Raw genomic sequence first — 42,962 nt, forward strand, 5'->3', positions numbered from 1 at the left:
GTGTGGCACCACCCCCCCCGCGCCCCCCTGGGGGGGGGGGCCGCCGGGCGGGGGGGGGGGCGGGCCCCGGGGCCCGCCCGCCGCGCCCCCCCCCGCCGCGACCGTGCCGGTGAACCAGCCTTCCCAGGTGCGCCAGCCATCGGCCTGCGCCTGGGGGCGCTGCAGCGCGGCGGGCATCTGCATGCCGGTCGGGCTGTTCGCGCCCGCGAGATTGATGAACGAGCTGCTGCCGGTCGCGGTCTTGGACTCCACCCCGACCCACGCCGAGCGCGTCGCGCCGGTGGAGTTCCGGTCGACGCGTACCCGCGCGGCCACCCGGTACAGCCGGCTCGGGTCGTAGGCGACGTCGGCTGCGGATCCCCAGCGGGCCAGGCCGCCCCCGTCCTTGTAGGTGCCGTCGGCGGACTGCCCGGTCGGCGGGGTCGAGCCGCTGCGGGTCTGCCATTCGGCGACCGCGTCGGCGCGCAGCAGCACGTGCTGGTCGGTGTTCTCCACGAACGACCAGCCGCCGCCCGCGGTCCAGGTGACGCCGTCGGCGGACTCCTGCAGGTCGGTGCCGGTCACCAGGGCGGTGCGGGTCTCCGGCCGCTCGAACGACCCGTCCGGCACGAGGTTGCCGAAGTCGGTGAACTCCGACGCCACGCTGGAGAACACGTCGACCGGCACGCCGCTGGCCTGGGCGCTGGGCGGGCCCGCGTTGCCCCAGGCGTCGACCGCCACCAGCCGCACGTAGTAGGTGGTGCCCGCGTCCAGGTCGGTGAGCACGGTGCGCGCGACCAGCCCGTCGTCCGGACGCGACAACGTGGTGACGTGCGTGCTCGCGCTCGGCGTGAACCCGCTGGTGGTGGAGACGTGCACCTGCGCTGTCCACACGTCGACCGGGAACGCAGCCCCGTCGGCTGCCTGCCCGTCCCAGCCCACCTGCAGTGCCCCGAACAGCACGACGTCCACGATCGGCGTGGACGGTGCGAGCGCGGGCGGCACCGCGTCCGCCTCGGTCTCCAGCGTGTCGGTCGCCCACGTCGACTTGTTGCCCCACGCGTCCTGCGCGCGGATGCGCCACTCGTAGGCCGTGTTCGGCTCCAGCACCAGCACTGCGGTCGTCGCATCGGCCGGCACGGTGCCACCCGGCTGCCACGACCCCCACCCCGCGCGCCGCCACTGCAGCTCGTACGCGCCGAGGTCCAGCAGCAGCGTGTCGTCCGTGTTCTGGACGGGCGGTGTCCACGACACGGTGGCGAGCGCCCGCAGGAACCCGCCCGCGATCTCGTACACCACCCCGTCCAGCTCGAGGTCCGTGGGCGGCTTCGGCGGGATGGTGTCGCGGGTCGGTGTGCCCGAGCCGGGCGCGTAGGGTGCCCCGCCGGGAAGGACCGGCGGCTGGTAGAGCCCGCCGTCCATGGAGCCGCCGGTGAGCTGCTCGATGCGGTCCTGCAGGATCTCCTCGGGGTCGCGGTAGCGGGCGCCGAACGCGACGCTGCCGGTGGCCGTCCCGTCGGCGTCCCACGCCACGGTGAGCTGCCGCACCCGCATCTGCCGTGTCTCGCCGCGCGGCCGGATCGCCACCACGTCGCCGCGGTCGTAGTCGACGAACGGCAGGTGCTGGCCGCTGCACGTCAGCCCGTAGGTGAACGAGTCGCGGGAGCGGGCGGTGACGGCGATGGTGCCCTCGGCGATCTCCTGCAGCGCCGCCGCGGTGTCGACCTGGGACTGCGACAGGAACCCCTCGCGGCGGCCGTACCGCGAGGTCGCGCTGGCGTCGGTGACGGTGATGGCGGGGATGCCGTCGGTGTCGGTGACCGCGAGCATCGCCGACACCGTGTCCCGCCACGACAAGCTCTTGGGGCCCTCGGCGAGGTCGGAGCCGCGCAGCAGCTGCACTCCGTCCGGGCCGGTGAGGTCGGCACCGTGGTTGCCGTAGGCGTACAGCTGCAGCACCGTGCCGCCGGTGACGCGCGCGACGGCGAGACGGCGGTCGGCCCAGCGCGTCAGGATGTCCAGGTAGGACTGCCCCATGTCGAGGAACTCGTCGGGCATCACCGCCCACGGCTGCCCGGAGGAGTCGTGGCCGTCGGTGAACCCGAGGGTCAGTTCGGGCCACCAGCCGCGGGTTTGCGCGGCCTCCACGAGGCGGCGTAGCGCGTAGCCGGGCGTGACACCTTCGAACCGCACCCCAGGTACCTCGACGCTGGGGTAGCCCTCGGGGTAGACCCGCGCGTACGCCAGCCCGTACAGCGAACTGGAGCCTTTCCAGGTGCCGGTCTCGCCGTCGGTGACCTCGTCGTCGGTCATCTCGTCGAGCACGAACCGGCCGTCGGGGATCTCCTGGCCGTCGAGGAGCAGCACCACCTCCGCCTGGTCGGCCAGCAGCGCGTAGCTGGGATGGCTGGTGTCGTACTCCAGCAGCAGCGTCAACGGCTGGCCCTCGTCGCCGCCGATCTCCAGCCGAGTCCAGGCGGGCAGCACGGTGGAGCGGCGCCCGAGCGGGTCGACCATGCGCAGCACGGGGCGGGGCATGAGGCTCACGCGGACTGCCACCTCCTGCGGCCGGACACCTGGATGCGACTGGCGGCTGTAGTGGCTTCAGCGGTGACCGTAACCACCGGATCGGAGGACGAGGTAACCGGCACGGCCAGCGGGTAGGCGGACGTCCCCGACCAGTCGACGGTGTGCAGCAGGTCCACCGACGAGCCCTCCTGGCGGGCGGTGGGCTCGTCGGTGAGGGTGAGCAGCAGGTCGTCTCCGGCGGGCAGATCACCGGAGACCTGCAGCCACGACCCGTCGGAGCAGGTGATGCGCACGTTCCGCGCGGGTGGGCGCAGCCGCACCGTGAGGCCGGTGAGCGGCAGGTTCCCTCCGCCGAGCCCGGTGAGCGTGACCGGGCCGCTCGCGGGCAGCACGACCAGCGGCGTGGTGAGCACGGCGACGTCCTCCCAGCAGCCTGCGGGCACGACGAGCGGGAACGTCACCTCGGCGCGCGACCCTGCGGCCATCGTGGTCGGCCCGATCGCGCCCTGGATCTCGGCGAAGCAGCGGCGTCCGCTGTCGGTATCGACGATCTCGGTGAGGCCGTACTGCTGGCCCATGATGCGCAGCAGCTCGTCGTAGCGGGCCCGCATCTGCCCGCGCAGCGTGCCGGACTCGGGGAACAGGCCGTCGGTGTCGCTGCCGAGGATCCACATGGCCAGGTCGAACGTCAGCTCCGCCAGCGGCTTCGGCTGCCAGCGCGCGCCGTCCAGCCCGGCGGTGGCGAGGTTCCCGCCGCGGCGTCCGGCGGTCGCGAGCCGGCTGCCGAGGGTGCGGACGTTCCACACGAGCGTGTCGAGCGACGTGCCGCCGACGGTGACGCTCACGATGGCCTCCCGAGTGCCTGCCCGAGCCCGTGCCGTGCCGCGCTGCCCATGCGCTTCGACGCCGTCACCGACGGCTTCTCCGGCAACGGGTTGTTGACGACCTGCGTGACGTGCATTTCCCCGATCACCGGCTGCCCGTCAGCGGCGATGGTGTGCCGTACCGCAGCCGGCGAGGCGAGCGCGCTGGCGGCGGCTACACGCGCGGGCACGATGCGCGCTCCGCCCGCGTTGGCCACCAGGTCGTCGGTGGACAGCGCCATCGCGGTGTGCATGACCCGCTCGCCCTGCCCGGAGCTGATCGCGCGCAGCAGCGGCTCGAAGCGCTCGGTGTTGCGGCGGTCGACAACCCACTCGCCGCCCGTCACCGCGATCAGCTTGTCGTCGCGGTTCGGTCCGCCCCCCGGCACCTTGCCGCCCTTGTTGAACCAGCCCGCGATCAGCCTGGCCATGTCGACGACCCGCGACGGGGACGGCCCGGACACCGACCCCAGCGCCCGGGTCAGCTCGCCCAGCTTGCGGACCGCGGTGTCGACGCCGTCGCTGATCGCATCACCGATGTCGGATGCCCAGTCACGGACCGTCTCGTAGGCGGCTCCCCACTTCGAGGACCACTCGGGGCCGAGCGCGTCGAGGATGGTGTTGACGTGGCTGGTGGTGCCGGTGGCTCCGTCGGACGCGAAGGTCTGGATGTCCTGCCACGCACCGCTGACGGTGTCCTTGGCGCCGCGCCACTTCTCGTCCCAGACGATGCCGATGCCGGTCAGCCAGCCGTCGATGTTCGCGCCGATCTCGCCGGAGTAGGTGGCCGTGTCCTCGGACGCGCCCGTCCAGAAGTCGACAAAGTTGGAGCCCAGCAACGCCAGCTTGTCGCCGACGAGCGTCTCGCTGACCGCCCACGCGTTCGCCATGTCGGCGCCGCGCTGCAGCATCCACGTCTCCGCGTCGGAGAATGCCTGCTTCCACAGACCTACCTCCTCGTCGAGGGTGGTGCGGACGTCGCGCAGGATCTGCTCGATCTCGGACTCCGGGTCGCCGCCGGCGGCCTCGTCGACCAGCAGGGCGATGCCGATGAACCCGAACACCCGTCCTGCCGCGCCGAGGGCACGGGACCAGCCGGACTTTGCGCCCTTCCCCACACCTTCGGCGGCCGCGGTACCGGCCTTCTCCCCGGACTTGCGGGCTGCGTCGGCGTCCACGACGACCGGCACGTCGACCCCACCGCCCGGCTTGCCGCCGGCCTTCCCGTCGGCGCCCTTCTTCTTGCCGACCGCGTCGAGATCCGCGTCCCCGGCGGTGTCCTTGACCTCCTTGCGCCACTTCTTCAACCAGTCGATCGAGTCCTTGATGCCGGACCCCATGTCGGTGAAGAACTTCAGCAGCTTGCCTCCGATGACGAGGAACGCGAGCGCGGCGATGCCGAGGCCACCGACCGCGCCGATGACGTCCTGCGCGGGCTCCGGCAGGGCGTTGAACCCGTCGGCGAGGAGCTGCAGCAGGTCGGCCAGGGCACGCACGGCGGGCGTGAGCACGTCGGCCACGCCGCCGGCCAGCTCGCCGACCAGCGGCCCGGCATCGCCCAGGGCCTCAAGGAACTCGCCGACCGCGTCGGCCAAGTCCAGCAGCGACGGTTCGGCCTGGTCGAACGCCTTCCCCAACCCTTCGATCACCGCGACCGCGCCCGGACCGATGCGCTCGCCGATCCGGACCAGCACCTGGGCGATGTCGGCGCCCGTGGAGACGAGCGCCTTGAGGACGGGCAGCAGCACGTCGACCGCGTCGCCGACCGCGGCGAACAGCTTGGTGAGCGCTTCCTGTCCCTCCGCGCTCTCGAGGAAGTCGGCTAGCCGGTCGGTCAGCTCGTCCAAGGTGTGGAACAGGCCGGCGCCCTCGGCGTTGCTGGCGCGGGCGACGGCGGCGAAGATCCGGGCGACGTTCTTCAGCGCGCGACCGAGTGCCTTGACCTGGTCGACGCCGTCGCGCATCCACTCTTCGAGCTTTCCGGACTCGCGGGCCGTGCGGATGAAGTCGGCGAACCGCTGGGTGAGGTCGGTGACGTCCTCGCCCACCTCGGGCAGCAGCTCGGAGCCGACGGTGACGAAGTCGAGCAGCACTTGGGCGGCGGGCTGGATCGCTCCGCGTGTCGCGTGCCAGAGGCCGTTGAAGTTGTCCAGGGACGTGCCGAAGTCGTCGACCGTGGAGTCCTGCGCCAGGAAGTCCGCGATGTCGTGCGCCATGCCGTTGAACGTGGTCGCCGTCTCGCCCATCTCGGAGCGCAGCATCGGCAGGTACCGGTCGGCCAGCTCGGTGATCCGGCTGCCCAGTCCGGAGAACATCCGCTCCTGCACGTCCAGGCGCAGCGCGTCGAACTCGGGCTGCAGACCCTTCACCGCGTCCACGACCTGCTGAGCCGACCGTGCGAGCGCAGGCGCCGCCTTCCCAGCGGCGGAAGCGATGCTGGCTGCTGCGTCCTCCTGCGCCCACGCCGCGTCCCGGATCGCCGCCGCCAGATCCCGCTCGGCGTCGGCCACGTCCCGCGCCGCATCGGTGCGGGCCTGCGCGAGGCCGTCCTGGGCGTCGGCCACCTCCTGCGCGGCGTCGGCGACCCGCCGCTGTGCCGCGACCACGTTGTCCGCGCCGTCCACTCCCGCCGCGTTCGCCGCAGCCGCTTCACGCTGTAGGTCGGCGTACCGCTCACGGGTCTCGTCCAGCGCGAGCTGCGCTTCCTCCACGCCGAGCCGGGCTTCCTCGAGGTCGAGCCCGCCGCGGCCGGAGCGCTGTACCTCGGCGAACCGCTGCTGCGCGCGGGTCAACGCGAGGATCGCGGACCGCTCGTCCAGCGCCCCGCCCCGCAACGCCAGCTGCAGGTCTTCAAGCCGTTCGGCGGCCTCCGCCCGCTCCCGGTTGAGGTCGTCCTGCGCGTCCCGGGCGTCCTGCTGGGCGCGGGTAAGAGCCCGCTCGGCGTCGATGACCCGGCGGGTGGCGGACACCTGGGCGTCCGCGAGCCGCTGCCGTGCGGCGCGGACCTGCTCGGCACCGGTGATGGACGCACGGTCGGCGGCTCGCTGCGCGTTGGCCAGCGACGACGCGCCAGCCGCCGCAGGCTCGAACGCCTCCTTCAGCCCGATCAGGCCCAGCGCCAGCGTGCCGACCGCTGTGGCACCGGCGGCCAGCGCGGCGGGCAGCACTCCGGCCGCTCCGGACAGCGCCGCGATCGCGCTGACGAGCGACATGATGGGGGAGACCGCCGCGGTGCTGGCGGTCGCGAGCAGCGACAGCCCGCCGAGCTTCGCGCCGATGGACCCGACGGTGCGCAGCATCCGGCCGGCGGCGTCGGTGATCCGGTCCAGGGTGCGGCCGGCGCGGGAGCGTTGGAACTTCTCCAGCTCGCCGTGGACCCGCTGGACGCGTCCGACGAGCCGCCCGAACGCGGTGCCTGCGCGGTCGCTGGACTTCTCGGTGTCCGCTACCTTCCTGCCGGACCGGCCGGCCTCATCTCCCAGTCCCTTGACGTCGTCGCGTGCACGACGTGACTCGCGACGCAGCCGGGAGAAGTCGGCGACAGCACGGAAGATCGCGGCGCCGGTCTCAGTCGCCAACCAGGATCACCTCCCCGTTGCGGATCACGGCCATCGGCTGCCCGTAGCGGCCAGTGATGTCGCCGAGTCGAGGCACGACGGTGCGCCGCTCGGCGAGGAACGACACCGCCGCTGCTGCTGCGGCCGCCCGCTTGTTGCCGGCCGCGCCGTGCACCGCTCCGACGAGCCAGCGGGTCTGCTGCTCGACCAGCCGGGTGTGCCGGTGGTGGTCGGCGCGGCGGCGGGCGAGGATCGCGTCGCGGGCCTGCCACAGCCGCTGCAGCGGAAGGTCCAGGATGGTGTCGTCGTGCCAGCCGTACTCGGCGCTGATCAGGTCGAAGGTCCGGGACCAGGGGTGGCGCTGCCAGTCGCGGGCGTCGGCGTCTAGCTGTTCTTCTTCCCGGTCCGGAACAGCGCTGAGCTGGCCTTCAGGAGCGTGCGTGCTTTTCCCAGCAGCACCGGGATGACGTCGCGCTCCTGGGCGACCAAGACGGCGATGACGTCCACCGTGGTCTCGACCTCGGGGTTGGCCATCTCCTGGTTCCAGGCGCGCTGGGTGTCGCTGTCCTGGATCGGCTCGGCGGGCTCGACCAGCGCGCGGACGAGATCCACGAACTCGTCGTAGGCGTCCGGGATCGCGGACAAGAGCAGGCCGGCGAGGTTGACCTGCAGGTTGTCGCGGTCGTCCCAGTCGATGTGGGCGAGGCCGGCGCCGACGCCGGAGGTGAGGACGCGCACGGCGAGCATGAGTTCGCGGGTGCGGATGCGCTTCACTCTGGCGGGGATCCCGGCGACGGTGAGGTGTCCGGGTTCGGCGAGGATGACCTCGAAGTCGGCGGTCGCGGTCGCGGCGGGCTTGGTGGCCGGGCGCTTGGTGGTGGCCACGGTCTACGCCTCGATGATCGCGAGGGTGCGGGCGACGCGCTTGATGCCGTCGGGGAACGGCGCGCCGGTTTCGTCGAACGCGGACATGAGCGCCTTGCCGCCGTAGTTGATTTTGAGGCCGTCCTTGTAGGCGGGCCCGTCGAAGGTGATCGGCGCGAAGCTGACGCTGTAGAGCCCGAGGACGAGCTTCGCCACCGCGCCCTGCGCGGTCTTGGCGGGCATCTGCAGGATCATCGGCCGGCGCGCGACGTTCATGGTGCGCTCGGTCCACATGTCGATGGCGTAGGCGGTCGCGCCGCCCGCGATCGTGCCGGAGGAGACCGGCTCGCCGGTGATGTTGCTGATCAGCGGGAACGACATGTAGCCCGCCTGCACGGCGACCTCGGCGTAGTTCAGCCACTCCCACGTGGAGAGCACCGCGTCGTCGCCCTCGTTGTCGTAAGAGTCGGTGTTGGGCTCCAGCGAGCCGTTGTTCACGCCGTAGATGTCCCACTCGTCGGCGTTCGCGACGGTCTGCAGAGCCTCCACGAACGTCTCGTCACCGTCGAGTACCTGGGCGTGGGAGAGGGAGAATCCCTCGATGATCGGAGCCGTCACCGTGCACCGCCTTCGCGTCAACCCCGCAGGGGTCTGGCTGGACGCGGTGATCGTGAGAGACCGCGGCATGCCGTGCGTAGTCGAGCCGCTGTGCCGGTCGTGAGCGTCACACGGTCACAGGTGCTTGGAGGCCACCCGGAGCAGATGCTCGACGGCGTGCTGCCACGACAGCGCGGACCGCACGAACGCCGCTGCGGCGTTGCCCTTGGCCAGCCGGGTCATGCCGTCCGTTGCCGCGGTGTGCAGCGCCGTGACCAGCGAGTCGTGCACCACCGGCCCGTCGAGCGTGCCGCGCTCCAGCGGGCTGTCGGCCAGCCGGTGCGCCACCGGGTAGCCGTGCTGCGCGCTCTGCCAGTTCGCGTGCCCGCCCCAGCGGGTGGCGACCACGGGCAGGCCGGTGGCCATGGCCTCGACGGCGGGCTTGTTCATGCCCTCGCCGCGCGCGGCCGACACGAACACGTCGAGCAAGCTGTACCAGTCGCGGACCTGGTCGACCGACCACACCGCTTGGTGCAGCACCACGTCGGGATACACGTCGGTCACGCGCGGATGCAGGCCGGGTGGGATGGTTTTCAGCTCCAGCCGCGCGTCCAGCTCGGGCCAGCGTTCCCGGAAGTCCCGCCACGCCGCAAGCAGCGCGTACGGATCCTTGCGGGACGACACCACCATGTTCGCGCCGAACACCACCGGCCCGCGCAGCCCGCGGCGCACCTGCGGGAACGCCTCGACATCCAAGCCGGGCGGGATGACCTCGATCGGCACCACGTCGTCGACAGCCCGGAACGCCTCCACGTTCATCGGGCACGTCACCACGAGCGTGTCGAGCGCGGCAAACGGCCGCCCCTCCGGCTCGCTCGCCAGACCGAGCGCAGCGGGAGTAACCGGCGTGCGCTCCCACATCGTCCAGCCCAGCACCGCGCGGGCCACGTCGCAGTACTGCTCCACGCCGAGAAGGTTGCGGGGCTGCTCGTACAGCAGCACCGCGTCGTACGGCGGCGCGATCGGCTGGTCGAGCAGCGCCAGCACGCGGCGCGGCACCGGTGGCTGCAGGCTGGTCGGCCACAGGTGCACCTGTACCCCAAAGTCGAGCAGCGCTTGGATGAGGCCGACCACGTCGTTGCCGTAGCCGGTGACCGTGTCGACCGGGCCGCGCACGAGGAGCTTCACCGGCGTCCCCGTCCACGTCGGCGGGGCAGCCCCCGGTAGGAGCGTGTGCGGTGCGCCCACCTGCGCGCCCAGCTCTTCTTGTTCGCGAAGGCCCATCGCCACTGCGCCTTCGACCGGAACCCGCCCCGCCGTCTCGCCACCCGATCCTCCTAACTCGACCCGGTTTTCCTCCTAGTGGAGGACGTGCAGCGCGTACGCCGCCGTGACCACCGCGCAGTCGCCGAGCTTCACGCCCAGGAACGTACCCCCGTGGCTGCGCATCTCGGTCTGCACGATCGGCTCGCTCCACCGCGCCGACGACACCACCATCAGCCCCCGGTGCGTGCCGAACGACCCCCACCGCTCGCCGCGGCGCGCGTGCAGCAGCGGGTCCGTCACCCGGTACACGGCGCGCGCGTTGTCCATCGCGTCATCGGCCACCGCCCGGCCGGTGCTGTCCCGCGACCGGTCGGCCCAGAAGTCGATGTACAGCAGTGGGAACTCGCTGGTCTGCACCGTGTCGGGCTGGGACCACCCGCCGTCGACACGCAGCACGATCGCCCGCTTCCCCGCGCCCTGCACGTGCTCGTCGAGGTGCTGCTTGTACACCCGGTCGCCCACGTAGCCGCGCACCGCCTGGTCGTTCAGCAGGTGTCGTCGCACCGCGGGCTCTACCTCCACGACCGCACCTCGTCCTCGATGATCTCGCGCAGCGCACGCGCGTACCGGGCCTGCACCTCCAGGAAGCCGAGCAGCAGCGCGTCGTGCGAGCCACCGCGCCCGAACTCGTAAGCGGCGTAGAACACCTCTTCGGTGCCGCCGTAGGTGATGCGGCCTTCGATGGTGTCGCCGCGCCGCTGGGTGGCGTACCGGCCAGAGGCGATCAGCCGGCCGGTGATGATGTGGGTGTGCTCCTGCGTGCGGTCGAAGAACTGCTGCGTGACGCGGTCCCACGTTTCGCGAGCATCCTGCGTCGGCGTGCCGAGCTTCTCCAAGCCATTGACCCAGGCGTCCAGGCCGGTCACCTGGATGTGGCGGCTGCGGCTGCTACTCGGCATCGGTCAGCCGCTCCAGCTTCACCCGCACCGCGCCCGGCAGCGGCACGCTCTCCACGACCGACCACGTGGCGCCGTCCACGCGCACCTCGGCGGTCTCGCCGGGCCAGTCGAGGTCGGCGGTCCAGCCGAGCGTGCCGGTCGCGGTGATGCGGCTCTGGCCGGTGTCGTCGTCGACTTCTTCGCGGGTGACGGTGAGTAGGACCGGGACGGTGGCGACGTCGGTCCACTGCCAGTGCTGGGTGCCGTCGGCGTCGCGGTAGTGCCCGGTGCGGGCGGCGACGGTGGCCTGCGGCAGGCTGGCGGTGCTGTCGTCGGGGCCGGATGCGCAGCATCGGCCGTCTGGACGGAGGTCGTCGTCCAGAGCGACCGATGCTGCTGCCCGCGCCCCGCGGTCCCCACCCGGGCCGTCCTCGCGCAACACGACCCGCATGAAGCTCTCCTACGCCCAGACCGTCATCTGGCCGATCTTGTCCACGTCCGGCAGCGTCGGGAACGTGACGGCTGCCGCCTTCGTCCAGCCCTGCGGGGGCTCGTCGGTGCCCCACACCGCACCCCAGATGCCGGGTGCCTGCGCCGCGTACGGCGTGCCGATCAGCGCCATCGACTCTGCGGTCGGGCCGATCAGCCGCTTGCCGACCGGACGCTCCGGCAACAGGGTGACGGCGTTCTCCCGCATCGTGCGGACCATGGTGACCGAGCCGTCCGCGTTCTCCTTGCCGACCTCCACGTCGTAGAGGATGGGCTGCGGCAGCCGGTAGCGGGTCAGCAGCTGCAGCACCTCTTCAGGCAGCAGCGGGCGGTCTGGTGCGTCGGCGGGGAACAGCCAGCCCTTGATCTGAGCGTTGACCAGCAGGTAGTCGAACGTCTTCTCCGACATGAGCATGCGCCGCGGGCGCTCGCCGCGCTGGCCGATCTCCCGGGTGAGGATCATGAGGTCGCTGATCGGGGTGGCGTTCGCGGTGTCGGACCAGTGCGGGCCGTAAGCGGCCACCGTGGCACCGGTGCCGTTGGTGGCCGACCCGGCGGTGGCGCCGAGGGTGATCTGCTGCTGGGGCACCACGCCGTAGTCGAATTCGATGATCACACCGTCCTCGTCGTACACGACGGTGTCCTCGGTGAGCGCCTGCAGGTCCAGCCACTCGGTGGTGGCCTGGATGGAGGCGACGTGTCGGGCGAGGTCGGCGTACACCTTGCGGAGCGCGGCCTGCTGGTCGGCACTGCCGCGTCGAGGCTGCATGTACCGACGGATGACTTCCTTCTCGCTCATCCTGCTCTTGCGCTTGATGGGCGGCAGCTCGCCCTTCACACGCTCGCCGAGCGCCGGGCGGCCGGCCATCGGGGACTCGGAGTCCCAGCCGATGATGTGCGCCATCACCGGCGTGTCGCGGATGCCCTTGATGTACTCGTACTCGACGTCGTCGATGGTCTCGGGCGGCAGCAGCATGTCGCCGATGTAGCGCTCGTCGGGCAGCAGGTTCCGGACGAAACCCAGGAGCACGGGAGGCTGGAACTGCTCCAGCTGCCACAGGTTGGCACCGGCCATGATCGGTTACTCCTTCGTGTGGGTGTTCAGCGGTGGCCGGTGGCTACTGCCAGAGGATCTTGTCGCCGAGCGCGGTCTTCACCGCCGACGTGACGCCCGTACACCGGGCCTCGTAGACGGAGCCGCGGATCAACATGCCGCAGACCACGTCGCCGTCCCTCAGGTTGACGTCGCCCGCGAACAGCAGGCCCTTCGCTTCCGCGTCGGTGCCGGTCGCGCCCCCGGCAGGGGCGGGCGCGTACTTGCCGGTGGCGGCGTGCCGGTAGAGCACGGTGCCGCCCTTGACGATCTTGTTGCCTGCGCCGTCGGCGGCGACCGCCGTGGCGTCGAGCGTGATGCCGCTGCGCTTGACCGTGTAGTCCTGGCTGGCCAGGAACTCCACGCTCGGCGACAACGGGTCGGCGACCGTCTTGAGTCCCGCGGTGAAACCGCCACCGGACATGGTTTCCTCCTGGGGTTAGCCGGCCACCTGACCGGCAGGCTTCTGGTGCCCGTTCTGGGCGTTGAACTCCTCGGCGAGGGTCAGCGCCTGCTTGCGCAGGTCCGCCGTCCTCGCCGGGGCGGGCGCGCGGCCTGCGGGGAGCGACACCGCCGGAGCGCCGCCGTTCTGCGAACCGCTGCCGTAGTCGTCGCGCAGCGCGCCGCGCTTGCGCAGCGCCGCCACGGTCTGCCGCTCGATCGCCCGCCGGTGCGCGCGCAGCCGGTTCGCCACGGTGTCCGCCGCCGTGCGCGCCGCCCGGTCCGGATCACCACCGCCGGTGACGAGGTGCTCGCGGATGAGCGCCCCGCCCAGCTCGGCGGCGATCTCCCGCTCGGTCGGCGTGCCGGGCCGGTACTGGTCGCCGAGGTACTCCCGGAACGCCAGCCGAGCCTCGCGCAGGTCGGCCGGGTCGGGCCCGCTGTCGGCCGCGCCCCGGTCGTCGTCCCGGTCACGGCGCTGGTCACGGCCACCGCGCTGGTTGCCCCGGTCGCCCTGACGGCGGGCCCCGCGGATCTCCCGCAGCACGGCGTTCACCGTGCGGTCGGCGATGCGCTGTGCCTCGCGTTCGAGGTCGGCGCGGGTGAGCGGCGGGTCGTCCTGGTCGTCGGTGTCGTCGTCCAGGTCGCTGTCGTCCTGGTCGTCCACGCCGTCGTCGTCGGTGTCCTGGTCGTCGGCCGCGTCGTCGAGGTCGTCGTCGCGGGTGTCGTCCTGGTCGCCCCGGTCGTCGTTGAGCAGCTGGTCGAGGTGGTCGCCGCCGCCCCCACCGCGGGTGCGTCGGGTACCGCCGTTGCGGGTGCCGTTCGTGCCGCGCCTGCGTGGCATCGCCGTCTCCTGTCGCTCGTCGCGGTCCGCACCGTCTCGTCGGCTCGTCCACCCCTGGCCGCGGCCCCCGTGGGTTCCGGTCGGCGGGTGTCCGGGTGGTGTGGTGCGTCCCTGCTGGACGCGGCGATGATCGGGCGATGAAGACCGCGCACGCACGTACGCGTCCCGAGCCCGTACGGGGTGTCACACGGCCCGCCCGTACGATTCACCTGCCGTTCGCCACGTGGAGGTACAGGTGTACGAGAGCCGGTTGCTGTGCCCGGTCGACGAGTGCGAGTGGTTCCTGAGCATCCCGTTTGACCAGTACGTCCCTCGTCTTCCGAAGACCGAGAAGCAGATCGAGGCGCATGTGTCGAAGCACCCTGCGGAGGACTTCCTGCGGACGATCGCTCGGCAGCGCGCCGAGCTGACTGCCGCCAGGGAGCAAGCTCGTCGGGAGCAAGATGCGAAGTGCGAGTCGGAGTTCGCGGCGAACATCACGAGCGGCGGGTTCACGCCGCTCACCTGCCGGTTGGGGCGCGGGCACGAGGGCAAGCACGTGGACGCCAACCAGTTCCGGCGAGACGAGTGGACTGATCAGGAAGCCGAGGAGTCGTTCAAGCAGGTGTAGAGCGCTCAGCGCGTTCTACTCGGGCCCGCAGCCACTGCGGCAGCTCTTCGAATCGCGCGGCGTCCTCCACCAGCCGCGCCACGACCGCCCGGTCCGCCATCTCCAGCTCCATCACCTGCACCGCCGCCGCTACCCGCCTGCACAGGTCGGGGTCGTGGTCACTCACCGGGCCACCGCCAGCGCCGCCCGGTCCAGCACCAGCACGTCCCCGTTCGGCAGCAGCACCGCCTGGTACCCCAGCGCCGCCGCCACCCGGCCCGGATCGGCCAGGATCGGCGCGAGCCTGCGCCGCTGCGCCGCCGACAACCGGCCCTGCAGCTCCTCGACCTGCTCCTCCAGCTCCGGCCACGCCACCACCACGGCGGTGGCGAGCAGCACGCCGACAACCACCACCCCGTCGGCACCCGCGAACCGACGCGCCCCGGCTTCCGTGCTGGTGACGTACACGCCGTTGCCGTAGATCCCCAGCCCCACGTACAGCGGGCCGCTGCGCAGCTGCTCGGCACGCCCGGCCGCGTCCGGGCCGGTGATACCTCGCCACACCGGCCGCGCGCCGCCCTGCACCAGCCGGACCAGCTCGGAGCGCGACACCACCTGCGGCGGCCCGTCGGCACCGGCCCGCCGCAGCATCTCCTCGAGCACCCGGTCGCGGCGGCCGCGCAACAGTCGCCCGGCCGCCCGGCGCAGCCCGGACACCGACGGCAGCCAGCCGAGCAGTCGATCCCGCAACCGCTCCACCGGACTCGGCTCATCCGGCGCGGCGACCGGAGCGGGCGGCAGCGACCGGTGACCGGTGTAACCGTCCGGCACCGTCCGGCCCCGGCGGCGGAGTTCGGTGTTCGCCTCAGCACGCTGCTGCTCGATCACGCCCTTCATGTAGATGGCAACCACCGAGCGGCAGTGGATGTGGAACGGCGGCGCGAAGAAGCTGCCGTTGAGGGTGTCGAACCGGGCGTTGACGTCCCTGATCTGCCCGGCGGCTTCCAGGCAGATGAGTGTGGTGGCGCCGTCGATGGTGGCGATCAGCTGCTTTTGCATCAGCGGCACCTGCCGCTGTTTACCCTTGCGCCTGAGCCGCATCGTTCCAGCCCTGCATCCCCGCCAGCAGTAGCCCGTTCGCTGTCTCCACGCTCGCCGCTCGGGCGATGGCATGCATCCGGGTCCGCAGCAGCCACACCGCCCCCCGCGCTGATGCTCCCGGCAGCGGTACCCGCTCCGCCGAGCACACCCGCGCGACCAGCGCGACGGGCTCCTCGTGGCGGGCTGCCCACACTCGCCGCTGCTCCCGGATCAGCTCACGACAGCCGGCCGCTGCACGCTGCATCCCTTCGCCCGCCGCCGCGAATACGGTGCGCTCGATCTCCGGCGCGGCGACATCGCGGGCGTGCCGTACCGCCGCAGCGGCGACGTCGCGAGCGTGCGGGCCGACCAGGTCGGCGACCGCGCGCATCTGCCGCTCAACCACGGTGGTGGCACGGACCCGGGCGAGCGCGGTCAGCTCGGACACCGGCGGCAGCAGCAGCTCGCCGAGCCAGTCGTCGTCCGGCAGTAGGTCGGCGCGCAGCAACCGGGTGCGGCCCACCCCAGCGGCTTTGACGATGCGCTGGCGGGTGGCGTCGGCAACCCGCTGTACTGCTGCGTCGAGCTGGTCGAACGCGCGGTGCTCGGCGTCGAGCAGGCCGTCCATCAGGCGGGTCGCCGAGGAGACGACCTCGCGTCCGGCTGTGGTGCGGCTGGTCACGACCGACCACCGACCGCGGCCGGCTCACGGTCCCGGCGGGCGTCGTTCACCGTGCGCCCGGCCTGCGTGCTGCCGATCTGCCCGAACCGGCCGTTCTCGCCGGTGGTCGCGCGCTCGCGTCGCGCCTTCTCTGCCTCCTCGGCGGCGATCTCGTCCTCGATGGCGTCGATCTCGGTCTTCGAGCGGCCCCGGATGCGTAGGTACTCACGGCGGGAGATGAGTCCGGCGAGGTGGTCGTCGCGGGCCTGCGCGATGTCGACGACCCAGCCGGACCCGAGCCGGACGATGATCTTCCGGTCGGTGTGAGGGTCGGCGGTGTCGTCCGCCACCCGATCGTCGTCTTGGTCAAGATCGTCGTCAGCGTCGTCGAACTCGGTCGTCGGCTCGACACCGCTGCTCCACGCGAGGTGGCAGTCAACCACCAGGTTGAACAGGGCCGTGAGGTCGGTGATGAGCTGGGATCGGACCCGGGCGAACGTGCCCTCGCTCTTCTCGTTGAGGATCTCCAGCGCGTACCCGGACACCGCGCCGAGGCCCTGCACCGTCTCCTGGTCGGTGCGCACCAAGCCGAACTTGCCGTACAGCGCGTTCTTCAGCTCCTCGGTCTGCTGGTTGATCATCGACGGGTCGGTGGGCAAGGTGATCGCGGTGACCGCCGTGCCACCCGGGAACGTCATCACGTCCGCGACGTCCTTGTGGACCTTCTCCTGCTTGTTGACCATGGCGGCATCGCCGACGACCGCGAGGTTGCCGTGGCTGTTGTAACGGGCGTTGAGCCACGCCCGGCCCTGTACCGCGTCGTAGCGGGTAGCGGTGTTCATCGCCTGCTCGGTGATCAGGCTGATGCCGCGCGGTGCCTGCAGGTCCGGGCGGTCGATGCGCACGACCTGCCAAGGGATGCGGTCGGTGCCCGTCTCGTGCACCACCTCCGGTGTCGCCTGCTCCGGCGGTTCGGTGTCGTCCTGCCGGATCACGTACACCCGTTCCACACACCGCCGCCGCTTCGCCGCGGACTGCGGCGACCCGTTGCCCTCGTCCTGGTCGGAGATCAGCCACTCGCGGCGGAGCGTCACCTGCTCCTCGTCGCCCCGCTCGTCCGGCCGCCAGTCGATCTGCTCGACCACCACCCGCTCCACCCGGTCGGGACGTCCGTCGGGGAAGTCCATGCGGACCTGGTCGCCGGGCCAGAACTCCAACCAGCACGTTCCCTCTGCGGCCTCCCAGCGGACTCTCACCGGCACGTCGCCATCACGTCCGGCGTTGCGCAACACCGGCGCGACGTTGCGCTGCTCGGACTCGTCTTTCGCGGACAGAGCGGGAGTGCTGTTCAGGCAGTCGGTGATGATGGTCTGCACTGCGGCGGGCGTGGCCTCGACCGCGAACCCCTCGGCGAGCCGATCGGCGATCCAGTCGACGCACTCGGCGATCTGCGTGGAGTACGCGTGCCTGCGAAGGTGCTCGGGCAGCTGGTACTTGTCGAACAGGCGGCGCACCAAGCTCTTCTCGCCCTGGCTCAGGGCACCGAGCCACTCCTGCATGCACCGCTCGTTGTCCTCGTCGTACTGCTTGCCCTCGTAGTACAGGCGGGCTTTGCGCACCAACTCCCGGCGCTGCTCCTCCATCTCCGCCAGATAGTCCTCGCGGGACCGCCACGTCTTCTCGGTGCTGCCGATCGTCATGCCGTCACGCCCTTCCGTCCTGCACACCCCAGTGGTGCTCTTCACCGACGCCGCCGAGCATGAGGTTCAACCCCCACCAGCAGTGCCACCACGCCATCACGGTGTCGTCGTGCTCACCGCTGCCCTGCAGCTTGTCGTCCTCCCAGCCGAACGCCTCACACTCGGTGAGGAAGTTCGCCACCTCGTCGTAGCCGCGCCCGCCTTCGCGGAAGGGGAACAGCCACCTTCGGTTGGACAGGTCGATGAGCAAGCCCGGCACGCCGACCCGGAAGTCTCGTTTCTGCCCTGCGGCGTTGTGGGACATCACCGGCACGTTGGTGGTGTCCTCCAGCGACTGCCGCCAGATCACCTGCGCGGCGTCGCCCTCCAGCACAACGAGGTCGTCGTTGTACAGGGCGTGCTGTTGGGTGATGAGGGCGCACTGCTCGGTGTAGCGGAGGCCCTGCCAGCGGTGGATGTCGATGCACCGCTTCCGGCCAGTCCGCCGGTCGGCGACCGCAGTCCACTTCACCAGCCAGTCGCCGCCCGTCTTCTCCGACCAGGCGAGATCCCAACCGGACACGACGACGTAGCGGTCTTCGACGCCGAACGGCTTGTGGTAGTGCGGCAGACACTCGGCTGACGGGTCGAGCAGCGGCGCGAACAGCGAGCGGGGGAACAGGCTCGACTCGGACGCGCGGGGCTTGGTCTGGATCTCCCGGTCGAACAGCAGCGGACCGATCTCCTTGCGCTTGGCGTTCAGGCAGCGGGTCTTCTCCGGGCAGGTCGAGCACGGCAGGTTGCGTCGCACCTCAGCCTGCTCGCCGAGCGGCGCGGCCTCGATGGTGTCGATGCAGGACTGCAACGCGATGGCCGGCCACCGCTCGGGCCAAAGGCTGTGGCGGGCGTTGACCGGCTCGCCGCCGAACACCACCGGGCCCACGCCGGTAGGGCTGGTGGTGCCGACGACACGGCGCCCGAGGCCGCTCACCGGACCAGCCTGTCGAGGATTCGGGCGCGCATCAGCAGCTGCTGTTCACGCGTCGGGCCGGGCACGTTGCCCAGCTGCTCGACCGTGGGGTCGCCTGGCTGCGGGTCGGATAGTGCCTCCGCAGCGACCGCCGGATCGATCGGGGTCACCCTGTCACCTCCACCGCGAGGGTTCCGGGCACCAACTCGTTCGGCCATGCCTCGGCGGCGTACCGGCGGTAGTGCCACATCGGGTTGGTCTTCATCCCCGCCAGCAAGTCCTGACCGTGGAACGGAGTGCCGACGAGGTGGATGCGGGTGGCGGGCATCCGGTAGGTGTGCACCACACCGTTCGCGTCGGTCACCCGCCGGTCGGTGCCGGGGTGGGCCATGTTGACTACCGACCCGAACCACCAGCGGTGCATCTTGCGGCGCTGCGCGGCGGTCGCGGTGTTCTCGTCATCGAGTACGTCGTCGCCGACGATCCGGTCCGGGTGGCCACCGCGAGTCCTTTTCGCTGCGCCGGCCGCGCGGATGCGGGAGCCGTTGGCCAAGATGAGGTCGGTGGCGTTGTCGCGCTGCGCGCCCAGCACGAGGTCGGGTCGCACCTCGGAGATCACCTGCTTGGTGCGGGCCAGCAGCTCCTCGGCGAGGTCGCCGGTGAGCGCGAACATGTAGGTGTAGCAGCCGGGCTGGTAGATGCTGGCGTGGGCGGTGGCGTTCACGCTGAACGTTTCGCTCTTGGAGTGCTCGCGGGGGGCGATGACGGCGAGCCGCTCGCGGGTCTGGGCCAGCGCGCACCACTCCCAGTGCACCGCCGACATCTGCATGCCGCGCCGCCGTTCGGTCCACACGCCGAGGGATGCGGCGCACAGCATCTCCTCGACCTGCTCGCGCGGTAGCTGCTCCAGCGCGGACAGGTCGACGGCGGGTGCGGCGTCGGGTGGGTCGGCGAGCGCGGTCATCGGCGGGGCACGGGCCGGTTGCAGCCGGCGCACACGTCGCGGGTGGGGTAGTGGCGGCGCAGGTGGATGGGGTGCAGGCACTCGCCGGTGAGGTACCGGGTGGCGCCGAGGGTTTGCGAGGTGTCGGCGGCTCGGGCTCGGCGGGGTCGCCGTGGCCGGTCGCCGCTGGGCGGGTTGGTGAGCAGCGCGGTGATGTCGTCGAGGGTGAGGCCGGAGCGGGCGGCGGCGAGCAGGACTTCCTTGGACCACGACGAGCGGCTGGTGGCGGTGCTGCGGGCGGCGGCATCGTCGATCTCGGCGATGAGCGGCGGCGCCATGCGCACGTTGACCATGGATTGGCTTTTGCCCACGGCGGCGACCTCCGGCGTATGGCGCAGTTGTTTACCCCGCAACGATACGTCGGATCGTGTGCTATTCCGGCTCGTTCGTGACCGTTCCGTTGACAATCGCCGGACGGTCGTCTGCATCATGGGCGTTCGTGAGCTGCATTTGACCGTGGAGAATACCGGCTATAGCGAGCTGAGCGTCAGGTGTGAGCTTCCCGAAAACGTCCTCCAGTCGGCGCGGCCCCACGTCGGTGGACTCGTCGTCCGACGGAGGTGCGAGCAGCCCTCGCACCACGTCTTCCTGTCCCCAGCCGAGCACCTGCCGGTGCTCGTCGATGATCTTGAGCACGATCGCCGCCGCCTTCTCGTCGCCGTCCAGCGCACGCGGCAGGTAGGTCTGCATCATCAGGTCGAGACGGTGCATGTCCAGGTCAAACAGGTCACGAGCCTCCTCGCGGCCGACCCGCTGAAGGGCCGCACGGATGACCTTGGACACGGACCCGCGGTGGGCATAGCCCGTCCGCTCGGCGACCTCGTCCAGGGTCAGCCCCTGCGCCCTCAACTTGAGCACCTCGACCGCCCTGAGTGCCGCCGCGACTCGCCGCGGGCTTGTTTCCGACGCCATGGCCGAATGGTAGATCGCGTGCCGGAAAATCCGCGCTCTGTCACACACGCATTGCCGCTGGTCACTGCCCGTATGTATTACTTGACGCGCTGTCCGGTCGTGTCCCACCGGTGGCACAAAACTGCTTCGCTACCGCCATGAGGAAGGGCGAACTCCAGCGACGCACCGTGCAACTGCTCATCGAGCAGCTGCCGGACATCGACCTCAGCGCCACCAGCGACGACGACCTCGTCGATGCGGCGAACCGCGCCGTGCACGCCAGCCACACCCAGCAGGTCGTCGCCGGCTTGCTGCTCGCCGAGCTGCAGCGGCGCGGCACCGTACTCCGCCGCATCGCCGAGCTCGTCGACATCCCCAAGAGCACCGTGCACCGCTGGACACGACCGTTCGTCCGCACCAACCGCCCCGAACACTGATTTGGAGATCGACATGCCCTGTCCGACCTGTGGTGCCGAGATGGCCAGGACCGCCGGCTCTCCCGAGTCCCAAGCCTGGGTCTGCACCCAGACGCACGACTGATCCGCAACGAGTCAAGAGGAGGCACAGTTGAACCAGCGGGCCGCCGAGAAAGCCATCAAGGCGATCACCGGTCTTGTGTGGACGGATGCCGTGATCGTGATGGTGATCTCGGCGACCACCACCGCCAGCCTGCTCGCCTCCCCGTCCATCGGTGGCAGCTGGACGCAGGGCTTCTTCCTCGGACTCGCGATCGACCTCGGTCTGGCTGCCGGGCTGATCGGCGACCAGGCGGTGCAGGGTCTGGGGCAGAAGTCGGGGTGGGGTGCTGCGCTGCGGTGGGTCACCGCGGGCATGTCGCTGGTCACGAACTGTGCGGCCAGCGCACTGGCGAGCCAGTGGCTGGGGGTGGCGCTGCACGCGATCCCGCCGGTGCTGCTGGTGGTGCTGACCGAGGCAGCGCAGCAGTACCGCACCGCCCTGGCCACCGTGCAGCACAAGCGGGCGGAAGAGCAGCAGCGCGCGGAAGCACGCCGTGTGGCACAGCAGCCCAAGCCGGCACCTGTCGCGCCGCAAGCTCCGGCGCAACCGGTTGCGCCGGTGTCCAAGCCCGACGTCCCGAAGCGGCCGATGCCGCGTGCGGCGACCGTCACCGAACTGCACCCCGAGCAGGGCACGAAGAAGGACCGCGGCCGCGCGTGGCTGATCAAGCAGGTGGTGGAGCACCACCGCGACCCGCAGCAGATCAGCGCGGCTGAGGTCGACCGCGCCATCGACGCCTCGGGTTACAGCAAGAAGTTCATCGACGGCTGGCGGGCGGACGCCGTCGCCGCGAAGCAGGCCGCGCTGGTCGCGGCCACCAGCTAGGAGCGTGTCATGACCTCCCCGTCGACCGCGTCCCCCACCCCGCACACCGAGCAGCCGCTGACGCCGATCGCGCCTCCTCTGGCTGAGGACGTGCGTCCGCTGCGGCGGCTCCGGCTGGCCGATCCGGACGGCCACACGAACGTGCCTCCGGCGCTGGCGGGCCCGGCGAACCGGGCTGCGCTGGTCGCGCTGGCGGTGCCCGCGCTGGGAGTCGGCGGGTTGCTGCTCGGCGCGAACTTCGGTCTGGTCGGGCTGGGTATCGGTGCCGCGGTGGTGACGACCGGGGCGTGCGCGCTGTACCGGCATCGGCAGAAGCGGAAGCGGGCGGCGAAGTCCGGTGACGGAGCCGGTGCCGGCGGGTCGGCGGCTGCGGGCGGGGGTCGTCGTCGAGGGCTGCTCGGCAGGGGTTGGCGCCACGGCGGCGGAGACGGTGCCCGTGGCGGGTTGGACGGTCGTCGCTCGGCGCGCCGCGGCCTGCTGGGTGGCGGGCACGGTGATCGCCGTGGTGGCCTGCTCGGCTCGAGTGCCGGACGAACCGTCGGGAAGGCGGCCGGGAAGGCGAGCACGGGGCATCGGACGCCGCCGGGAGCGCGGACCGCAGCAGCAGCGGCGGGTCGGCTGACCACCGGCCGTCGCACCGCTGCTGGCGGTGCGCTGTTCGGTCGGGGCGGTCGGCACGTAGGTCTGCTCGGCGGCCGTGGGGTCGCGGGCCACAAGCATCGTTCGACCGGCTCGCGTGGTTCCCTGCTCGGTGGTCGCGGGGCTGGCAGCCGAGGTGGCCACCGGGCGCCCAACCGCGGCCGCTCCGGCGGGTCCGGGTGGGGATCGTTCTGGAACTCCGGTTCCCCGCGGCCGGCGCGCCGCCACACGCCCCGCACGCCCCGGCAGGCCCGGCCATCCGGCCGGTGGCGGTGGTCGCCGGAGATCGGCTGGCACTGGGTGCCGCGCCGCGGCATCGCCTACACCGCGATGTGGGCCGGTCTGCTCGGCGGCGGCTACGCCCTGGTGCCGCTGCTGGCCGGGCCGGCGCTCGGCACGGCCGGGCTGATCGGCACCGCGATCGGGTACGGCGCGCTCGGGCTGGGCGGGCTGTGGGCCGTGCGGCACCCGCGGGTCCGGTACGCGGCGCGGGTGCTCGCCGGGTGGGCCAGGTCGGGCCTGTCGATGGCGTGGCGGTGGGCGTGGCGGCAGTTCCGCCGCTCTCGTCTGGGGACGGTGGCGGTGAAGACGCCGTGGTGGCGTCCGTCGTGGACTCCGCCGCGTCCTGCTCCCGCCCCGCCCGCGGCGACTCCGCAGTCGGGTCGTCCCGCGGCTCACCAGGTGGTGACGATCCCTGCCCGGCCCGCCGGGGCGGGCAGGGCACCGGCGCTCACCAGGCGCGGCGGTGTCCCGCTGCCGCCGGCTACGGCACTCCCGGCAGCGAAGCCGGGGAATCAACCGGTGCTGTCACGTGGCAGCACCGCCGGTACTCAGGTAACGACAACGACAAGGAAGATCAGTATGAGCATGCAGCACATCGTCGAGGCCATCACGAACGGCGACTCGTTCGTCCCCGCCCCGCGTGAGGCGGGGAAGGACGTCGAGGAGCACCTGCAGGGCTACGTGGCCGTTATCCAGGCGTTGGCGACGAGGTTCGGAGGTGACATGGCGAACATCATCAGCTCCTTGCCGCAGTTCGCCGACTCGTTGCAGAACCTCGCCCACTTCGGGGATGCGCTGGCGGGGTTCGGCGCGGAGGCTTCCCAGCAGATCCAGCAGTGGAGCGACAGCGCGTCGCACGTGTGGCGCTGACAGATCGATGAAGACGGAGGTCGCGGTGATGAGCAGCGGGAACACCTGGGCGCGGCTGCGTGGCCAGCTGGTGTTGTGGCCGGCGGCAGGGTTCGCGTGGGCGGCGTTCGGCGGCGGGTGGGTGTCGCACGTCGGCTACCCCTGGCCGATGGTGTTGGTCGCCGGGCTCGTGCTGACGGTGCTCGCGCTGCTCATCGGCCGCGTCCTGGTGCGGCCGGGTGCCGCGTCCCCGGAGGGGCAGCGGGCCCGCAGGTGGGCGGGCCGCTGCGCCGCGCTGTTCATGCTGGTGACCACCGGGTGGTGCGTGTACGCCGCCCGGCACGAGGTGCTCGCGCCGCCCGACCTGGCGGCGTTCGGGGTGCTGGCGGCGGCGATGCTGCCGGTGGCGGTGATGTACGCCCACGTGCGCGCGCTGCTGCTGGAGCACGGCGACAAGCAGCTCGCGGCGATGGTCACCCGCGGTGTCGCTTCGCCGTCGGTGCCGGTTGCCGACGCGCAGCTGGCCCGTGACGAGGCTCCGACGGTCACCACGAGCGAAGCGGTCGAGTGGTTGTCGATCGTGTCGGGTGACGAGCTGCTGGGGAGGCCGCGGGTGATCGGCTGGTCGGACACGTGGTGCGGGTTCGACGTGACGGTGGAGCTGGACCCGTCGCGGGACGACACGGCGTCGTCGGTGGCCACGAAGCTCTCGCGGATCAACGGTCGGGCGGCGCGCCGGTTCAAGCAGCGCGGTGTGGTGCTGCCGGAGGGGGCGGTGCGGCTGCTGACGGACCCGGATCTCCCGGCCGACGTGGTGCGGTTCCGGGTGATCACGCGGGATGTGCTGCGGGAGGACGTGCCGGTGGAGCCGGTGCGCGGGGTGTCGATCAACGAGGGCATCCGGCCGGTGCGGCGCGAGGACGGCGAGTACGCCACGTTCGACGTGCGCGACGAGCACGGCTTGGTGTCGGGCGCGTCCCGCTCGGGCAAGTCGACGTACGAGTGGGAGGTGTGGCGGCAGCTGCTGTCGACGCGTGCCGAGGACGACGCGTCGTTGAACGACGTGCTGGTGTGGACGGCGGGCGGCGCGAAGCTGCCGGACCTGGTCGGCCCGTTCCTGCAGCCGCTGGCCGACGGGCGGGCGGTGCGTCCGGTGCTGGATTACGTGTCCGACCCGTCGTGGGAGGAGACGAAGAAGTGGCTGCGGGTGGTGGCCACGGTGGTGCACATCCGTCACTCGGCGCCGCTCGGGGTGTTCAAGCGGGACCGCAACAAGATCATGCCGTTGGCGTCGCAGCCGTTGATCTGGTGCGCGTTGGAAGAGGCCGATGAGGTGGTGAAGAACCCGGAGCCGATCGAGCTGCCGTTCACCGGGAAGAAGAACGCCGGGCAGATCGTCACGTACGTGGGGTCGAAGGGGTTGTCGGCTCGGGTGATTTTCGAGCTGATGGCGCAGGGTACGACCGAGGCGATGCTGGGCGCGTACGCGTCGAGCATCAAGCAGAACTTCCTGCGGCGCGCGGTGTTCCGCACCGAGCAGAAGGTGCACGGCCAGTGGCTGTTGCCGACCGGGTCGAATCTCGACAGCAGTGCCCTGCGGCACAAGTCGATGTTCTTGAAGGCGGAGGGCATCGACTCGATCGTCGCGGCGAAAGCCCCGTATCTGGACGAGGAGCGGGTGATTCCCGAGTTGGCGATCGACTTGCAGGACCACGTGACGACGCTGGAGGACTACACCCAGCAGAAGCTGATCGAATTGTTGGGCGATGATTATGCGGCGCGCTGGTCCCGTGCCCGCACGCAGGGGTGGCGCGAGTATTTCGCGGCGGTCGGCGAATTCCCGTCTCTGGAGGACGCGACCCCGCCGCACGTGCGGGAGGCGGTGCGCGCGGGGACGTCCGCGGGGACGTCGGGGACCGGCTCGTCGTCGGGGACGACGGCCGGGACGGCGCCGGGTGCGGGGACGCGTTCGCCGGGGACTCCGGGGGAGAAGGACGGGGTGCAGGGCCGGTGGTTCGGGACGTTCTTCGTCCCCGACCGGCTGGGAGCGGCGTCCCCGCGGCCGGCCGGCGGCGGGGAGGACGTCCCCGAGGAGTGGCGGGGACTGCTGGACGAGATCCAGGGACTGGACGTCGCGGAGCCGGTGCGTCCGGTTCGGCACCCTGTCCCCGAACCGCTGGCCCGGATCGTCGCCGCGTTGGAGGGCGACGACCGCGAGTTCGTGTCGAACGCCGACCTGGCGGCGATCGTCGGCGTGGACGACACGACGGCGCTCGGCAAGGAGTTGCGTGACCTCGGCGTGCCGGGGCGCAAGCGCGGCGACGCCCGCGGCCGGTACGTCGCGGAGCTGCGCGCGGCGGCGGAGGCGTGGCGGCGCGGTGAGCGGCCGACTGCGGCCGACGACTAGGAGCTGATCTGCCCGACGGCGGTGGACGGTGCCGACGGTGCCGTCTTCCGGGGGTTCCGCGCACCCGAAACCGGGGTGCGGGCCGCGCGGGGGCACCGTCCGTCGGCACCGTCCGCCCATGCGTTTGACCTGTTCACAGGCTGTCCACAGGTGCGGACGGTCACCGTCGACCGTCCGTCCACCGTCCGGCTGGGTGGACGGTCACCGTCGGGCTGCCAGGACGGTGCCCGACCGACCTCTGGAGATCATCATGATGGGACGTACGCACGCCCTCACCGGCTGGTGCGCGGGCCTGGCGGTGGCACCCCTGCTCGGCGCTCACGGCGTGATCGAGGCGCTTCTGCTGGCGACGACGACCGCCGGGTACGCGCTGCTGCCCGACCTCGACCACCCCGGTGCCCGTGCGAGCCGACTGGCCGGCCCGGTCTCGGGCGCGGTGTCGCTGATGCTGCGGGCGGGGAGCCGGTGGCTGTACGCGAGGACACGGGGACCGCGGGACGAGCCGCACCGCGGGGAGCATCGGCACGGGACACACACGCTCGCGTTCGCGGCGCTGGTGGGGACGTTGGTGTGGGTGGGGACGAGCGTGGCGGGGACAGCGGGAGTGCTGGTTGTCCTCGCCGTGGGGACGTGGCTGGCGGTGGACGCGCTCGGGGACTGGCTGCTGCCGGTGGTGCTGGTGGCGGGGACGGTGTGGTGGGTGACGGCTGGCGGGGACGCGGTGGTGTCCCTGGCGGGGATGCCGGGGACGTTGGGTGTGGCGGTGGGGGTGGGGTGTTTCGTGCATTGCTTGGGTGACGCGTTGACGTTGTCGGGTTGCCCGTTCTTATGGCCGTTGATGATCCGGGGTGAGACGTGGTTTGAGATTCGTCCGCCGCGGGGGTGGAGGTTCCGCACGGGCGGTTTGGTGGAGCAGGTGGTGGTGTTTCCGTTGTTCACTGCGCTGGGGGTGTTGTTGGTGCCGGGGGTGTGGTCGGGGTTGTCGTGGTTGGTGTCGGTTTCCGTGGCGTGAGTGGTATGGGAAAGGGCTCCCACCTGCTTGTGCGGGTGGGAGCCCTCTTGTGTGTGTCAGACCCAGACGCTGCCGTCGGGGTTGATGAACCCGAGTGTCTTCGGCTGGCCGGGGTAGAACTCGAGGATGAGGAGCACCCCGTCGTCGCGCATGTGGGCTTCGAGTGCGCCGCCCATGGCGGTGACGTCTTTCTGGTAGGCGGCGAGCCGGGTCATCTGGGCCGGCGTCATGCCGGGTGCGGATTGGGGGGTCGGCGCGGGCGGGGCGGTGGGGGTGGGCTCGTCAGCTGGGGCGGTTTCGGGGCTGCGGGACCAGCCGATGAATTCCATGACGATTTCCGGGTGCTTGCGGAGGTGCGCCATGAACTTCCGTGCGCCGCGCATGTAGTTGCCGCTGGCCATGTCCTTCCGGAAGTCGATCAGGACTTGCCATTGTGCGCGTTCGTCGGCGGTCTGTGCCGTGTTGGCGTGGGCGAGCAGCTCGTCGATCTCCATGAGGCTGCTGTCGTCGAACTCGCTGGGCATGGTGCCTCTCAGGGTCGTGGTGTTCGGCTCGTCCATCGTCTGTCATGAAGTGTCATGTAGACAAGACGCCGAACGGTGCATCCCACGACAACGCCCCGCCACCTACGGTTGGTGGGGCGCTGGGCCGTCGTGCTCACCTACGACGACGCCGTCGGTTCCTCTTCAGCCGGCGATCCGCTGGCGTGCCCTTCGAGGGCTTACCCTTCGCCACCTGCACCACCTCCCTGGTCCTCGCCGTCCGCGGTCCGGTCCACTGCGGCCATCGCCTCGGCGAGAATCCCGCGTGCCTCGTAGACCGGCATCGCGTCGTCGCTGACGAGGTTGATGACGACTCCTCCGCCGTCGAACCGGCGGGTCGCGGCGAGAGCGAGCCAGCCGGTGATGTGCTCGCCCCGGTCGACCAGGTCGGCGGCGTGTGCCCGGATCGCCGCATCGAGAGCACCTCGCGTGCCGCCTCCGCTGGGAACCGCCAGGATCGCTCGGGCGGCGTTCCATGCGGCCACCACAGACCTGCCCAGCAGGCTGTTCCAGTTCTCCAGCCGGGCACGTTCGTCGAGCCCGCGCAGCCACAGCGCGACTGGCTCGCGCAAGTTCGCCGGCTGAACGACGTCGATGCGGTCGGCGGCGTCGAGTAGCGCGGCGCGGAACGGGGGACGGTGACGCCGCGGAGCGCGGTGTCGAAGTCATCGGCGGCCACGTGTTACGCCCCGCAGAGGTGGTGCCAGGTTCCCGGGCGGTATCCCCGAACGCCCTGCGGCGGCTCGTAGTGCTCGCATCCCCCGTCGTCGGCGAGCGGGTGGAAGAACAGCCCGGTGGGGTTGAGGACGGCGAGGCCGACGCGGGTCGGGTCGTGCTCGTCGACCTCGGTGACGGTGGCAGCGCGGCAAGTCGGCGGGTAGACGCCGTCGGCGCTGCCGCGGCTGACGTAGTGGACGGGCAGGTTGATGGTCGGCTGCTGGGTCACGAGTTTCCCTTCGCTTCGATCTCCTGCAGGGCCTGCCAGCGCACCAGGTTCTGGCGGGCGTCCGCGAGCGCGTCGTGCTCCCCTTCGAGCTGATCGGGCAGTCGGGGGTCGCCGAGCCGCGCGCACTCCTGCTTGAGGTCGCGGGTGAACATGGGCATGCCCTCGGGCAGGTCGATCATGCGGCCCCACAGCTGTGCCAGCGCCACGTGGTCGTAGGCGCTGTACCAAGCCCACAGCTCCACGTACGGCAGGTCGTCGGAGTCGCGCGGCCCGAGGATGAACTCGCGGACTTCGTTCGCGATCACCCACTTCGGCTTGACGCGGGTGTCGCGCAGGTCGAGCACGACCGCTGGCGTCTGGTTGTCCGCCCAGGCCCGTTCGGGGATCGGCACGCGCAGCGGCAGGTGGCGGACGACGTTGTTCATCAGCCAGCGCTCGCTGCGGATGCGGTCGACGGGCATGTCGCTGTTGACGGCGTAGTACTCCCGTCCGTCCTCGCACACGATTCCGATGCTGATCAGCTCAATGGTGCGGCCGTCTTCGAGGAACTCGGTGTCGTAGAAGAACCTCACGGGGCGCGGCCCTTCCTACTCGTCGTCCAGCACGAACTGCAGGGTGATCGGCTTGCCGACCTCGAAGTGCTCGGCGACCTCCGGCAGCACGCTCATGTTCAGCGACAGGGCCGGCGTGTACTTCGCCCACTCCTTGTTGCGGTCGTCGCCGTAGTCCGGCTCGAACCGGAGCGCGACCTGGTCGTTCGACTGCTCCTTGGAGGTGAGCTTCACCTTCGCGGTGACCATCCGCATGGCCCGACCTCCTCAGTAGTCGCCGCGCTGCGGCCGGTCCGCGGGCGGGGTGCCGTGCGTCTCCGGGTTCCACCGCTCCGACCGCTCCTCGAGCGTCTCCGACCGGTCGGCGTGCGCCGTGACGTTGGTGGTGTCCGGGGCGTCGGCGACGGTGTCGGTGGTCTCGGCGTCCGGCTCGATCTGCGGCGCGCCGCCGGTGTTGGGCTCGGCGGTCGGATTGCTCTCCGTCTGGCCGCTGGTGGTGGTGGTGTCGCCGGACTTCGCGTCGGCCTGGCCGGCCTGCTCGGTCTCGTCGTCCTTGCGCTGGCGCGGGGGCATCGTCGTCTCCCTCGGTCGCTCGTCGTGCTGGTCGACACGGAGGGTGGCCCGCGGCCGCGCGCCCGTCGCGTCGGAACCAGCATGAGGCTCGAGGCGTCACACGACTCCGCCCCGCTCGCTGGTCGGCGAGCGGGGCGGAGCAGTCGAACGGCGAGTGCGGGGAAAGTGCGGGGCAAGTGCGGTGGTCCGCTAGTCCGGCCGTTCACCCAAGATCTTGTACGCCAGTTCGTAGACCGGTCCACCGGTCACTTCGGACCACGACTTGGCCTCGCGCACACGGTGCGACGCCTCCTGGAAGGTCGTACCGAGCGCTACCGCGATGTCCGGGCTCATCGTCTCCGCCCAGCGGCGCGCCTCTCCGGAGGCGTTGCGGTCGATCGTGTCGCGCGCCCACCACGTTCGCGGCTCGCCGTGCAGCAGCAGTTCGGGTGTCGTTGAGGCAAGGTGGACGTACTCGTTGTAGTGAGCAGCCAGCCAGAACACGTGGCGTGCCGCGCGTTGCAGCAGCTCGTAGGGCGTCTCCTGGGCGGTCATGGGACTGGAATGAATCGGTTCGGGTCGTTCAGGGCGTCGGCGTCGTGCATGGATGTCTGCCAGTTTCCGGCGTCGTTCTCGTGCACCACGGTGCCGTCGCGCAGCAGGTGCCAGCGGCCGCCGGCGACGGGTTGTCCGGCTTCGACGAACACCTTCTCGTCGGTCAGGTCCAGCGTGGTGGGGGCGGGGATCGGTTTCCAGGGCATGCGGGGCTCCTAGTCGGCCGTCGCGCCGGCGAGGCGGGCGAAGTCGTCGGGGCTGATGAGGTAGGCGGCGGGTTTGCCGTTCTTGGTGATCTGGATGGTCTTGCCGCCGTGCTGGACCTGGCCGACGGCGTCGGCCAGGTTCTTGCGGAAGTCCTGAACGGTGTAGGTGACGGGCTCCATGTCTGTAAGGTTTGTACACGCCAGGTGTTGTGTCAAGTCTGTACAGACTGTACAGTTCTCGACATGGAGACCACGACCGCCGCCCCCACCATCACCCGCTGCACCAGCTGCGGCCGCACCCTCCGCGCCGCCAAGTCCATCGCCGCCGGCCGCGGACCCCGCTGCCAAGCCAAGGTCCGCGCCGCCGCCAAGGCCGCCGTGGTCGCCGAGTTCAAGCCCGCCACCGTCGCCAAGGCGCTGGAACTCATCGCCGACAACGGCATCGTCCCGATCCGCGCCCGCCGCGTCATCGCGTTCCGCGTCGTGTCCAGCGACGGCGCGAACCGCTACCTCACCGCCCCGCAGGCGTGCAACTGCGCCGCCGGCCTCAAGGCCAAGCACGCCTGCTACCACCGCGTCGCCGCCACCATCCTCGCCGCCGCCTGACACGCCGGTGCCCCGGTCACATCGAAGGCGACCGGGACACCGGGTGGGGCCCTGGAACGGGGAGGAACCAGAGCCCGACGAGGCCGCGGCACGAGGAGGGGTAACCGCAGCCTCAGATCAGGTGGCGAAACGAGAAGTCACGCCGCAACGGGCCAGCGCACGGTGGTGAGCGCGTCCCGGTGACGGGCGAGCTGGTTGACCCAGCCAAGCTGCTGCGCCGCGATCGTGGCGAGCGCCAGCGCGTCGGCCGCGTTGTCGTCCGGGATCGCCACGTCCGGCCACATACGGGCCACCGCCACCGCCACCGCGGTCTTGCCCGCGTTGCCCTTCCCCGTCGCCCAGCGGGCCCGCACGGCGGGCGGCAATTCCACCACCGGCACTTCCAGAGCCAGCAGGCGGTGCACGACCGTCCACCACAGGGCGGCCCGGTCCCACACGTGCCCGTGCCGGCCGGTGCTGCCGAGGCTCGGGCCTTCGACGACGACCAGCTGCGCGCCGCGGGCGTGGTCGACCACGCGGTCGGCCAGCGTAGTGAGTCGGTGGTCGCGGTCGGCCAAGGTGGGCTCCTTGGCGGGTTTGCTTCCGATCACCTGGGTGTCGACCGTGGTGTGTCCGATGCTGCCGCGGGTGATGGTGGCGACGCCGCTGCCGGTGAGGCTCAGGTCGAGCCCGGTCACGTAGCTCATCGTCCTGCCCTCTCCGTCGGCTGCAGCCACACCGTGGTGGTGCCGCCCGGCTGCTCGGTCGAGTAGTTCACCAGCTCGACGGGGTGCTCGAACACGGTGCCGTCGACCGCGCGCAGCACGTAGTGCATTCGCTGGTACCAGGCGGCGACGTCCAGCGGGGTGCGCACCCAGTCGACGCGCGGCGCGTCGCGGATCATCGCCGTGTCGAACTCGGCAAGCACGTCGGGCCGGTCCAGCGCGAGCGTGCCGGTCGCGCCGTGCAACGCGATGTGGTCGCGGCCCTGCAGGTCCGACTTGATGACCGACACGCGCCCCTCGCGGCCGATGTAGGTGTGCGCCAGGTCGTCAACCTTGATGCACGGCACCAGCAACTCGTCGTGGCCGCGGCGGTGGCCCACCCGCCAATCGCCGCCGTTACCCGCCTCGTGCTGCCGGACGGTCAGCGTGCTGGTCGAGTCGCACCAGGCGGCGCAGCACAAGACCCGGGCCCGCCGCCCCCAGGACCGCAGGTTGTCCGCGAGCAGCCGACCGACCGTCGGGTTGGCCTCGACCGCCAGCACCTGGATGTTGGACAGGCGGGCCAGCTGGACGGCGGAGTGGTAGCCGACGTGCGCGCCGAGGTCAACGAACCAGCCGGGCCGCGCCCACAGCAGCTCGGTGATGCGGTCGGCCTCGTCCGGCTCCCAGGTGCCGGTGGCGGCGACGTGCGGGGCGATGACCCGGTCGTCGTCCTGGAACCGCAGCAAGCCCGCTGGGGTGGTGAGGGTGGGCATCAGCCGGCCTTCCTGTCGTCGAGAGCGAGCGCGGGCAGCAACGCACGGATCTCCGTGACCGCGTTCGAGAGGGATTGGGCGAGCCGCTCGGCGTTGTTCAGGTCGTACTGGCCGGGCAGCTTCCGCGCGGCGCGCACGAACGCCAACGCCTCAGCCGCGTCCCGCGGGTCGACGCCGTGCGCCCAGCCGAGCTTCCCGCCCAGCAGCCGCTCGACGTGCTCCAGCGTGGACATCCGAGCCTGCTGTTCCGGGCTGAGCCCGCCAGCCTCCAGCAGCTGCCGCTGCGTCTCGTGCTCACGCCCCTGCCGGTAGCCCTCGTTCCGGGCTTCCTGCCGTGCCCGGGCCAGCCGCGGTGCGGCGTCGTTCCGGTCGCGGCGCAGGAACGTCGCCAGCAGCTCCAGCGGGATCTCGGGCTGCCGCGCAGCGGCGTCCACGACCACGGTCATCTTGCGGGCGTTCGACTTGGTGCTGGGCACCATGAGCCCCCAGCCCGCGGGCAGCTCGCTGGTCTTCACGATCGTGGGGCTCGGCACGACGACCCAGAACCGGGACGAGTGCGGCCACCAGGCGTCCGCCTTGGACGGCTGCGCCAGCTCGGCGAGCCAGTCGCTGCGGCTCACCTTGATCTCGTGCACGTCGATCGACAAGCCGCGGCTGCCCCACAGCGACACGGCGACCAGGTCGGCGCGGCGGGTGGAGCCCGGGGCTGTCAGCTCGGTGTACAAGGCGTGCGAGTCCTCGTCGCGGTGGCCGGGCCCGCCGGTGTAGTGGCGGGTCAACGCGGCGATGAGCGCCTTGCTGGCAGTGGTGTCAGGCACTGGCCTTCTCCTTCGCGGGCGCCTTGCCGCGCACCGCGAGCAGTGCGTCGGCCACAGCGGCGTGCAGCCGCGGCGACTCGGCAGCGAGCAGCGCGGTGACCGTGTCGCGGTGCACACCCGCGGCACGGGCGATGTCGACGCGGGTCCAGCCGCTGTTGACGAGCTTCTTCACGTGCCGCCGCACCGGCAGCGCCGGCCGGGTGGTTGTCGTGGTCCCGTCATCGGACACCAGCGGGTGCCGCTGGTAGGCGCCGGTGCTGTTGTTCTCCCGCCACCGCCACACCCCGCCCCACAGGCCCTCGTCGCGCCGCTCGTCGGCGCGGTCGCCGCACTCGCGGCGCACGGGGCAGTGGGCGCAGTAGCGGCGCGCGGCGGCCTGCACCCGCAGCGGCACGGGCTTGCGGCGCTCGCCGTCGTCGCCGAAGAACGCTTCGAGCTGGTCGGGTTTGAGGCCGCGGCAGGCGGCGTCGAGCGGGTACTGGGGCTCGCGGGGCGTGGTCATCGGTCGCTGCCTTCGGCGCGGTGCTTGTCGGTCTTGAGGTGGTAGTGGCCGTGCCTGGACCGGCGGCACGGGTAGGCGATCATGGGTCTGGCGCCGATCGCTTCGAGCTTGCGGGCGGCGGCGCGCGCGTCGGCGACGGTGTCGTAGATGACCTTGCCGTCGCTGCCTTTGCCTTCCCTGCGCCGCTGCTCGCCGGACAGCTCGGCGCGGCTGGGCGTGCACACCTCGGGCCGGCCGTTCTTGGACAGGCGGGCGTGCTGGGCGAGGATCGCGGGCCGCTGCTGGTCGTGCAGCTCGCGTTCGAGGCGGGCGAAGTCGGTCACCGCTGTACCCCCTCGCCGGTGGCGATGCCCGCGAGGTCGGCCAGCGCGGTCAGCCGCTCCGAGTCCGGGTTCGCCGGGTCGGCGAGCGCGGCGAGCGCGACCTTGATCCAGCGCAGCGACGCCCGGGGGACGCGCTGCACGTAGTCGTTCCACGGCTCGGGCGTGGGGGTGATCTCGGCGGCCCACGCTTCGTAGGCGCGGCCGGCGGCGGCGTAGATCGCGGGCCACGACACGAGGTCGCCGCTGATCGGTGCGCGGGTGGCGGGCAGCCAGCGTTCGACGACGACCGGCACGCCGCGCTGTTCGGCGTGCTGCTTCTCGCGGGTGGTCTGGTCGCCGAGGTAGCCGCTGGGGTCGGTGACGATGACGACGAGGTCGGCGTTGTCGATGAGCCGGTACCAGCGGCGGGCGTGTTCGGCGGCGGAGCGGGTGATGTCGCGTTCCGGGACGTGGACCTGGTCGCCGTGTGCGCGGTAGTGGCGGGCGGCGGCGATGAGGAGGTCGTTGTGGCGGTTGAGGCTGCCGCAGAGGACGACGCGGCGGGGCTGCGGTGTGGTCACCGGGTTTCTCCTTCCTCGGCTTGAGGCGGGGTGGGGGCGGAGGAGGAAGTCATCGGCTTGACGATCTTGATGCACCACGTCTTGTGGGCCGGGGCCGTCTCGTGGCAGTCCGGGCAGACGGTCGGCTGCGCCGGGGCCTGCGGCGCGGCGGGCGAAGCGGACTTGTGCTCGTCGCACATCCAGTCCTGGTCGTCACCGAACGGCGTCGGCGGCTTCTTGCAGTTCGGGCAGAGCCACTCGCTGCGCTTCGGCTGCGGCCCGTCCGCTGCCGCGGGTTTCGGGTCCGTCTGTTGCACCGCTGCCGCCACCTCGGCCGGGCCGTAGGCGTCGCACAGCCACCGCACCCAGCGAGCCAGTTCGGCCGGTGCGGGGGTCGGGTCCGTGGCAGGGGTGGACCCGAGGTCGGCCAGCAGCGCGCGGGCGTGATTGAGCCACCCTTCGCGGTCCACGTCGTCCAGGTCGCGCGTCCACATCCGGTCGGCGCGGTCCGGGGTGACGCGGGCCTGGAACTGCAACAGGCGCTTGGCCACCGTCTCCGCTGCGTCGTCGGGGATGGTGTGGGCACCGGAGACACGGGCGCGCAGGGCGGCAACGTTCTCCTGGTCCTCTTCGGCCCAGTCCTTCAAGGTCTCGGACCAGCCCTGCCGATAGCTCACCGCACGCCGGGCCATCCCTCGCAGCATCCGGGCCAGCGCGTCCCGCTCGGAGCGGAGCACCGCGTTCCGCACCACGAGGTCGCCGTGGTGGCGCTCGACGATCGTGCGCACCTCCGCCTCGCCGACGACCCACTCCGGTTGGTCGGCCGGGCAGTGCGGGCAGGCGTGGCTGTACTCGCTGATGATCTGGTCGAGCAGACTGCTGGTGTCCTCTACCCCGACCGGGGACGGGGAGGACTCCACCCACTGGTGCACCGGGATGTCGGCGGCGAACGCCCGCTCGGCCTCGCGCCTGGTCTGCTCGCCCACGTAGTCGCCCTGCATCGTGCACACCACGACGAGGTCGGCGGCGTCGATGAGCTGGTACCAGCGGTCCACGTGCAGCTGGAACGCGACGCCGTCGTTCCGGACCGGCTTGTGCACGGTGTAGCCCTGCCCCCGGTACCAGCGCTCGGCGGCGTCCAGAGCGGTGACGGCTCGGGTGACGGAGCCGCACAGCACGGCCACCGGGGTCACGGCGGGCGGAGTGGAGTCGGTCACCGGGACCGCCTCCTTGAGCCGCGAACCAGCCTCTTCAGTACGCAGGGAGCAGATCGGGGATAGACACGCTCTGTGCCGATGAACGCGGAGGGCAGTTCGCCTCGATTGCGATCTACGAGTGCCACGACGTCCGCGCCGTCGGTGTCCACGTATGCACGCATGCCAGCCAGCTCGATCTCGTCGCCAGCGACGACGATTCGCCAGCCGAAGTGGCGCTTGCCGAGGTCGCCCGCGGTCACAACGCTTGGCGAAGCCGCCTCATCGTCGGGTCGCTCTGCTGGGGGGTTGGTGAGGGTCATGCGGTCTCTCCGAACGGGAGGGGCGCGTCGGCCATGCGACGCAGCGCGATGTCGTGGTAGGCGGGGTTGAGGTCGATGCCGATCGCTCGCCGACCCAACTGCTGGGCGGCCATCGCCGTAGTGCCCGCGCCGCTGAACGGGTCGAGCACCACACCGTCCGGCTTGCAGCCCGCGGCAATGCAGCGGCGCGGCAGCTCGGCGGGGAAGGTGGCGAAGTGCGCTTCCTTCAGCGGGGTGGAGCTGATCGTCCACACGGAGCGGGCGTTGCGTCCGCCCTTGCCCGGCCTGGAGTGCACGCCGACCGAGTTGACGTTGCCCGGCTGCCCGGTCTCGGCGGCGCGGGCGGTATGGGCCTGGTACTCGCGGGCGTAGCGCTGGTTGTGCGCCTCCTGCGCCGGGTCGGACTCCTCGCGGATCGCCTCGGCGTCGTACCAGTAGCGCGGCCCTTTGGTCAGCAGGAACACCTGCTCGTGTGCGCGGGTCGGCCGGTCCTTCACGGCCTCGGGCATAATGTTGCGCTTGGCCCACACGATCTCGGACCGCAACACCCAGCCCGCGTCCTGGAGTGCGAACGCGACGCGCCACGGGATGCCGAGCAAATTCTTCGGCGGCAGGGATCGGGTGCCGCGGAGTCCTGCGGCGGTGAACGTGCGGTCGGCGCGCTGACCGGTCGAGCCCTGCGTGCCGGACGACCCGGGCGGGTAGGCGTAGGAGTCGCCGAGGTTGAGCCACAGCGTGCCGTCGTCGGCGAGCACGCGGTGCACCTCTGCGAACACCGCGCCCAGCGCGGCGACGTACTCGGCAGGCGAGGACTCCAGCCCGATCTGGCCGTGGAGGCCTCCGTAGTCGCGCAGGCCGAAGTACGGCGGCGAGGTCACCACACAGTTCACGGCCCCGTCCGGCAGGGTGCGCAACTGCTCGACCGCGTCCCCGACGAGCAAGGTCAGGGTGTCGTCGGAGTAGTGCATCCGCTGAGCTCCGGTGGTGTCGTGTCGGGTCATCGGGGGTCTCCTCACGCCGCGGCAGCGGCGGTAGAGCGGACGTGGGCGAGCAGCCGAGCGCCGATCCAGCGGGTGTAGGCCGGGGGGATGGCTTCGCTGATCTCGCGGATCGCGGTCTCGCTGTCCCGGGAGGCGGGGAGACGACGCACACCGGTGCGCCACTCCTCCAACTCCTCGTCCTTCTGCCGGGCCTCGACCGGCAGGTCGAGCAAGGTGCGCAGCAGCTCGGCGGCCTGCTTGGCGAGCCACCCGGCGCGCAGCCTGGCCTGGTCGTAGCCGGCCACCTCGTCGCGGGTCAGCGGGTGCTCGGCGAGGATCGGCAGCAGCGCGTCACGCGTGCGGTCGTAGTCCTGCTGGCGCATCCGCAGCTCGTGCTGCAGATCCTCGTCGGTGGGCGACGCGGCGATGTGGGCGACGGCGGCGGTGAGGCAGGCGGCCATCCATTCCGGCGTGCGATCGGAGGCGCGCAGGTAGGCGATGAAGTCGACCTGCGCCTGCTCGCTGGTGCGGGTGGCGGAGACGTGGCGGTAGTGGTCGACGTGGCGGGTGACGATGTCGCGGAAGGTGGCGGTGGCCTGGTCGATGAGCGGGTCGACGGGCGGGTTCGTCATGACGGGCTGGTCCTTCGGGGCGTGGGGCCCGGCGCGGGGGAAGCGCGCCGGGCCGGGCGGCGGGTCAGGCGACGGTCTTGGCGGCGCGGCGGGCGCGCATCCGCGTCAGCCGCATCTGGTCGGTGGGCTCCACCCACGTGTGCAGGCCGACCAGCGAGGAGCCGCTGGTGTAGTGGCCGTTCTTGGGCAGGTCGCAGTAGCGGCAGGCGTTCGGCTCGATCAGCGCGTACTCGGGGTACGGGCCGCCCGCGCCGCGCACGATCCGCTCGATGGGCGGGTCGGTCTCCCGCTCCAGCCAGGCGGTGATCAGGTCGCGGTTGTGGCGGACGGCGTTGGCGCGGGCGATGAAGCTGGTCGCGCTGGGCAGGGCCACCAGCCGCAGGGGCGGCACGTCGATCTCCAGTTGGATGGCGAGCCCGACGAGGTCGCGGCCGGTGTCGAGCCAGGCGCGGTAGCCGTCCACCTGCTGCTCGGCGTGGAGCGAGGTGGCGGCGTCGCCGCGCTCGTCCAGCTCGGCGGCGATCAGGTCGACCAGCGCGGCGGTCATCGGGTGTTCCCGGTGGACGCCGCCATCCGGCACGGGCAGCCGACGCAGACGCACACGACGACCGTGACCTCAACGGGCCTGGACTTCTTGGCCTTGCGCTTCGCCTTGCCCATCACGCCACCGCGACAACGGGCTCGAGCGCGGTGGCCAGGGCGCGGAGCTGGTCAACGGTGACCGTCGCGAACCGACCGGCGTGCGTGTCCTTCAGCTCGCCGACGACCGACAGGGCCAGCGGAGCGTCGACCAGCACGACCAGCCGCAGCGGGTTGCCGTTGATCGTGCCGCTCGCGTGGATGTGCACGAACTCGGCGAACTCGCTGAGCCGGAACCCGCCGATCTGCTGGCTGGTGAGCTGGGTGGCGAGCGTGATGTACCGGTCGAGCGGGAACCCGCTGCCGAGGTCGATGCGGGTCTCGCCGAACGCGACGTAGATACGCGCGGTGTCGAGCTGGTTGGCGGACACGTAGTCGGCGGCAGCGCGCAGCAGCTGCGGCAGGTCGGTGGTGGTGTGCATGGTCTCTCCCGGACGGGTGGTGTGGGGGCGGGCGGCACGCCGGTGCGTCGTCGTCACGGCGTGCCACCCGTCGGCTTGGTGGTGCGGTGGGTCGCCCGCAACGCGACCCGCATCAGGTGGCGGCGTGCCCGCTCGGCTTCGCCGGCCAGCTGCTGCTCGGTGAGCGGCTCGTCGGCGGCGAGCGACGCGGCCAGCGCGGTCTCGTTCGCGACGGTGTCGATGACCGCGGCGAGCTGGGCGCGCAGCGCGGTATTCTCCAGCTCCAGCTGCCGGACCCGGCGGGCCTCACGCAGGCCCGCCAGGTCGACCAGGTCGCCGGTGCTCATCGGGGCGAGGTGCCGCGGTCGATCTCGTCGGCCCAGTCGGCGAGCATCGCGCCGAGCTGGCCGCTGCTGCGGCCCGCCTCGCGGGCCTGGTCACGGTCACGGTCGCGGCCGCCGACGGCGTCGAGCAGGGCGTCGTCGGCGCGGATCGCGGCGAGGTTCTCCGGCTTCGGCATCATCGGTCAGCGCTCCGGGGGACGACTCCCTCGCCGTTGCACTGGAAGCAGCCGCTTCCGCCGCAGTCGGTGCACGTGTCGAACTGCATCGCATCGATCTGCTCGCCGATCGTCGGCTCGGCGCCCATCAGACCGTCACCAGCTTCAGTGCGGCCAGCTCGGCGGCGATCTCGGCGCGCACCTGGTGGCGCTCGGCGCGCTTGGCGGTGCGGGTGGTGACGGCGCGGCCGTCGGTGCGGTTCGCGGCGCGGCGGGCGACCTGGCCGGCCATGCGCCCGGTGCTGGACGTCGTCACGGCCACACCACCACGCGGTCGGCGGACGGCTGGTGCTCGATCTCGCCGCAGTCGATGTCGGCGTTGAGGAGCGCGGTGAGGATCTGGCGGGACGTCAGCACGGCGCTGGTCGGGGAGATGACGACGCTGTCGTCATCGCGGCCGACGACGTTCACGGCGGTGATGCCCTGCTGGGCGAGGTGCTGGCGGACGACCTGGGCGAGGCTCGTCGGCTGCTGGGTGTCGTTCATGTCCTGCTCCCGGAGTTCGGGGGTGTGGTGTTCGCACGTCCAGCGTATGTCATGAAGTGTCATGTGCACAAGACGGGATTTCGGGCCGTGTCGGCGATCAACCCGAACGAACTTCGTATTCAACCTGCTGGTTGTGGATCAGTGCGTTGCCGCTCGCTTCCCGCTGTCCACTCGACACGACAGCAACCCCCCCTCACCCCCCGCTTTCCCCTCCCTAAAGGGAGGGGGAAAAGCGTGAGGGGTTGGCCGCGTGACCCCCGTGAGCCTCCGCGTGAAGCTGTGACCTGCGGAAATGCTGTGAGCGTGACCCCCGTGAGCCTCGCGTGACCCCTCACGGCGTGAGGGTCGTGCGTGACCCTCCTTGTGTGCCTCTGACCTGCGGTTTCTGCTTTTCGCGTGAGGTGCGTGAGCCTCCGCGTGATCCGCCAAACGGGTGACGGGTTGATCGGTGGTCATCGATCTTCTTCGTCCATCAGCGCCCGCGCGAAGTACACGACCGGCGCGCCGGCGGTGACCTCGACCCGGTTCGCAAGCCCCGCCTCGACGAGCTTTTCGAGCTTGCGGCGGGCCTTCTGGACGTCCGCGGGCTTGACAGTCGACCCGCCGGAGATGACTTCCGCGAGGCGCTTCGCGCTGAGCCCCTGCAGGCCCTCGTTGCGGAGGATGACGAGCGGGTCGATGTCGTCGTGCTGGATGCTGGAGCGGCCGGTGCGGTGGTCGTGGAGCACGTTCCACGGCCCGACTTCGTCCAACGGCTGCTTCATGTGCCGCATGCGCACCACAGGGTCGCCGGGCTGCCCGGCGAGGTGGATGACGCTGCCGGCGCCGCCGGTGAGCCAGGCGGAGCCGTAGATGTCGGCGATGCTGTCGGGGTCGCCGCCGTTGGCGCCCCGCTTCACCATGTGGTGCAGCTCGATCACCTGTACGCCCGCGGCGAGCGCGGTCTGGCGGGCGCGGTTGTACCCGGCGCCGATCTCGTCCTTGACCAGGCCGATGGCGGCGTCCTTCAGGCTGTCGATGAACACCGTGTCGGCGCCGGCCTGCTCGCACATCTGCAGCAGCAGGGTCGTCTGCAGTGCCATGTCCGCGAGCGGTGGTCCTTCCCAGAACTCGAGGTAGTTCTCGAGGATGTCGCGGTCTTCCTCGGTGAAGCGGCGCTGCATGGCGCGTTGGATCTGGCGTGGACGGTCCATGGCGAGGTACAGGACTCGGGACTCGGTGGGCTGCACGGGCAGCCCGAGCACCTCGTGGTCGAGTCCGAGGCGCGCGCGGAGCACCTGGATGGCGATGGTGGTCTTGCCGACGCCGTTGCCGCCGCAGATCATGAGCGCTTCGCCTTCGGCCCACAGGACGTCGTCGCCTTTGCCCCACACGGCGGGTACGTCGCGGGGGCTGTCGAGGATGAACGAGGCGCCGTTGGCGTAGCGGTCTTCGACGCGGACGCCGGCGCGGCGGTGTTCGGCGCCGTCGATGAGGGTGCGGATCTCGCCGAAGAGGTCTTCGAGGTCGTCTCCGGCGTGGCCGCGGGCGACGATGTCGGTGAGGCGTTGGGTGGTGGCGGCGACCCTGCGCAGGGTGGCCTTGTCGGCGATGCTGGTGGCGTACTGGCGGGCGTTGACGACGTTGTGCGGGGTGGCCTGCAGGGTGTGCAGGTAGGGGCCGCCGCCGATGCGCTTGAGGGCGTCGGTGTCGAGGCGGTCGAGTACGGCGAGGTTGACGGTGACGGGATCGGCGGTGATCCCGTCACCGTGGACGTCGAGGATGGCGCGGTAGATGACTTGGTGGGCGGGGAGGTAGAAGTCGCTGCCGTCGGCGGTGAGGATCGCGGCGGCCTCGGTGACCGCGGTGGGGCTGGTGAGCATGGCGCCGAGGAGGAACATTTCGGCTTGGCGGTCCTGCGGCGGCAGGTGGACGACATCCTCGTTGTCGGGTTCGGGCGGCAGCGGCGTCATGGTGGTGGCGTCCTCCCTGGGTTATGCGGCGAGGAGCCGGTAGGCGGTGCCATGTGCGATGTCGAGCAGGCGGCAGATGCGGGTGTGGGTGAAGCCGCGGTCGCGCATGATGCGCGCGGCGGCTTGGCGTTCGGCGTGGGTGGCGGCGCGGGGGTTGTGGTGTTCGCCGGTGATGAGGCGTTCGACGACGACCTCGTCCACGTCGTCGGGGTCGGGGTGGAGTCGGTCGGGTTGGGCGTTGGGGTCGTCGATGTCGGCGTACCACCAGGCGTCGGGGGCGTCCCAGCCGGCGCGGGCGGCGTGGCCGCGGGCACGATCGGACGGCCCGGGGATGTCGGCGAGTTCGTCGTAGAGCGCAGCGACACGCTGGGCGGTGGTGAGGTGGACCTGGGCGTTGACCTCTCGCTGAAGTTGGCCGACCCATTCGAAGGTGCAGCCGAGTCGGTCGGCGAGGAGGGTGGACGGCCAACCGATGGCGGCGAGCGCTCGCAGGCGGCGCCCGGTTCCGGCGCTGTGGGTGCGCTGGGGGGTGTGGGTGCCGTTGCGGATGTCGCGGCGGTAGCGGGTCGCGAGTGTGCGGGAGTCGGGGCAGCGGCAGCCGTAGTCGTTGTAGGCGAGCACGGTGCCGTGGCGGGGTGCGTTGCACATGCTGCGGTCGATGGGGATGGTGGTGTCACACGTGCTCATGCGCTCACCTCCGCGGGGGTCGGTTGGTGCAGCGGGTTGAGGGAGAGCTGGTCGGCCAGGAGGAAGTGCAGGGCGGCTGCTCCCTGCTGAGGGACGACGCCGTTGCCCAGCAGGCGCAGCATCTGGTTGCGGGACAGGCCGGGCACGTCGCACACCCAGCCCTCGGGCAGTCCCATCAGCCACTCGACGAGCCGGGGGTTCAGGGCTCGTCCGCCACGGGAGCCGACGACGGTGGGTTCGGGGGCGGGTCGTCCGAGGCTGGCTTCCCAGCGGCGGATCGCCGGCTCGTACTCGCGCCAGTCGACATGGCTTTCGACCAGTCCCTCAGGCCGTAGCCGGTCGTTCCGCCCCTCGGGCCCGCGTCCGCAGCGAGCGGGGTCGGGATCAGCGCCCCGTGCAGGCACGTCGCGTCGCCGCGCTGGTTCGGGCCCTTCTCGTCCCGTGCCGTCGGCGTCGGAAGCAGGCTGACCGTCGTGCGCAAGTCCGGTGCCCCCGACCCGTGCAGTCCTGTGCCGTTCGCGTCCGACACCGTCGGGGTGGGCAGCAGGTTGTTCACTGCCGACGGCAGCATCAGGTCGCCGCTGGACCCTCGCTGATTCGGCCCGCCCTTCGTCCCGTCCGTCGCCCGCGGGGTTGCTCCCAACC

General features: G+C 71.4%; 56 protein-coding genes. 7 read left to right on the forward strand and 49 right to left on the reverse strand.

Going from position 1 to position 42,962, the window contains the following annotated elements; all coding sequences use genetic code 11:
* Positions 1-2,522 precede the first annotated feature (2,522 nt).
* The 12 genes from ACFXGA_RS06100 to ACFXGA_RS06155 form a co-directional block, all read right to left on the reverse strand.
* On the reverse strand, positions 2,523-3,353 hold the full coding sequence (locus ACFXGA_RS06100) for a hypothetical protein (RefSeq protein ID WP_378084772.1): 831 nt from the start codon (positions 3,351-3,353) through the stop codon (positions 2,523-2,525).
* Positions 3,350-6,949, reverse strand: coding sequence for a hypothetical protein (locus ACFXGA_RS06105; protein ID WP_378084773.1), 3,600 nt, complete (start codon positions 6,947-6,949; stop codon positions 3,350-3,352). The genes ACFXGA_RS06100 and ACFXGA_RS06105 overlap by 4 nt, the downstream gene beginning before the upstream one ends.
* Entirely contained in the window at positions 6,939-7,103 is a 165-nt protein-coding gene (locus ACFXGA_RS06110; protein ID WP_378084774.1) for a hypothetical protein, read from the reverse strand. Before ACFXGA_RS06110 ends, ACFXGA_RS06105 begins: the two co-directional genes overlap by 11 nt.
* A 209-nt stretch (positions 7,104-7,312) precedes the next feature.
* The gene (locus ACFXGA_RS06115) at positions 7,313-7,813 is read right to left on the reverse strand and encodes a hypothetical protein (RefSeq protein ID WP_378084775.1); all 501 of its coding nucleotides are present in this window, start codon (positions 7,811-7,813) and stop codon (positions 7,313-7,315) included.
* A 3-nt stretch (positions 7,814-7,816) separates the two neighbouring features.
* Positions 7,817-8,410 carry a hypothetical protein gene (locus ACFXGA_RS06120; protein ID WP_378084776.1) on the reverse strand — a complete coding sequence of 198 codons (594 nt, stop codon included), beginning with the start codon at positions 8,408-8,410 and terminating at the stop codon, positions 7,817-7,819.
* A gap of 114 nt (positions 8,411-8,524) precedes the next feature.
* Positions 8,525-9,577 carry a glycosyltransferase family 4 protein gene (locus ACFXGA_RS06125; protein ID WP_378084777.1) on the reverse strand — a complete coding sequence of 351 codons (1,053 nt, stop codon included), beginning with the start codon at positions 9,575-9,577 and terminating at the stop codon, positions 8,525-8,527.
* Between the two features lie 171 nt (positions 9,578-9,748).
* Complete coding sequence (locus ACFXGA_RS06130) at positions 9,749-10,237, reverse strand: hypothetical protein (protein ID WP_378084778.1); 489 nt, start codon at positions 10,235-10,237, stop codon at positions 9,749-9,751.
* Complete coding sequence (locus ACFXGA_RS06135; protein WP_378084779.1) at positions 10,228-10,614, reverse strand: hypothetical protein; 387 nt, start codon at positions 10,612-10,614, stop codon at positions 10,228-10,230. The genes ACFXGA_RS06130 and ACFXGA_RS06135 overlap by 10 nt, the downstream gene beginning before the upstream one ends.
* Positions 10,604-11,044, reverse strand: coding sequence for a hypothetical protein (locus tag ACFXGA_RS06140; protein ID WP_378084780.1), 441 nt, complete (start codon positions 11,042-11,044; stop codon positions 10,604-10,606). Before ACFXGA_RS06140 ends, ACFXGA_RS06135 begins: the two co-directional genes overlap by 11 nt.
* Before the next feature lie 9 nt (positions 11,045-11,053).
* Positions 11,054-12,157, reverse strand: coding sequence for a major capsid protein (locus tag ACFXGA_RS06145; RefSeq protein ID WP_378084781.1), 1,104 nt, complete (start codon positions 12,155-12,157; stop codon positions 11,054-11,056).
* A 43-nt stretch (positions 12,158-12,200) separates the two neighbouring features.
* On the reverse strand, positions 12,201-12,599 hold the full coding sequence (locus ACFXGA_RS06150) for a hypothetical protein (RefSeq protein WP_378084782.1): 399 nt from the start codon (positions 12,597-12,599) through the stop codon (positions 12,201-12,203).
* A gap of 15 nt (positions 12,600-12,614) precedes the next feature.
* Positions 12,615-13,460 (reverse strand): hypothetical protein, encoded by an 846-nt coding sequence (locus tag ACFXGA_RS06155; protein ID WP_378084783.1) that lies wholly within the window; start codon positions 13,458-13,460, stop codon positions 12,615-12,617.
* A gap of 235 nt (positions 13,461-13,695) precedes the next feature.
* Here ACFXGA_RS06155 and ACFXGA_RS06160 point away from each other — a divergent pair, with 235 nt between their 5' ends.
* Complete coding sequence (locus ACFXGA_RS06160) at positions 13,696-14,070, forward strand: hypothetical protein (RefSeq protein WP_378084784.1); 375 nt, start codon at positions 13,696-13,698, stop codon at positions 14,068-14,070.
* On the opposite strand, the gene ACFXGA_RS06165 is transcribed toward ACFXGA_RS06160, so the two are convergent.
* The 9 genes from ACFXGA_RS06165 to ACFXGA_RS06205 all read right to left on the reverse strand — a co-directional run bounded on the left by ACFXGA_RS06165 (position 14,057) and on the right by ACFXGA_RS06205 (position 20,354).
* Positions 14,057-14,236 carry a hypothetical protein gene (locus ACFXGA_RS06165; protein ID WP_378084785.1) on the reverse strand — a complete coding sequence of 60 codons (180 nt, stop codon included), beginning with the start codon at positions 14,234-14,236 and terminating at the stop codon, positions 14,057-14,059. The genes ACFXGA_RS06160 and ACFXGA_RS06165 overlap by 14 nt on opposite strands.
* The gene (locus ACFXGA_RS06170) at positions 14,233-15,108 is read right to left on the reverse strand and encodes a hypothetical protein (protein WP_378084786.1); all 876 of its coding nucleotides are present in this window, start codon (positions 15,106-15,108) and stop codon (positions 14,233-14,235) included. Before ACFXGA_RS06170 ends, ACFXGA_RS06165 begins: the two co-directional genes overlap by 4 nt.
* Before the next feature lie 19 nt (positions 15,109-15,127).
* Positions 15,128-15,811 (reverse strand): hypothetical protein, encoded by a 684-nt coding sequence (locus tag ACFXGA_RS06175; RefSeq protein WP_378084787.1) that lies wholly within the window; start codon positions 15,809-15,811, stop codon positions 15,128-15,130.
* A complete protein-coding gene (locus ACFXGA_RS06180; RefSeq protein WP_378084788.1) occupies positions 15,808-17,490 on the reverse strand; it encodes a hypothetical protein in 1,683 nt (560 codons plus the stop codon). Before ACFXGA_RS06180 ends, ACFXGA_RS06175 begins: the two co-directional genes overlap by 4 nt.
* A gap of 4 nt (positions 17,491-17,494) precedes the next feature.
* Positions 17,495-18,460, reverse strand: a complete 966-nt coding sequence (locus ACFXGA_RS06185; RefSeq protein WP_378084789.1) for a hypothetical protein — start codon at positions 18,458-18,460, stop codon at positions 17,495-17,497.
* A complete protein-coding gene (locus tag ACFXGA_RS06190; RefSeq protein ID WP_378084790.1) occupies positions 18,457-18,609 on the reverse strand; it encodes a hypothetical protein in 153 nt (50 codons plus the stop codon). The genes ACFXGA_RS06185 and ACFXGA_RS06190 overlap by 4 nt, the downstream gene beginning before the upstream one ends.
* Entirely contained in the window at positions 18,606-19,403 is a 798-nt protein-coding gene (locus tag ACFXGA_RS06195; RefSeq protein WP_378084791.1) for a hypothetical protein, read from the reverse strand. Before ACFXGA_RS06195 ends, ACFXGA_RS06190 begins: the two co-directional genes overlap by 4 nt.
* Complete coding sequence (locus ACFXGA_RS06200; RefSeq protein WP_378084792.1) at positions 19,400-19,753, reverse strand: hypothetical protein; 354 nt, start codon at positions 19,751-19,753, stop codon at positions 19,400-19,402. The genes ACFXGA_RS06195 and ACFXGA_RS06200 overlap by 4 nt, the downstream gene beginning before the upstream one ends.
* A gap of 61 nt (positions 19,754-19,814) precedes the next feature.
* On the reverse strand, positions 19,815-20,354 hold the full coding sequence (locus ACFXGA_RS06205; RefSeq protein WP_378084793.1) for a hypothetical protein: 540 nt from the start codon (positions 20,352-20,354) through the stop codon (positions 19,815-19,817).
* Positions 20,355-20,491: 137 nt separating this feature from the next.
* Here ACFXGA_RS06205 and ACFXGA_RS06210 point away from each other — a divergent pair, with 137 nt between their 5' ends.
* From ACFXGA_RS06210 to ACFXGA_RS06230, 5 genes are all read left to right on the forward strand, one after another.
* A complete protein-coding gene (locus ACFXGA_RS06210; protein WP_378084794.1) occupies positions 20,492-20,770 on the forward strand; it encodes a hypothetical protein in 279 nt (92 codons plus the stop codon).
* A 130-nt stretch (positions 20,771-20,900) separates the two neighbouring features.
* Positions 20,901-21,677, forward strand: a complete 777-nt coding sequence (locus tag ACFXGA_RS06215) for a hypothetical protein (RefSeq protein ID WP_378084795.1) — start codon at positions 20,901-20,903, stop codon at positions 21,675-21,677.
* A gap of 939 nt (positions 21,678-22,616) precedes the next feature.
* Positions 22,617-23,468 carry a hypothetical protein gene (locus ACFXGA_RS06220; RefSeq protein ID WP_378084796.1) on the forward strand — a complete coding sequence of 284 codons (852 nt, stop codon included), beginning with the start codon at positions 22,617-22,619 and terminating at the stop codon, positions 23,466-23,468.
* Positions 23,469-23,496: 28 nt separating this feature from the next.
* Positions 23,497-25,854: a hypothetical protein gene (locus ACFXGA_RS06225; protein WP_378084797.1), complete on the forward strand. Its 2,358-nt coding sequence runs from the start codon at positions 23,497-23,499 to the stop codon at positions 25,852-25,854.
* Between the two features lie 250 nt (positions 25,855-26,104).
* A complete protein-coding gene (locus ACFXGA_RS06230; RefSeq protein WP_378084798.1) occupies positions 26,105-26,866 on the forward strand; it encodes a metal-dependent hydrolase in 762 nt (253 codons plus the stop codon).
* 56 nt (positions 26,867-26,922) lie between these two features.
* Here the strand turns inward: ACFXGA_RS06230 and ACFXGA_RS06235 are convergent, their stop codons facing one another.
* The 9 genes from ACFXGA_RS06235 to ACFXGA_RS06275 all read right to left on the reverse strand — a co-directional run bounded on the left by ACFXGA_RS06235 (position 26,923) and on the right by ACFXGA_RS06275 (position 30,398).
* Positions 26,923-27,426, reverse strand: coding sequence for a hypothetical protein (locus ACFXGA_RS06235; RefSeq protein WP_378084799.1), 504 nt, complete (start codon positions 27,424-27,426; stop codon positions 26,923-26,925).
* Between the two features lie 161 nt (positions 27,427-27,587).
* Positions 27,588-27,980 (reverse strand): hypothetical protein, encoded by a 393-nt coding sequence (locus ACFXGA_RS06240; protein ID WP_378084800.1) that lies wholly within the window; start codon positions 27,978-27,980, stop codon positions 27,588-27,590.
* A gap of 110 nt (positions 27,981-28,090) precedes the next feature.
* Positions 28,091-28,354, reverse strand: coding sequence for a hypothetical protein (locus ACFXGA_RS06245; protein ID WP_378084801.1), 264 nt, complete (start codon positions 28,352-28,354; stop codon positions 28,091-28,093).
* Positions 28,351-28,926 (reverse strand): 3'-5' exoribonuclease domain-containing protein, encoded by a 576-nt coding sequence (locus ACFXGA_RS06250; protein WP_378084802.1) that lies wholly within the window; start codon positions 28,924-28,926, stop codon positions 28,351-28,353. Before ACFXGA_RS06250 ends, ACFXGA_RS06245 begins: the two co-directional genes overlap by 4 nt.
* 15 nt (positions 28,927-28,941) lie before the next feature.
* Positions 28,942-29,160, reverse strand: coding sequence for a hypothetical protein (locus ACFXGA_RS06255; RefSeq protein ID WP_378084803.1), 219 nt, complete (start codon positions 29,158-29,160; stop codon positions 28,942-28,944).
* 12 nt (positions 29,161-29,172) lie between these two features.
* Complete coding sequence (locus ACFXGA_RS06260) at positions 29,173-29,478, reverse strand: hypothetical protein (protein WP_378084804.1); 306 nt, start codon at positions 29,476-29,478, stop codon at positions 29,173-29,175.
* Between the two features lie 189 nt (positions 29,479-29,667).
* Complete coding sequence (locus ACFXGA_RS06265) at positions 29,668-30,012, reverse strand: hypothetical protein (RefSeq protein WP_378084805.1); 345 nt, start codon at positions 30,010-30,012, stop codon at positions 29,668-29,670.
* Positions 30,009-30,218, reverse strand: coding sequence for a hypothetical protein (locus tag ACFXGA_RS06270; RefSeq protein ID WP_378084806.1), 210 nt, complete (start codon positions 30,216-30,218; stop codon positions 30,009-30,011). The genes ACFXGA_RS06265 and ACFXGA_RS06270 overlap by 4 nt, the downstream gene beginning before the upstream one ends.
* 9 nt (positions 30,219-30,227) lie before the next feature.
* Positions 30,228-30,398: a type II toxin-antitoxin system Phd/YefM family antitoxin gene (locus ACFXGA_RS06275; protein ID WP_378084807.1), complete on the reverse strand. Its 171-nt coding sequence runs from the start codon at positions 30,396-30,398 to the stop codon at positions 30,228-30,230.
* Between the two features lie 63 nt (positions 30,399-30,461).
* Between ACFXGA_RS06275 and ACFXGA_RS06280 the strand changes: the two genes are divergently transcribed.
* Positions 30,462-30,824, forward strand: coding sequence for a DUF6011 domain-containing protein (locus ACFXGA_RS06280; protein ID WP_378084808.1), 363 nt, complete (start codon positions 30,462-30,464; stop codon positions 30,822-30,824).
* Between the two features lie 137 nt (positions 30,825-30,961).
* Here ACFXGA_RS06280 and ACFXGA_RS06285 read toward each other — a convergent pair whose 3' ends face one another.
* From ACFXGA_RS06285 to ACFXGA_RS06375, 19 genes are all read right to left on the reverse strand, one after another.
* Positions 30,962-31,510 (reverse strand): hypothetical protein, encoded by a 549-nt coding sequence (locus ACFXGA_RS06285; protein ID WP_378084809.1) that lies wholly within the window; start codon positions 31,508-31,510, stop codon positions 30,962-30,964.
* Positions 31,507-32,283 carry an FkbM family methyltransferase gene (locus tag ACFXGA_RS06290; RefSeq protein ID WP_378084810.1) on the reverse strand — a complete coding sequence of 259 codons (777 nt, stop codon included), beginning with the start codon at positions 32,281-32,283 and terminating at the stop codon, positions 31,507-31,509. The genes ACFXGA_RS06285 and ACFXGA_RS06290 overlap by 4 nt, the downstream gene beginning before the upstream one ends.
* Positions 32,283-33,101 carry a hypothetical protein gene (locus ACFXGA_RS06295; RefSeq protein WP_378084811.1) on the reverse strand — a complete coding sequence of 273 codons (819 nt, stop codon included), beginning with the start codon at positions 33,099-33,101 and terminating at the stop codon, positions 32,283-32,285. The genes ACFXGA_RS06290 and ACFXGA_RS06295 overlap by 1 nt, the downstream gene beginning before the upstream one ends.
* Positions 33,094-33,603 (reverse strand): WhiB family transcriptional regulator, encoded by a 510-nt coding sequence (locus tag ACFXGA_RS06300; RefSeq protein WP_378084812.1) that lies wholly within the window; start codon positions 33,601-33,603, stop codon positions 33,094-33,096. Before ACFXGA_RS06300 ends, ACFXGA_RS06295 begins: the two co-directional genes overlap by 8 nt.
* Positions 33,600-33,926, reverse strand: a complete 327-nt coding sequence (locus ACFXGA_RS06305) for a hypothetical protein (RefSeq protein ID WP_378084813.1) — start codon at positions 33,924-33,926, stop codon at positions 33,600-33,602. Before ACFXGA_RS06305 ends, ACFXGA_RS06300 begins: the two co-directional genes overlap by 4 nt.
* Positions 33,923-34,486 carry a hypothetical protein gene (locus tag ACFXGA_RS06310; RefSeq protein WP_378084814.1) on the reverse strand — a complete coding sequence of 188 codons (564 nt, stop codon included), beginning with the start codon at positions 34,484-34,486 and terminating at the stop codon, positions 33,923-33,925. The genes ACFXGA_RS06305 and ACFXGA_RS06310 overlap by 4 nt, the downstream gene beginning before the upstream one ends.
* Complete coding sequence (locus tag ACFXGA_RS06315; protein WP_378084815.1) at positions 34,483-35,682, reverse strand: hypothetical protein; 1,200 nt, start codon at positions 35,680-35,682, stop codon at positions 34,483-34,485. The genes ACFXGA_RS06310 and ACFXGA_RS06315 overlap by 4 nt, the downstream gene beginning before the upstream one ends.
* Positions 35,679-35,981, reverse strand: a complete 303-nt coding sequence (locus ACFXGA_RS06320) for a hypothetical protein (RefSeq protein ID WP_378084816.1) — start codon at positions 35,979-35,981, stop codon at positions 35,679-35,681. The genes ACFXGA_RS06315 and ACFXGA_RS06320 overlap by 4 nt, the downstream gene beginning before the upstream one ends.
* On the reverse strand, positions 35,978-36,982 hold the full coding sequence (locus ACFXGA_RS06325) for a DNA-methyltransferase (protein WP_378084817.1): 1,005 nt from the start codon (positions 36,980-36,982) through the stop codon (positions 35,978-35,980). Before ACFXGA_RS06325 ends, ACFXGA_RS06320 begins: the two co-directional genes overlap by 4 nt.
* Positions 36,983-36,993: 11 nt before the next feature.
* Positions 36,994-37,593, reverse strand: coding sequence for a hypothetical protein (locus ACFXGA_RS06330; RefSeq protein WP_378084818.1), 600 nt, complete (start codon positions 37,591-37,593; stop codon positions 36,994-36,996).
* A gap of 64 nt (positions 37,594-37,657) precedes the next feature.
* Positions 37,658-38,140: a hypothetical protein gene (locus tag ACFXGA_RS06335; protein WP_378084819.1), complete on the reverse strand. Its 483-nt coding sequence runs from the start codon at positions 38,138-38,140 to the stop codon at positions 37,658-37,660.
* 112 nt (positions 38,141-38,252) lie between these two features.
* Complete coding sequence (locus tag ACFXGA_RS06340) at positions 38,253-38,654, reverse strand: hypothetical protein (RefSeq protein WP_378084820.1); 402 nt, start codon at positions 38,652-38,654, stop codon at positions 38,253-38,255.
* A 53-nt stretch (positions 38,655-38,707) separates the two neighbouring features.
* Positions 38,708-38,980, reverse strand: a complete 273-nt coding sequence (locus ACFXGA_RS06345) for a hypothetical protein (protein WP_378084821.1) — start codon at positions 38,978-38,980, stop codon at positions 38,708-38,710.
* Complete coding sequence (locus ACFXGA_RS06350) at positions 38,977-39,156, reverse strand: anti-sigma-D factor RsdA (protein WP_378084822.1); 180 nt, start codon at positions 39,154-39,156, stop codon at positions 38,977-38,979. The genes ACFXGA_RS06345 and ACFXGA_RS06350 overlap by 4 nt, the downstream gene beginning before the upstream one ends.
* 124 nt (positions 39,157-39,280) lie before the next feature.
* A complete protein-coding gene (locus ACFXGA_RS06355) occupies positions 39,281-39,448 on the reverse strand; it encodes a hypothetical protein (RefSeq protein ID WP_378084823.1) in 168 nt (55 codons plus the stop codon).
* Positions 39,445-39,678 (reverse strand): hypothetical protein, encoded by a 234-nt coding sequence (locus ACFXGA_RS06360; protein WP_378084824.1) that lies wholly within the window; start codon positions 39,676-39,678, stop codon positions 39,445-39,447. Before ACFXGA_RS06360 ends, ACFXGA_RS06355 begins: the two co-directional genes overlap by 4 nt.
* Before the next feature lie 452 nt (positions 39,679-40,130).
* On the reverse strand, positions 40,131-41,630 hold the full coding sequence (locus tag ACFXGA_RS06365) for a DnaB-like helicase N-terminal domain-containing protein (protein WP_378084825.1): 1,500 nt from the start codon (positions 41,628-41,630) through the stop codon (positions 40,131-40,133).
* Between the two features lie 21 nt (positions 41,631-41,651).
* Positions 41,652-42,317, reverse strand: coding sequence for a hypothetical protein (locus ACFXGA_RS06370; RefSeq protein ID WP_378084826.1), 666 nt, complete (start codon positions 42,315-42,317; stop codon positions 41,652-41,654).
* Entirely contained in the window at positions 42,314-42,493 is a 180-nt protein-coding gene (locus tag ACFXGA_RS06375) for a hypothetical protein (protein WP_378084827.1), read from the reverse strand. The genes ACFXGA_RS06370 and ACFXGA_RS06375 overlap by 4 nt, the downstream gene beginning before the upstream one ends.
* Positions 42,494-42,962: the final 469 nt, after the last annotated feature.

This window comes from Actinosynnema sp. NPDC059335, assembly GCF_042752395.1.
In the GTDB taxonomy this organism is placed as follows: Bacteria; Actinomycetota; Actinomycetes; order Mycobacteriales; family Pseudonocardiaceae; genus Actinosynnema.

What these genes read in the sequence shown, in the direction of transcription:
- ACFXGA_RS06135 (WP_378084779.1), bottom strand. Translation starts at nt 10,614, where the DNA reads ATGCCGAGTAGCAGCCGCAGCCGCCACATCCAGGTGACCGGCCTGGAC.
- ACFXGA_RS06140 (WP_378084780.1), bottom strand. Translation starts at nt 11,044, where the DNA reads ATGCGGGTCGTGTTGCGCGAGGACGGCCCGGGTGGGGACCGCGGGGCG.
- ACFXGA_RS06145 (WP_378084781.1), bottom strand. Translation starts at nt 12,157, where the DNA reads ATGGCCGGTGCCAACCTGTGGCAGCTGGAGCAGTTCCAGCCTCCCGTG.
- ACFXGA_RS06150 (WP_378084782.1), bottom strand. Translation starts at nt 12,599, where the DNA reads ATGTCCGGTGGCGGTTTCACCGCGGGACTCAAGACGGTCGCCGACCCG.
- ACFXGA_RS06155 (WP_378084783.1), bottom strand. Translation starts at nt 13,460, where the DNA reads ATGCCACGCAGGCGCGGCACGAACGGCACCCGCAACGGCGGTACCCGA.
- ACFXGA_RS06170 (WP_378084786.1), bottom strand. Translation starts at nt 15,108, where the DNA reads ATGCAAAAGCAGCTGATCGCCACCATCGACGGCGCCACCACACTCATC.
- ACFXGA_RS06180 (WP_378084788.1), bottom strand. Translation starts at nt 17,490, where the DNA reads ATGACGATCGGCAGCACCGAGAAGACGTGGCGGTCCCGCGAGGACTAT.
- ACFXGA_RS06195 (WP_378084791.1), bottom strand. Translation starts at nt 19,403, where the DNA reads ATGACCGCGCTCGCCGACCCACCCGACGCCGCACCCGCCGTCGACCTG.
- ACFXGA_RS06205 (WP_378084793.1), bottom strand. Translation starts at nt 20,354, where the DNA reads ATGGCGTCGGAAACAAGCCCGCGGCGAGTCGCGGCGGCACTCAGGGCG.
- ACFXGA_RS06210 (WP_378084794.1), top strand. Translation starts at nt 20,492, where the DNA reads ATGAGGAAGGGCGAACTCCAGCGACGCACCGTGCAACTGCTCATCGAG.
- ACFXGA_RS06225 (WP_378084797.1), top strand. Translation starts at nt 23,497, where the DNA reads ATGAGCAGCGGGAACACCTGGGCGCGGCTGCGTGGCCAGCTGGTGTTG.
- ACFXGA_RS06230 (WP_378084798.1), top strand. Translation starts at nt 26,105, where the DNA reads ATGATGGGACGTACGCACGCCCTCACCGGCTGGTGCGCGGGCCTGGCG.
- ACFXGA_RS06235 (WP_378084799.1), bottom strand. Translation starts at nt 27,426, where the DNA reads ATGGACGAGCCGAACACCACGACCCTGAGAGGCACCATGCCCAGCGAG.
- ACFXGA_RS06255 (WP_378084803.1), bottom strand. Translation starts at nt 29,160, where the DNA reads ATGCGGATGGTCACCGCGAAGGTGAAGCTCACCTCCAAGGAGCAGTCG.
- ACFXGA_RS06260 (WP_378084804.1), bottom strand. Translation starts at nt 29,478, where the DNA reads ATGCCCCCGCGCCAGCGCAAGGACGACGAGACCGAGCAGGCCGGCCAG.
- ACFXGA_RS06265 (WP_378084805.1), bottom strand. Translation starts at nt 30,012, where the DNA reads ATGACCGCCCAGGAGACGCCCTACGAGCTGCTGCAACGCGCGGCACGC.
- ACFXGA_RS06270 (WP_378084806.1), bottom strand. Translation starts at nt 30,218, where the DNA reads ATGCCCTGGAAACCGATCCCCGCCCCCACCACGCTGGACCTGACCGAC.
- ACFXGA_RS06275 (WP_378084807.1), bottom strand. Translation starts at nt 30,398, where the DNA reads ATGGAGCCCGTCACCTACACCGTTCAGGACTTCCGCAAGAACCTGGCC.
- ACFXGA_RS06280 (WP_378084808.1), top strand. Translation starts at nt 30,462, where the DNA reads ATGGAGACCACGACCGCCGCCCCCACCATCACCCGCTGCACCAGCTGC.
- ACFXGA_RS06285 (WP_378084809.1), bottom strand. Translation starts at nt 31,510, where the DNA reads ATGAGCTACGTGACCGGGCTCGACCTGAGCCTCACCGGCAGCGGCGTC.
- ACFXGA_RS06290 (WP_378084810.1), bottom strand. Translation starts at nt 32,283, where the DNA reads ATGCCCACCCTCACCACCCCAGCGGGCTTGCTGCGGTTCCAGGACGAC.
- ACFXGA_RS06300 (WP_378084812.1), bottom strand. Translation starts at nt 33,603, where the DNA reads ATGACCACGCCCCGCGAGCCCCAGTACCCGCTCGACGCCGCCTGCCGC.
- ACFXGA_RS06320 (WP_378084816.1), bottom strand. Translation starts at nt 35,981, where the DNA reads ATGACCCTCACCAACCCCCCAGCAGAGCGACCCGACGATGAGGCGGCT.
- ACFXGA_RS06325 (WP_378084817.1), bottom strand. Translation starts at nt 36,982, where the DNA reads ATGACCCGACACGACACCACCGGAGCTCAGCGGATGCACTACTCCGAC.
- ACFXGA_RS06330 (WP_378084818.1), bottom strand. Translation starts at nt 37,593, where the DNA reads ATGACGAACCCGCCCGTCGACCCGCTCATCGACCAGGCCACCGCCACC.
- ACFXGA_RS06335 (WP_378084819.1), bottom strand. Translation starts at nt 38,140, where the DNA reads ATGACCGCCGCGCTGGTCGACCTGATCGCCGCCGAGCTGGACGAGCGC.
- ACFXGA_RS06340 (WP_378084820.1), bottom strand. Translation starts at nt 38,654, where the DNA reads ATGCACACCACCACCGACCTGCCGCAGCTGCTGCGCGCTGCCGCCGAC.
- ACFXGA_RS06345 (WP_378084821.1), bottom strand. Translation starts at nt 38,980, where the DNA reads ATGAGCACCGGCGACCTGGTCGACCTGGCGGGCCTGCGTGAGGCCCGC.
- ACFXGA_RS06350 (WP_378084822.1), bottom strand. Translation starts at nt 39,156, where the DNA reads ATGATGCCGAAGCCGGAGAACCTCGCCGCGATCCGCGCCGACGACGCC.
- ACFXGA_RS06360 (WP_378084824.1), bottom strand. Translation starts at nt 39,678, where the DNA reads ATGAACGACACCCAGCAGCCGACGAGCCTCGCCCAGGTCGTCCGCCAG.
- ACFXGA_RS06365 (WP_378084825.1), bottom strand. Translation starts at nt 41,630, where the DNA reads ATGACGCCGCTGCCGCCCGAACCCGACAACGAGGATGTCGTCCACCTG.
- ACFXGA_RS06370 (WP_378084826.1), bottom strand. Translation starts at nt 42,317, where the DNA reads ATGAGCACGTGTGACACCACCATCCCCATCGACCGCAGCATGTGCAAC.
- ACFXGA_RS06375 (WP_378084827.1), bottom strand. Translation starts at nt 42,493, where the DNA reads ATGGGACTGCCCGAGGGCTGGGTGTGCGACGTGCCCGGCCTGTCCCGC.